Here is a 57,671-nt window from a genome sequence, read left to right on the forward strand (position 1 = left end):
GACGATTATTATCGCCCACAATAAGACACTTGCCGCGCAGCTCTACGGTGAATTCAAGGAATTCTTTCCTCATAACGCCGTAGAGTACTTTGTCTCTTAGTGTGTCGGGGCCGGAAAATGAGGTATATTTAGTGATTTTTCGTGCTGTTTCGTCCGGATTTTGTGGATAGAACAGGACGAAACGAGCTGGATGATACCAAGCGGACAAAATGATTTTGTGACTTTTGGCAGAAAATTCGTGATGAAATTGAAAAAAATACAAGATAGACAAAGAGGCAAGATTGGATGCAAGAATCGAATTTATTAATGTATACTACAGATGAAGGTTTGACAAAACATGAGGATATTTTTGTAAATGATATAGTATGGCTTTCTGTAGAGTAATTGGGTTTCTTGTATGATGCAATATTTGATAAGTATGTAATTAACGAGTATAAAATTAAACCGCAAGATGAACAAATATGCTAAATTATTCAAAAAAGAAATTTAAAAGGGGATTTCCAAATGATTAACTCAGAGATTAGATTCTATATTCATAATCACAAAGAAGAATTATTTGAAAAATTAGTAGAAGCAAGAAGCGGAAATGAAAATAAAGAAGAAAATTTTCGGCAGAATTATGCAATTATATTAGACAACTTATTTAAACAATTGAAAATTAAAGAAAATATAAATATCGAAAATGAATTTACAGTATTTAAAGGGAGAATAGATTCTTTATATGGTAATTTTATTATTGAGTACAAATACCCAACAAGGATTTCGGCCTCAAATACAACAAGTAATATGGAATTTGTAAAACAAGTTCAAAGACAGATTGAAGGATTTTATCAGAAAACAAGTATTCCTGTTAATAAAGTAATGGGGGTAGTTTTTGATGGATATTATGTTATATATGTTAAGAAACAGGGGGATAGTTGGAACATCAGTACACCACAAGAAATGAGTGTTAATTCACATGAATTGTTTCTGATGAGACTGTTGTCAGTAAATTCTAGTGGAAAGGCTTTAGTGGTAGAAAATTTAATAAAGGATTTTGGACCCTCTAGTATACAATCAAAACGAATTATATCTACATTCTATAATAAATTAGAAAGCAATCAAAAGATAAATAAAACTAAAATACTATTTGAGCAGTGGCAGATGCTTTATCGCGAAGTATGTGGATATAGTTTTGAAACAAGAGATCTGAAAATAAAAGGATTAAAAGAACTATATTCATTGCAAACTGAAATAATAAATTACCCTCATTTGATTTTTGCTATTCAGACATATTTTTCGTTACTGATCAAAGTTTTGTCTTTGAATATTTTAACGTATTTAAAGGATAATGCTTTGATCGAAAAGTTTCATTTTCATACAGAAAATTTTGAAAAGTTAAGAAATGATTTTAAAGATATTGAAGAGGGAGGCGTATTTCGGAGACTCGGTATTTCAAATTTTTTGGAAGGAGATTTTTTCAGCTGGTACTTATATTTGTGGGATGATGAAATAGGAGAACTCTTACAGAACTTAATAGAAACATTCGAAAAGTATGATTACTCAATAATTGTTTTAGAACGCGATATTGCAAAAGATTTATTGAAAAATTTATACTACGAATTGTTACCAGCTGCAATGCGAAGAGCGTTGGGCGAATTTTATACTCCAGATTGGTTAGCTGAGTTTTTAATTGAAGATTTACATCCGCAGATAAAAGAAGATACTTTATTTTTGGATCCAACATGTGGTTCCGGTACGTTTCTAGTAATGCTTATAAAAAAGATAATTAATTGTTATAGTTCGAGTATAACTTCAGAAAAACTTTTAAAAATAATTACCAATAGTGTTTGTGGATATGATTTGAATCCTTTGGCTGTCATATGTGCACGTGCTAATTATATAATTGCATTGGGAGACGTTCTGTCAGAATGTGAGGAGCCAATAGAAATTCCTATATATTTATGCGATGCTATGTTAACTGTTTTAGAAGGATACGAAGAAAATAAAGATTGCTACATTATTCCAACTAAAGCAGAAACATTTATTCTTCCTAAAAAACTTGTTGATATGAAAGAGATAAATAATGTGCTTGACATTGTGAATGATTTGATTCATAGAAATAGTAGTTTGAATGTTTTTGAAAAACAATTAATGAAACAATTACCAGAGTTAATTCAAAGTTTGTCGCCAAAAGAGTATCAAATACTTAGAGATTTTTATATAAAAATGGAAGAACTGAATGAAAAAAAAATAGATGGCATTTGGGCTAATGTTATTAAAAATGCATTTGCACCAGTATTCCAAAGGAAAGTCGATTATATAATTGGAAATCCTCCATGGATAGATTGGCAGAATCTTCCTGAAAACTATCGAGATTCAATACAGAAATATTGGTATGATTACTGTGTTTTTGATCATAAAGGTCTAAAAGCACAATTGGGTAGTGCTCACGATGATATATCAGTGCTTATGACATATGTTATAATGGATAACTTTTTGAAAGATGGAGGAAAATTAGCTTTTGTAATAAATCAAAATTTATTACAATCATCTGGTGGCGGCGATGGTTTTAGAAAATTTACCATAAAAGAAAAAATTCCAGTAAGCGTTAAATCCGTAAATGATTTTGTAGAAATCGAACCATTTAAAGATTTAGAAGTAAGCAATAAGACAGCAACCATTATTCTGCAGAAGAATGAAGAAAATAGATATCCTATTGTGTATAAAAAGTGGTATAAATGCAATAAAAAAGTGATTGATTCCAATGAGAATAAAGAAAAAGTGTTAAAAAAACTAATAAAATGTAAGGAGTTATATGCTACACCAATTAATGAATATAATTCGCCATGGATGATCGCAACAAAGGAACAAAAAAGGATTTTTGATAGAATAATAAGTAAAGAAGCAAATCCCTTTTATCGTGCTAGAAAGGGTGTAGATACAAGTGCCAATGCAATTTTTTGGGTAAAAGAGAAGAAAAAGATAAAATCTAATTTAGTACTTGTTGACAATTCACCAGAAAATAGTCGAAAAAGAATCACTTATGTTTCTAACTTTCCATTAGAGAATGATTATATTTATCCATTGTTAAGAGGGAAAGATGTGAAAAAATGGAAATATAACTCAGAATATTCAATAATATTGCCTTACACTAATGATGGAAAAGTTATTGAAAAAGATGAATTGATAATAACATGCCCGAATGTATATGATTATTTTTTCATGGAGAATCATGGTTTCCTTCCGATTTTGAAGGAAAGGGCTACATATAAGAAATTAATTTTAAAACAGAATAAACATGCTCCGGAGTATTCTCTGTATAATATTGGTAAATATACATTTTCTCCCTATAAGGTTATTTGGAAAGCATTGGCAAAAGGTGTTGCTGCAGTAACTATTTCCAATGAAAATGAGCGTATGCTCGTACCAGATCATAACCTGGTAATGGTTCCGTTAGAAAATGAAACAGAAGCATATTATTTGACGGGTATTTTAAACTCAGATATTGTTTCTGAATTTGTAAATGCTTATGTTGCGTGGTTTATATCAGGACATATATTAGAAAGAATAAACATACCAAAATATTGTGATGAAAATTTATTGCATAATGAAATTGCTGAGTTGGCTAAAAATGCCCATTTGATGGTCGGAGACGAAAAAAGATTGGGCGAAATTGAAGAAGAACTTAATAAAAAGGTAAACAAATTATTATTGGATTGTTAATAAGCAGATTGCAAGGTATGAATTGTAAATTTTGAGGTAGCGATGGGAGAAAAGTATGAGTTTTTATAAATGGAATAGTTGGAGACTATTATTAAAGATAAATCTAAGAATAGATAAAGACCTTATGATTTATTAACAATCGAAACAGCATGAAGGAAAATTGAACGTTTGTCCCTTTTCTTTTCTTCCAAAAAGTTGTAATGGAGTCCTATAAGGCTATTATTTTGACATTTTTGTTACGAATGAATTTTTTGAGGGTGGCTGATATAGAACATATCAAAAGTCACAAAGGAGAGGTTTTGCTATGGACCATTTTGAATTAGTATCAGAATACAAGCCAACCGGTGACCAGCCTCAGGCGATCGAGCAGCTGGTTCAAGGTTTCAAGGAGGGAAACCAGTGTGAGACCCTTCTTGGTGTCACCGGTTCCGGAAAAACATTTACGATGGCAAACGTCATCCAGCAGTTAAATAAACCAACGATTATTATCGCCCACAATAAGACACTTGCCGCGCAGCTCTACGGTGAATTCAAGGAATTCTTTCCTCATAACGCCGTAGAGTACTTTGTCTCCTATTACGATTACTACCAGCCGGAGGCATACGTTCCGTCCTCAGACACCTACATTGCCAAGGATTCTGCGATCAATGATGAGATCGACAAGCTGCGGCATTCGGCCACTGCGGCGTTGTCTGAGAGAAAGGACGTTATTATTGTAGCGAGTGTTTCCTGTATTTATGGACTTGGTAGCCCGATCGATTATCAGAACATGGTGATTTCCCTGCGGCCGGGTATGATTAAGGACCGGGATGAAGTGATCGGGAAACTGATTGATATTCAGTATGACAGAAATGATATTGACTTTAAGCGGGGAACTTTCCGGGTACACGGCGATGTGCTGGAAGTATTTCCGGCGGGATCTGGAGAAAATATTATCCGGATAGAGTTTTTTGGCGATGAGATCGACCGGATCACAGAAGTGGATTCTCTGACCGGAGAGATTAAAAATGAGCTGAATCACATCGCGATTTTCCCGGCGTCCCACTACGTGGTATCAAAGGAAAACATGGACCGGGCGCTCGGGCAGATTGAGGAGGAGCTGGAACAGCAGATCCGCTTTTTCAAAAGTGAAGACAAGCTTTTAGAGGCGCAGCGGATCTCGGAGCGGACAAATTTTGACATTGAGATGCTGCGGGAAACTGGATTCTGCTCCGGTATTGAGAACTATTCCAGACATCTGACAGGTCTGAAAGAGGGCGAACCGCCGCATACTCTTCTGGATTATTTCCCGGATGATTTCCTGATGATTATCGACGAGTCTCACAAGACGATTCCGCAGATTGGCGGAATGTATCATGGAGACCAGTCCAGAAAGACGACGCTTGTGGATTATGGATTCCGTCTGCCGTCAGCAAAGGACAACCGTCCGCTTAACTTTGAAGAATTTGAAAGCAAGATCAGCCAGGTGATGTTTGTGTCAGCGACGCCGGGCACCTACGAGGAAGAGCATGAGCTTCTGCGGGCAGAGCAGGTGATCCGCCCGACGGGACTTCTGGATCCGGAAGTGGAAGTGCGTCCTGTGGAGGGCCAGATTGACGACCTTATCGGTGAAGTCAACAAAGAAGTGGCCAGGAAAAACAAGATTCTGATCACAACACTGACCAAGCGGATGGCAGAAGATCTGACGGATTATATGCGGGAATTGGGAATCCGGGTACGGTATCTTCATTCTGATATTGATACGCTGGAACGGACAGAGATTATCCGTGACATGCGTCTGGATGTATTTGACGTGCTTGTGGGAATCAACCTGTTGAGGGAAGGTCTTGATATACCTGAGATTACACTGGTGGCGATTCTGGATGCGGACAAGGAAGGATTCCTGCGTTCGGAGACTTCGCTGATTCAGACGATCGGACGTGCCGCACGAAATGCAGAAGGTCATGTCATCATGTATGCGGACACTGTGACGGATTCCATGAAAGCTGCTATTGACGAGACGAGACGGCGCCGGGAGATTCAGATGCAGTATAATGAGGAACACGGCATCACGCCGAAGACGATTCAAAAGGCAGTCCGCGATCTGATCAGTATTTCCAAGAAGGTGGCAAAACAGGAGAAGATGCTGGAAAAAGATCCAGAATCCATGAGCAGGGAAGAACTGGAAAAACTTGTAAAAGACTTGAACAAGCAGATGAAAAAGGCAGCAGCCGATCTGGATTTCGAGACTGCGGCAGAGCTGCGTGACAAGATGATTGAAATCAAAAAGCATCTGCAGGAGATAGATGGGTAATAAGAAGGGAAAAAAGATGGACAACAAACAGTATATCCGTATACGCGGAGCAAATGAACACAATCTGAAAAATATTGATCTGGACATACCGAGAAATGAACTTGTCGTACTGACGGGATTGAGTGGTTCCGGAAAGTCATCTCTTGCCTTTGATACGATTTATGCAGAGGGGCAGAGACGATATATGGAGTCATTGTCTTCCTATGCGAGACAGTTTCTGGGGCAGATGGAAAAGCCGAATGTAGAGAGCATCGAGGGACTTTCCCCTGCGATTTCCATTGACCAGAAGTCGACCAACCGGAATCCAAGATCAACAGTAGGAACCGTTACGGAGATCTATGATTATTTCCGTCTCCTCTATGCGAGGATTGGAATTCCGCACTGTCCGAACTGCGGAAAGGAAATCAAAAAGCAGACGGTGGATCAGATGACGGATCAGATCATGAGCCTGCCGGAGCGTACCAAAATCCAGCTTCTTGCACCGGTGGTAAGAGGCAGAAAGGGAACTCATGCCAAGCTTCTGGATAAAGCGAAAAAAAGCGGGTATGTCCGGGTACGTATCGATGGAAATATGTACGAGCTGACAGAAGAGATCAGTCTGGAAAAAAATATTAAACACTATATTGAGATCGTTGTAGACCGGCTTGTGGTAAAGCCGGGAATCGAAAAGCGTCTGACCGATTCCATTGAGACCGTGCTGAATCTGGCGGAAGGACTGATGACAGTCGACGTGATCGGAGGCGAGCCGATCAACTTCAGCCAGAGCTTTTCCTGTCCGGACTGCGGCATCAGCATTGATGAAATTGAACCAAGAAGTTTTTCGTTCAACAATCCGTTCGGCGCCTGCCCGGAATGTTTTGGACTTGGATATAAGATGGAGTTTGATGCAGACCTGATGATTCCGGATAAAGGACTGAGTATCAATCAGGGCGCGATTGCAGTGCTTGGATGGCAGTCCTGCATGGATCCGTCCAGTTTTACCAATGCCATCCTGCGTGCTCTCGGAGAAGCCTATGATTTTGATCTGGATACCCCGTTTGAAGAGTATCCGAAAAAAATTCAGGACATTCTGCTTTACGGAACCAACGGAAAGTCGGTAAAAGTCCGTTACAGAGGACAGAGGGGAGAAGGTGTCTATGACGTGGCTTTTGACGGACTCATAAAGAGTGTGGAAAGAAAATACCGGGAGACCGGATCGGAGGCGATGAAGGCCGAATACGAAACTTTTATGAGAATTACCCCGTGCCATGCATGTAAGGGACAGAGACTGAAGAAAGAGGCGCTGGCAGTGACGGTAGGCGACAAAAATATTTACGAAGTTACCGCAATGTCGATTGAAAATCTCCAGAAATTTCTCGAGAATCTGGAACTTACACCGGTTCAGGAAATGATCGGAGGCCAGATTTTAAAAGAGATCAAGTCCAGAACAGGATTTTTGATGGATGTAGGACTAGATTATCTGACGCTTGCCAGAGCAACCGGAACGCTGTCCGGAGGAGAGGCACAGAGAATCCGGCTTGCAACACAGATTGGATCCGGACTTGTCGGAGTCGCCTACATTCTGGATGAGCCAAGTATCGGACTCCATCAGAGAGATAATGACAAGCTGCTCAGTACGCTCAAACATCTTCGTGATCTTGGAAATACGTTGATTGTGGTAGAGCACGATGAAGATACCATGCTTGCTGCAGATTACATCGTGGATATCGGGCCGGGAGCCGGGGAGCACGGAGGCGAGGTAGTTGCTGCAGGTACAGCGGAAGAGATTATGAATACGCCGGGTTCTGTCACCGGAGATTACCTGAGCGGAAGAATCCGTATCCCTGTTCCGGAGAAACGGGCGGTTCCGTCCGGATATCTGAAAATTGTCGGGGCAAAAGAAAACAACCTGAAAAATGTCAATGTAGAGATTCCACTTGGCGTTATGACCTGTGTAACAGGAGTTTCCGGTTCGGGAAAAAGTTCTCTGATCAATGAAATCCTGTACAAAAAGCTTGCAAAAGTGCTCAATCATGCAAGAACGATCCCTGGAAAGCATAAAGAGATTCTGGGGCTGGAGAAGCTTGACAAAGTCATTAATATCGACCAGTCTCCGATCGGGCGTACGCCGCGGTCCAATCCGGCCACGTATACAGGAGTGTTTGACCTGATCCGTGACCTGTTTGCGGCAACGCCGGATGCAAAGGCGAGAGGCTACAAGAAGGGCCGGTTCAGTTTCAATGTAAAAGGAGGACGCTGTGAGGCGTGCAGCGGGGATGGAATCCTGAAGATTGAGATGCATTTCCTGCCGGATGTCTATGTACCGTGTGAAGTCTGTCACGGAAAGCGTTATAACCGGGAAACATTGGAAGTGAAATATAAAGGAAAGAGCATTTACGACGTGCTGGATATGACAGTGGAAGAAGCGCTGACCTTCTTTGAAAATGTGCCGAGTATCCGCAGAAAGATGGAGACGCTCTACGACGTGGGACTTTCCTATATCCGTCTGGGCCAGCCGTCTACCACCCTTTCCGGAGGGGAAGCACAGCGGATCAAGCTTGCTGCCGAGCTGAGTAAACGAAGTACCGGAAAGACCGTTTATATTCTGGACGAGCCTACAACAGGACTTCATTTTGCAGATGTCCATAAGCTGACCGAGATTCTCAGAAGACTTGCGGCTGATGGAAATACAGTCATTGTCATTGAACACAATCTGGATGTGATCAAAACAGCAGATTATATTATTGATATGGGGCCGGAAGGAGGAGACAAGGGCGGAACTGTGATTGCAAAAGGAACTCCGGAAGAGATCGTCGAATGTCCGGAATCCTACACAGGACGCTATCTCGCCCCATTCCTTAAGAAATAATGAAAGTTACAGATTCTGGGAAAAAACTCTTTCCATTTCCAGGAAGATTGATTATAATAACAAATGTATGCGTAGAACCAGAGGTTTATGAGTTCTGACATGCGAAAGAGGAAGTATAATAGACCAAAGAGGAGCGAATATAGAGGATTTGCGAAAGGGGTTTAGTTCATGGCGGTAGTAGATATTGGAATTGACCTGGGGACAGCGAGTGTCCTTGTATATGTGAAAGGAAAAGGCGTTGTGCTCAAGGAGCCGTCCGTAGTTGCGTTTGACAGAGATACAAATGAGATCCGCGCAATCGGGGAAGAGGCAAGACTGATGCTTGGAAGAACACCGGGCAATATTGTAGCGGTACGTCCTCTCAGACAGGGCGTGATTTCAGATTATACGGTTACGGAGAAGATGATCAAATATTTTGTGCAGAAGTCGCTTGGAAAGCGTACATTCAAACGCCCTCGTATCAGCGTCTGTGTACCGAGCGGTGTAACAGAGGTTGAGAAAAAGGCTGTGGAAGAGGCGACATTCGCGGCAGGCGCAAGAGAAGTGCATCTGATCGAAGAGCCGGTTGCAGCGGCAATCGGGGCCGGTATCGACATTTCCAAAGCATGTGGAAATATGATTGTAGATATCGGAGGAGGCACATCGGATATTGCGGTGATCTCTCTTGGCGGTACTGTTGTCAATACATCACTGAAAATTGCGGGAGATGACTTTGATGAGGCGATTGTGCGTTACATGAGGAAAAAGCACAATCTTCTGATTGGAGAACGTACCGCAGAAGATATCAAGATCCGGATAGGCACGACTTATCCGCTGGTGGAGGACGAGACGATCGAGGTGCGGGGACGCAACCTTGTTACGGGTCTTCCAAAGACGGTAACGGTTTCTTCTTCGGAGACAGAAGAAGCTTTAAGAGAGCCGACAAGTCAGATCGTGGAAGCTGTAATTGGTGTGCTGGAGAGAACACCTCCGGAGCTTTCAGCAGATATTCTCGACAGAGGAATTGTTCTGACAGGAGGCGGTTCCCTGCTCAGAGGCCTGGAAGAGCTGATTGAAGAGCGGACAGGCATCAATACAATGACAGCGGAGGATCCGATGCAGGTTGTTGCGATCGGAACCGGTCAGTTCGTAGAATTTATGAGTGAGAACAAAAAGTTTCATGTATAGAAGTCAAAACAGAAGGACTGCTGCGGGAAGAGGATTACTTTCGCAGCAGTCCTGTTGCTTTCCGCCGGTTGCATGACAAGAGGCTGGCGGTATTGAAGGTGAATACAAATGGAGGAAACAGGTGGAAAAGATAACGGGATACATTGACCATATTATTTTCAGAAACGAGGAAAATGGTTATACGGTATTTCAATTTCATAATGAGAACGGGGAAGTAACCTGTGTCGGGAAATTTCCGTACATTGGGGATGGGGAATTTCTGGAACTGGAAGGAGAGTATGTCATGCATCCTTCTTACGGGCTGCAGCTTCAGGTGACAGGGCACAAGGTAAAGGAGCCGGAGGACAGGGAATCCATTGAGCGGTATCTTGGATCCGGTGCTGTGAAGGGGATCGGGCCTGCGCTTGCAGGAAAGATCGTTGCGAAATTTGGAGAAGATACATTCCGCATTATGGAGGAAGAGCCGGAGCGGCTGGCGGAAATCAAGGGAATCAGTGAGAGAAAGGCCCGGGAAATCTGCGTACAGGTAGAAGAAAAGAAAGACCTCAGACAGGCAATGATTTATCTGCAGAAATACGGGATTTCCATCAATCTGGCAGTCAAGATTTATCAGAAATACGGACTGGGAATTTACAGCATTCTGGAAGAAAATCCATACAGACTGGCAGATGATATTGAAGGAGTCGGATTTAAAACGGCAGATGAGATAGCATTCAGAATCGGAATTCATACGGATTCAGATTTCCGGATTCAGAGCGGGATTTTTTATACACTGCTTCAAAGTGTACAGGAAGGTCATGTATATCTGGAAGAAAAGGTGCTTTCAGCAAAAGCGGCACAGCTTCTGGAAGTGGAGATTACAGATATTGAGAAGTATCTGATGGATCTTGCGATGGAAAAGAAGGTTGTCCTGAAGCAGGATGAAGAGCAGGTCCGCGTATATCCGGCAAAGTACTATTACATGGAGATGAATACGGCACGGATGCTCAAAGAACTGAATATCCGGTACGAGGAAGACGACAGTCTGATCCGGAAACGGATTGAAAAGCTGGAAAAGCAGAATGAGTCCACGCTGGATGAAAGACAGAGAGAAGCGGTGGCAGAGGCGGTAAAAAACGGTATCTTTATCCTGACAGGAGGGCCGGGAACCGGAAAGACAACCACGATCAATGCCATGATCCGCTATTTCCTGAGTGAAGGGATGGATATCCGTCTTGCCGCGCCGACAGGACGCGCCGCCAAAAGGATGACAGAGACGACCGGATATGAGGCGCAGACAATTCACCGCCTTCTGGAAGTCAGTGGAAATCCTGAGGAGACAGGGAAAGGAGGATTCGGGAGAAATCAGGAGAATCCTCTGGAAACAGATGTGGTAATTATTGATGAAATGTCCATGGTGGATCTGCCTCTGATGCATGCGCTTTTGTCTGCGGTGATCCCGGGGACAAGACTGATTCTTGTAGGAGATATCAATCAGCTCCCGTCGGTGGGTCCGGGAAAAGTGCTCAAGGATCTGATCGATTCCGAAGTATTTCCTGTCATGATGCTGACCAGGATTTTCCGGCAGGCACAGGAAAGTGATATTGTCGTCAATGCGCATCGGATCAACGCGGGACTGGAAGTACGGCTTGATAATAAGAGCAGAGATTTTTTCTTTTTAAAAAGACAGGATGCAGATGTTATTATCAGCGTGATCCTGACACTGATCCAGAAAAAACTTCCGCGGTATGTGGATGCAAAAATGACAGATATTCAGGTACTGGCGCCGATGAAGAAGGGGCTTCTGGGAGTGGAACGGTTAAACCGGATTCTGCAGCAGTATTTAAATCCGCCGTCCCCTAAAAAGCAGGAAAAGGAATATGGGGAAAAAATATTCCGTGTCGGCGATAAAGTGATGCAGACGAAAAACAACTATCAGCTGGAATGGGAGATTGCCACAAAATACGGACTGGTTGTTGATAAAGGGATCGGAGTTTTCAACGGAGATATAGGTATTGTGACGGCCATTCATACATATGATGAGACTGTGGAAGTGGAGTTTGACGAAAAACGTAAGGTAAAATATCCATTTAAGCTGCTGGATGAACTGGAGCTTGCCTATGCGGTTACCATCCATAAATCTCAGGGAAGTGAGTATCCGGCGGTTATTATTCCGCTTCTCTCGGGACCAAAACAGCTTTATTGCAGGAATTTATTGTATACGGCAGTTACAAGAGCAAAAAAATGTGTTACACTTGTAGGAAGCGATACTGTTTTTCAGGAAATGATTCGAAATGTTGAAGAGCAGAAGCGGAACACTTCTCTCTCGGAGAGGATCCGGGAACTATCGTAGGGAAAATCAGAACAAAAACAGCATGAAGAATATATGGAAACTGCTTTATCCGGATGTCTGCCCGTTCTGCGGAAAGGTGAACGCGAAGGGGCCGTGTACAGACTGCCTGAAAAAACTTTCATGGATAAAAGAACCAATGTGCAAAAAATGCGGGAAACCGGTCAGGGATGAACAGACAGAGTACTGCAGGGACTGCCGGGAGAGAATTGAGGATGGAAACTGCTGGTTTGACAGAGGGAGGAGTCTCTGGACGCACCGGCCCCCGGTGAGCGGCTCCATCTATCAGTTCAAGTTTAAAAACCGCAGGGTATATGCCCGGTATTATGCGGAAACAATGAAAGAACGTCTGGGAAAGCAGATTCAGAAATGGAAGGTACAGGCGATCCTTCCGGTTCCGATGGATAAGTGGAAGAAAAGAAAACGTGGTTACAATCAGGCGGAAATTCTGGCAGAAGAACTTGGAAAACTTACCGGAATTCCGGTGGAAACCGGACTGATCCGAAAGCGGAAGACATCAGACGCTCAGAAAAGTCTGAACAGACGCGGAAGAGCACATAATCTGGAAGGAACTTTTCGGGTTGAACGAAAAACCGGACTTCCGGAACGGGTACTTCTTATTGATGACATCTATACGACGGGCAATACGGTCAATGAGGCCGCAAAAACACTGAAGAAATCAGGAGTCAGGAGGGTGTTCTTTTTGACGATAAGTATTGGACAAGATATTTGATTTTTGATATACTGAACATAGTTTTCTGAGGATAGGAAGGTGGAATATGGTTAACGAAGAAAAAGTAAAGCTGATGAACAAAATGGCTCTATATGAGGAAAAATATGGAAAAGAAGATTTTAAAATTGCTTCCTATTACAAAAAAGATTATATCAGCTATCAGACAATTATTACTGTGATCTGGGTTACGATAGGATATGTAGTTCTGTTTGGAGTGTTTGCGGCCGCTTTTATGGAATCCTTTCTGAATGAGGCAACTTTGATAAGCATAGTTCTGATTATGCTGGCGGCTGTTGCGCTATATCTGATTCTTGCTGTTTCTTACGGGCTTTTTGCTTCCAGGTTTTACCAGAAGAAGCATATCAGGGCAAAGGGGAGAGTAAAGCGCTATGTCCGTATGCTGACTCAGCTGGAGAAATTTTACGGTAAAGAAAGGAAGAAAAAAAATGAGTAATTTATTTGTCCTGAAGGAGCAGCTGCAGGCCTTTTACGCGAAATACTCAAAAGAAGTAGATAAAATCGTACAGTTTCTGCTTGCTTTTATTGTATTTTATCTTGTTAATTCCAAGATTGGTTATATGGAGGCTGTGGCAAATCCGCTTGTTACTTTGATACTGGCTCTGATCTGTGCGTTCCTTCCGGGGACACTTACCGTACTGGTGACAGCGGTGCTGATTTTAATTCACGTATATGCCCTGTCGATGGGAGTTATGATTGTGACGGCAGCTCTGTTTGCAGTAATGTTCATTTTCTATTTTCGTTTTACACCGGAAAAGTCGATGATTGTCCTTCTTGTTATGGTCGCATACTTTTTCAAGATTCCGTTTGCGGTTCCGATGGCATTTGCGCTGATGGGAACGCCAATCTGTATCATTCCGATTTTTTTCGGTACACTGATCTATTCCATGATCAATTATCTGGAAATGTCGGCAACAGCTGTAACGGGGGCAAGCGGAATGGCAGGAGAGATGACCTTGTTTGCCACACAGATCCTGCAGAATAAAGAAATGTGGATTTACATCGCATCATTTGTTGTGGCGTTTCTGGTTGTCTACACACTTAGAACAAGTGAGTTCGATCAATCATGGAAAATCGGCGTGGCAGCCGGAGCGGTGGCCGACATTATCGTCATCGTTGCAGGAAGCATCGTCTTCAGTGTACAGATTGATTATGTGACATTGATTTTCGGAAATATTATTTCGGTTCTTCTTGCCCTGATTCTGGAGTTTTTCATTTTTTCTGTCGACTATTCCAAGGCAGAAAAATTTCAGTACGAGGATGACGAATATTACTATTATGTTAAAGCGATACCAAAGGTATCTGTTGCTGTTCCTGAAAAACGGGTGAAAAAGATCAGCAGACGAAAGACAGATTCCAAAAAGAATGAGAACAAAAACCGGGATACAAGGATCGAAGAAATAGAAGAAGTTTCCCCGTCTCCGGCGGAAAAAACTATAGAGAAGACCTACATACCGGGGAGGACAGAAGAGATGCTTCTGGCCAAGCAGCTTCAGGAAGAAATGGATCTTGAGAAGCTGCTGAAAAATGAATTGGACGATAAAGACGAATCTAAATAGCAAAAGAAAAAAGGGGATAACATGGGTGAGTATAAGATGATGGGAGGTGACAGGAATGAACAGCAGATTTTTTGAAGCTATGAGAGGATATTTTCCGGACTGGTATCTGCCGGATATTTACTGGACGGATATTGTGGAAATTGTGATTGTAGCGTTTCTGATCTATCAGATCATGGTCTGGATCAAAAACACAAAGGCATGGATGCTGCTAAAGGGAATTCTGGTCCTTGCTGTTTTCATTCTTGTTGCAGCCATATTGAAGATGAATACCATTTTGTGGATTGCAAGGAACAGTGTATCGATCCTTGCGACCGCGGCGATTGTGGTTTTCCAGCCGGAGCTTCGCCGGGCGCTGGAAAAGCTTGGGGAAAAACGGTTCCTCACAGCGATTGTGCCGCTTGACAAGGGGAAAGAAAACGAACGGTTCAGCAGCAGGACGATCGATGCGATTGTGGAAGCATGCTTCGCCATGGGAAAAGTAAAGACAGGAGCACTGATTGTAGTGGAGCAGGCGATCCGTCTGACGGAGTATGAAAGTACCGGAATCTATATGGACTGTATTGTATCTTCCCAGGTTCTGATTAATATTTTTGAGCATAATACCCCGCTGCATGACGGTGCAATTATTGTAAGGGAAAACCGGATTGTTTCCGCGACCTGTTACCTGCCGCTCTCAGATAACATGGAGATCAGTAAGGAACTGGGGACACGGCACAGAGCTGCTCTTGGAATGAGCGAAGTCAGCGACGCGCTGATCATTGCGGTATCCGAGGAGACCGGATACGTGTCTGTAGCACAGGGCGGACAGCTTGTAAGAAATGTGACTCCGGAATATCTTAAGGAGAGTCTGATCAAGATTCAGACGAAGAATACGGAAAAGAAAATAGCGAAACTGTGGAAAGGAAGGCGGAAACATGAAAAAGAAACTGACTAAAAACCTCCCTCTGAAGCTGTTGTCGCTTGCACTTGCCGTATTTTTATGGGCAGTCGTTGTAAACGTTGACGATCCGGTTACATCCGTGCAGTTTTCAAATGTACCGGTTGAAGTACTGCATCCGGAGGTTGTGACCAGTAAAGGAAAGACCTATCAGATTGAAGATGAAACAGATACGGTCCGGGTGACAGTAAGGGCCAAGAGGTCTGTCCTGCACAGCATGACTGTTTCTGACATTAAAGCATCTGCGGATATGAAAGAGATGTCTCTTGGTTCACAGGTTCCGATTGAGGTGTCGATACCGGGATTTGAATATGTGGAGGCATATTCCAGTCCGAGAAATCTGCAGGTAACGATCGAGGATGAAGCACAGAATACATTCCCGATTACGCCGACAACAACAGGAAGCGTCAGAGATGGATACGTGCTGGGAGAAATTAAAGCAGATCCGGAGAAAGTAAGAGTCAATGGACCGAAGTCCATCATCGATCAGATTGACAAGGTGGTTGCTGAAGTAGATGTAACCGGACTGGCAGAAGATACGACACTTCAGTCCAAGCTGGTATTCTATGACGCGGAAGGAAAGATAATCGATAATACGCTGCTCACACTTCAGGATCTGAGAGATGAGAACGATGTAAGTGTTCAGGTTGAGGTGAGAAATACAAAACGACTCCAGCTGGAGTTCGACACATCATCCATCAGGACGGCTGACGGATACATATTTACAGGTATCACGACAGAACCAACGGAGGTTCAGGTATCAGGAAGTTCAGATGTACTTGAAGATCTTGACAAGATTGAGATCCCTGCAAGTGCTTTGAACATTCAGAATCTGAACAGTAAAGAGGAGGTTGTGGTTGATATTACCCCGTATCTCCCGGATGGCGTGGAGCTGATTGATAAAAATGCCGGAGCGGTTGTCGTCACAATAGGAATTGAAGAGGAAGGAAGCAGGACTCTGGAGATGCCGACAGGATCCATTGTCGTGAACAATCTGCAGGAAGGTCTCCGCTATTCCTATGTATCCGGCAACAATCTGGAGATCAAGGTTCAGGGAGATCAGGAACTCCTGGATTCTCTGGAACTTGGAGAAGGCAGTCTGTCAATTAATCTTGTCACATATCGAGAGCCGGGAGAATATGATGTACCGGTGGAAGTAAGACTGCCGGAAGGATGTTCACTGGCGGAAGATGTTGTCATCAAGGTCAGGCTGGAACAGGTTGAAAACGAAGAAAGTGAATAACTGGAGGGAATACTATGGTTAGCCGGAAAGTAGTTGTAAGCAATCCTACGGGACTTCATCTGAGGCCCGCAGGACTGTTCTGTAAGACTGCGGTTGAATTTCGGTGCAGTGTAAAGTTCCGTACGAATAAAGGCGAGAGCAATGCAAAAAGTGTTCTCAGTGTTCTTGGAGCCTGTGTGAAATGCGGAGATGAACTGGAGATCATCTGTGACGGAGAAGATGAAAAACAGGCACTTGAGACAATGGTGGCACTTGTTGAGAGCGGACTGGGTGAATAGAGACAGAAGAATGAGGAGTGTGATTGGAATGCTGAATTATCAGAGATACAGGAGGGTGCCGGTTGTTCCGTATCCAGAACGGACCTGGCCGGATAAACAGATCGAAAAAGCACCGGTATGGTGCAGCGTGGATTTAAGAGATGGAAACCAGGCATTGATTGAACCAATGGTTGTAGAAGAAAAAATAGAGATGTTTAACCTGCTTGTCAAACTTGGGTTTAAGGAGATCGAAGTAGGATTTCCGTCTGCTTCCCAGATTGAGTATGATTTTCTGCGGAAACTGGTGGATGAAAATCTGATTCCGGATGATGTATGGATTCAGGTGCTTGTACAGTGCAGAGATCATCTTGTGCAGAGAACATTTGAGTCTCTCAAAGGAGTGAAGAATGCGATCGTACATATCTACAACTCTACGTCCACCCTTCAGAGGGAAGTTGTATTCAAAAAGGGAAAAGAAGAAATTAAAGAAATTGCCCTTGATGGAACAAGGATGGTAAAAAAATACGCGGAGGACTTTGAGGGGAATTTAAGGCTGGAATATTCCCCGGAAAGCTTTACCGGAACAGAACTTGATTATGCTCTGGAAGTGTGTGAGGCTGTTCAGAAAGAATGGGGAGCGACAAAAGAGAAACCTATCATCATTAACCTTCCGGCTACTGTGGAAATGACAACACCGAATGTGTATGCAGATCAGATTGAATGGATGAACCGCCATTTCAGCGACAGGGAAAGCGTGATTCTCAGCATTCATCCGCATAATGACAGAGGAACCGGTGTTGCCGCGACCGAGCTCGCACTCCTCGCAGGAGCAGACAGAGTGGAGGGAACGCTTTTTGGAAACGGAGAGAGAACAGGAAACCTGGATATTCTCACCGTTGCTTACAATATGTTCTCACAGGGTATTAATCCGGAGCTGAATATCGAAAATGTGACAGAGATCAAAGAAGTTTACGAAAGATGCAGCAAGATGGATGTTCCGATGCGTCATCCATATGCCGGAAAGCTGGTGTTCACTGCATTTTCAGGTTCTCATCAGGATGCCATCAACAAAGGTATGCAGGCAATGCATGAGAAGAATCAGGAATGGTGGGAAGTACCGTATCTTCCGATTGATCCATCCGACATCGGAAGAGAATATGAGCCGATTGTCCGGATCAACAGCCAGTCAGGAAAAGGCGGTGTAGCGTTTGTGATGGACAGCGAGTTCGGCTACAAGCTTCCGAAAAGGATGCACAAAGAGTTTGCAGATGTAATCCAGAAGATTGCGGAAGAACAGGGTGAAGTTGCACCGGCAACCATCATGGAAGTATTTGAAAAAGAATATCTGCGGAAAAAGACACCGTATGAATTCATTCGGGCAAAGGCAGAAGATGTGGCTGAAAATGAGACAGAAGTAGAAGTAGTATTCATGGCAGGTGAAGAATTAAAGAGTGCAAAAGCAGTAGGAAACGGTCCGCTTGCCGCACTTAAAAAGCTGATGGCAGACGAAACCGGCATGGATTTCACACTGGTGGATTATTCACAGCATGCACTGAGCAAAGGATCCGAGGCAAAGGCAGCTGCTTATATCTGTCTGCATGATAACCGCACCGGAAAAGAAACATACGGAGTTGGTGTCAGCGCCAATATTACGAGAGCAGGCTTCCGCGCATTCTTCAGCGCAGTTGACAGACTGATTGAAAATTAAGATAAAGGGCAGGATATCCTGTCCTTTTTATATTACCAAAAAAGAAACGGGCGGGCGTGTCGGTAGACAATCATCGAAAAATTCAGTATAATGAAGAAAAATCTTAATTTATAAAAGGAGAAAAAGTGATGAGCAGAGCAGCTTTAGTGATTATGGCGGCCGGTATCGGCAGCAGATTTGGCGGAGGGATAAAACAGCTGGAACCGGTAGGGCCAAATGGGGAAATCATTATGGACTATTCAATCCGGGATGCCGTGGAGGCCGGATTTGACAAAGTTGTATTTGTCATTCGAAAAGACCTGGAAAAAGATTTCAAAGAGGTCATCGGGGAACGGATTGAAAAACAGATTCCTGTTGAATATGCTTTTCAGGAGCTGGATGACATTCCGCAGGAATTTCAGGAAAAATTCCAGGGAAGAACAAAGCCTTGGGGAACAGGGCAGGCAATTCTGGCATGCCGGGGTAAGGTAACAGAGCCGTTTCTTGTTATCAATGCAGATGACTTCTACGGAAAAGAAGCATATGTGGAGGCATATCAGTATCTGAAAGAGAAAAAAGAAGCATCAGGAAAAGAGCCGATCTGCATGGTTGGATTCGTACTGAACAACACCTTGAGTGAAAACGGGGGAGTGACAAGAGGTGTCTGTGAGGTCGATGAAAACGGACATCTGACAAACATTGTGGAAACACACAATATTATCAGAAAAGGAGACAAGGCTGAGGCGGAAGACGGAGCAAAAGAGCTGGAGCTTGATGTTCCGGTATCCATGAATATGTGGGGATTGCAGCCGGAATTTCTGGATATTCTGGAAAAGGGATTTCATGAATTCCTTGAAACAACAAAAGCAGATGATCTGAAAGCAGAATATCTGCTTCCGACCATTATCGGAGGACTTCTGAAAGAGGGCAGGGCAGAAGTCACCGTGCTGAATTCAAAGGACAAGTGGTTTGGAGTCACTTATAAAGAGGACAAGGAAAGTGTGGTGAATGCTATCAAAGAACTGATTGAAAAAGGAATTTATTAAGGAGTAAAGAGTTATCAAAGGAAAGAGAGAGGGATCAGGAATGAGAAAAATGATGAAGTGCGCAGCAGCGTGGGTACTGGCGTTTGCGGTTGCACTGACGGCGGTTCCGGTGTCCTATGCAGAGGATTCGACCGGAAATCCGGAGGCAGAGTATACAGTACCATATGAAGCTGTGGAAGAGGAAAACGCAGTGGACCAGGAGTCTCAGAATGACCTGGCAGGTCAGGCTCAACAGAATCCGGATTCTGTAAATGAAAGTACTACGGAAACAGAAGCGGATGAAACTTTGGGTGGAGCCGGAGAAGAAGATTCTCAACAGCAGACACCGTCGGAGGAAGAAGGACAGACAGAGAATCCGGCAGCAGAGAGTGAAGAGCAGACGCAGCCGGCGGAAGAGGCGCAGGCGGAGGCTGTACAGCAGCAGACAGAGGCGGATGTACAGGAAAAAGCGGCGCTTGAGAACGAGCAGGAGGCTGTGCTGCCGGAGCTTACCTATCGAACCCATGTGCAGGATATTGGCTGGCAGAGTTGGAAGAAGGACGGAGAGATGGCCGGAACCAGCGGACTTTACAAGCGGCTGGAAGCAATTGAGCTGAAGCTTTCAAAAAGCGATTATGAAGGAAGCATTGAATATCAGACCCATGTACAGAATATCGGCTGGCAGGGTTGGAAACGGGATGGACAGCTTTCCGGAACACAGGCAAGAGCACTTCGTCTGGAAGCCATCAGGATCCGTCTGACCGGGGAAATCGCGGAGTATTATGATATATACTATCGGGTACATATTCAGAATTATGGATGGCTTCCGTATGTAAAAAACGGGGCGGCGGCAGGAAGTGAGGCCTTTGGACTCCGGCTGGAAGGCATCGAAGTTAAACTGGTGAAAAAGGATGAAGGCACGGCACCGGCTGTCGGATATGGTTTTTTGAAAAATGTGCTTTATTATTCCGGCCATGTCCAGACACTTGGAAATGTAAAAGAGGTTAAATCAGGAAGCGTTCTGGGAACAGTAGGACAGTATAAGCGGATGGAGGCTCTTTCTGTCCGGCTGAAAGGGATGGACGGATATGCGTCGGGAAATATCCGCTATCAGGCCCATGTGCAGAATATTGGCTGGCAGGGCTGGAAACAGAACGGAAGCAGTGCCGGAACAACCGGAAAGGCGCTGCGCCTGGAAGCGGTTCAGATTCAGCTTGACGGTGAAATCGCTCAGATTTACGATGTGTATTATCGGGTACATGTTCAGAATTACGGATGGCTGGGATGGGCTAAGAATGGAGCCGTATCAGGAACAAGCGGATTCGGATACCGGATGGAGGCCATCCAGATTCAGCTGGTTCCTAAGGGATGGAAAGCCCCGGGCTCTACAGCGCATGCTTATCTGAAAAATTACACGAACAATGATCTGACCTATTCCGGTCATGTTCAGAACGTGGGAAACGTAGCGGCAGTAAAGGGCGGTGCCACACTTGGAACCGTTGGAAAAGGAAGAAGGCTGGAAGGTTTTTCGATCAACCTGAATGATTCCGCAGATGGACTGGCGAAAGGAAGTATCCAGTACCGTGCCCATGTACAGGATATCGGCTGGCAGGGCTGGAAACAGGAAGGGACTCTTGCCGGAACAACCGGACAGGGAAAACGGATGGAGGCCGTTCAGATCAGACTGACCGGCGAACTTGCTTCCTACTATCACGTATATTATCGGGTTCATTCACAGTATTTCGGCTGGCTGGGCTGGGCTAAGGATGGAGAGTCTGCCGGAACGAGCAGCCTGTCTCTGAGAATCGAAGCCATTCAGATTAAACTGGTGCCGAAAAAAGACAGTCAGAGTGCCTATCAGACAGGAAAGGCATACTATAATACGTATCGCTATCAGAATCCAAAGCAGTACCTCCAGATCAGACATGTGCAGAAGACGTTAAGCGGCGGCGGATATAATCTGAGCAGAGGATACATGGGCCTGAAAGTCTGGTATGTACAGAGAAAACTTGGACTTTCCGGAAGAAGGGCAATCATGGACTCCACGACCATCAACGCTGTAAGGAATTATCAGAGAAGGAGCGGTCTTTCGGCGACAGGTGTGGTCGATCTGGCAACCTGGAAAAAGATGGGATATTCCGAGTCTGCATGGTATCATCTTGGAGCATACGCAAGTCCTCTGAAGACGAATCCGGCAAGCACACGCAGTGACTGTATCGAGGCTATGATCAGTACGGCGTATCAGTATCTTGGCAATCCATATATTATTGGAGCTTCAGGAGATCCGAATCATGGACTGGACTGCAGCGGCCTTGTCATGCAGGCACTGTATTCCGCAGGAATTGATCCGGCACCGGTAAGTCCGATCCGCCATTCAAGACCGGGATACGAATATGAATGCAGGAATTTATGGAATCTCCCGATGAAACATGTTCCGTATTCACAACGGCAGAGAGGAGATCTGATATTCTATAAGAGCGCAAATGGAACAATTATCCATGTGGCGATTTATCTCGGAAATAACAGGGTGATTGAATCCTGGCCAAATAAAGTAGTAGTATGGCCGGTTCAGAATTCACACCGCTCCCTGATTGCAGGGGTCGCAAGACCATTTGTATAGGGAGGCGGAAAATGAGAAAGCAGAAAAAACGGTTCATAGCGTGTATTCTGGCTCTGACACTGGCAGGAGGACAGCTTGTTCCGGCATCGGCCGCCGGAACAGACCAGATGCCTGCACAGGAAAAGACAGTTGGTACTGTGGAAGAAACGCAGGAAAATCAGGAGACAGATCTGACGGATCAGGGAGACATGGCAGAATCCGGTGAAAATCCGGATATGGATCCGGCAGAAGACGCAGATGCCCCGGATTCTGTTCAGGATGATACTGACAGCAGCCAGGATGATGCCGGAAGCACTGAGGAACAGGACCCGGAAGCCGGAGCCGGTGAAGAGGAAGCTGGCAAGACAGGCGGGGAAACAGAGACTCTTCCGGATGGAGAAATCCCGGAAGACACAGATGAAACAACTCAGGATATGGATGCAGAAGGTCAGACAGAAGAAGCGGCAGAGGAAGAGCAGGATCTGCTGACACAGAGTCTGGAAGAACCGGTTGCAGGCGTGTCTTATCAGATATCCGGACAGAGTAATATGGAAAAACCCGTGATGGACGGTGCTGTGGCGGGCCGGCCGGGATCCGGACAGAGAATAGAGGGGATTTCCATAAAGCTTTATACAAAAGAAGGGGAGGAACAGCCTGCCGGAGGAATCCGGTACCGGGCCCATGTGCAGAATATCGGCTGGATGGACTGGGTCAGTGATGACGATTATGCCGGAACAAAGGGACAATCCCTTCGCATGGAAGCGGTTCAGATTGAACTGACCGGTGAAATAAAAGAGAAGTATGACGTGTATTATACAACCTATGTACAGAACATCGGCTGGCTCGGCTGGGCGAAAAACGGACAGAGTTCCGGAACAGAAGCTTTTTCACGGCAGGTCGAAGCAATTCGGATCTGCCTGGTGGAGAAAGGAAGCGAAGCGCCTGGAGAAAATCAGGGATATTTTGTAAAAGGACTTCCATCTTCCGCATTATCCACCACAGCACATATTCAGACATACGGCGACCGGACGACAACGGGTTCTGGAAAGTTGATTGGAACGACCGGAGAGAAAAAGCGGATGGAAGGTCTCAGGCTGACTATAAAAGGAGCCGGGGAATCAGGTTGTCCGTCCGGAGGGATCCGGTACCGCGCCCACGTCCAGAATATCGGCTGGCAGGGCTGGAAACAAAATGGTGAACTGGCAGGTACGAAAGGAAAGTCGCTCAGAATGGAAGCGATCCAGATTGAGCTGACGGGAGAACTTGCCAGATATTATGATGTATACTATTCTGCTCATGTTCAGCAGCTTGGGTGGCTTGGCTGGGCGAAAAACGGTGAGAGCGCCGGAACCGAAGCTTTTTACTATCGGATGGAGGCAATGAAAATCTGTCTGGTCAAAAAAGGTGATCCGGCACCGGGAACAGCCGGAAATGCGTTTTGTAAAGGGTACAGCACGGGAAATCTGAAGTATTCCGGTCATGTGCAGAATATCGGGAATACCCGTGAAGTCACAAATAATCAGATTCTTGGTACGGTCGGGAAGAGTCTTCGGATGGAAGCTTTGAAAATCCGGTTGACGAATGCAGCCATGAATGGAAGATCCGGAGGAATTCAGTACCGCGCCCATGTGCAGAATATCGGCTGGCAGGGCTGGAAACAGAATGGAGCCCTTGCGGGGACAACCGGCAGGGCGCTTCGTATGGAGGCGGTTCAGATTCAACTGACCGGAGAGATCGAAAAGTACTACGATATTTACTACCGTGCCCATGTCCAGAATTTTGGCTGGCTTGGGTGGGCGAAAAATGGTCAGAGTGCCGGAACGACAGGATACGGATATCGTATGGAGGCACTCCAGATCCAGATGGTTCCCAAAGGAGGAAATGCTCCGGTAAATTCAGGATACTATAAACAGTATACGGGGAAGAAGTCATTAAATGTACCTTTGACCTATCAGAATCCAAAGTATCCGAACGGGTGTGAGGCAATTTCTTTATATATGGTACTTCGGTATTATGGGTATATGCTGACGACAAATGATGTCTGCAATAAATATCTTCCAAGAGGGCCGCTTCATTCCACAAATCCATATGCGGCCTATATGGGGAATCCGGGCTCATTGACAGGCGGTTATGGATGCTGGGCCCCGGTGATCTGCCAGACGGCGGCGAACTATTTCAAGGCGGTCAACGTGAAAAACAGATCTGCCAAAAATATTACCGGAACATCGCTTGAAGGACTGTTTCAGTATATTGACAAGGGGATGCCGGTTGTTGTGTGGGGAACCCTCAATATGGGAAGTACGACATGGTTCCGGGCAGGAAGAAAAAATGGTGTTACCTTTTACTGGCCGTCCAGAGCACACTGTGTCGTTCTGACCGGCTATGATAAAAACAGAAAAGTGGTAAAAGTCAATGATCCTATCCGGGGAAAAGTAGAATACAGCTTTTCGAGTTTTGAAAAAGCGTATAGGACCATGAACAGAAATGCAATGGTAATACAGTAAACGAGGAAAACAAGGAGAAATCTTTTACGGGATTCTCCTTGTTTTTTATTTTCACAAAAATTTCAGAAAATTGATAAATGAAGAAAAGTATGACAATACATTGGAAAAGATAAAGGCTTAGAAAGGATTTTGAGAAAAAAGTGTTACAAAATTATTACAAGATAAGAAATTTTTAAGGTCTAAAAACTTGCGGAAAGTATGGAAATCTTATATAATATAGGAAGTTTGTAGACCAGAGAGGTGTTTTATGAAACGAGAACTGAAAAAATTTGAGTCAACCATGTGGCTGTGCATCAAATTGTTGCTATATATTTTATTGATGGGCACCTTTATGTTTATTATGTCCAGAGAAAATAAGGCTCTCGGCGTACTTTCCAGAACGATGGGAATTACGTTTTCCACATACTGCATTGTAGGGCTTTTGTTTCTCAGCATTTACGGCAAGTATGATGTAGGCCGGAGAAAGAGTAAACCGATCATCTATTCACTTTCTCTGGCTGTTTTGTTCACGGACATTGTGACGTATATTCAGCTGATGATTATGAATACGATTACTCCAAGCATTTATGCATTCCGGCTCGACAGCATCGGGTCTCTGATTTTGAGTTTTATTGTTCAGGTCATTATTATTATCATCTTTGCGTATGCCGGAAACGGACTGTTTTTTACGATTCACAAGCCGGAGAGCTGCTGTATCGTAACATCTTCTCAGGAAAGCCTTGATAATATTGTAAGAGGAATTCTGAAATATAAAAAACAGTATAAAATCGACTATATCATGGACTATAGAGATAGACATCTTCTTGAGACGGTAAAGAAAGCCGATACCGTGTTTATTCATGACGTTCCGCTTGAGGTCAGAAGTAAAATAGTAAGATTTTGTTATAAGTATAAGATCAATATTTATTTTAATCCGGAAATCGAGGATATTGTTGAGATGAGTGCCAAATACTATCTTCTGGACGATGTTTCCGTTCTGAATGCCAATGTCAAAGCCTGGACGATGGAACAGCGTGTTATGAAGAAACTTCTGGATATGTCTCTTGCGATTGTTCTTGGAATCGTAACTTCTCCAATCTGGATTGTCAGTGCAATTGCGATCAAAGCATATGATGGAGGACACATTTTTTTCAAGCAGAAGCGTGCGACATTAAACGGACGTGTTTTTGAAGTGTACAAATTCCGGACGATGAAAGAAAATGTAGAAAATCACTCTGTAACAGATGACGATGACCGGATTACCAAACCGGGAAGAATTCTGAGGAAAATCCGGATGGACGAGCTGCCTCAGCTGATCAATATCTTAAAAGGGGATATGAGTTTTGTAGGACCTCGTCCGGAGATGCTGGAAAATGTGGAGGCGTACGAGGAAGAACTTCCGGAATTCCGTTACAGACTCCGGGTAAAGGCGGGACTGACCGGATACGCGCAGATTGCGGGGAAATATAATACATCACCAAAAGACAAGCTGATCATGGACATGATCTATATTGAAGAATTCAATATTTTGCGCGATATTCAGCTGATTTTCCAGACGGCGATTGTCCTTCTGAAATCGGACAGCACGGAGGCGTTCCGGACAGGCGAAACAAGTCAATATATTTTTAAAGAAGCAGAAGAAACGGAAGCGGAGGAATAACAGGATATGAAAAAGTATGATTATGTGATTGTAGGCGGAGGGTTATTCGCAGGTACTTTTGCGTACTTTGCAAAAAAAGCAGGGAAGACCTGCCTGATTGTGGAAAAAAGAGAAACTCTCGGAGGGAATCTTTACTGTGAGGATATCGAGGGAATTCATGTACACAAATATGGCGCCCATATTTTCCATACAAGCAACAGGAAAGTATGGGATTTTGTCAATTCTCTTGTAGAGTTTAACCGTTATACGAATTCTCCTGTCGCAAACTACAAAGGCGAAATTTATAATATGCCGTTCAATATGAACACATTCAGCAAAATGTGGGGAATTGCGACTCCAAAAGAGGCGGAAGAAATCATCAACAGACAGAAGGCCGCAGTCAAGGGAGAACCGAAAAACCTGGAGGAGCAGGCCATCAGCCTTGTAGGAGAGGATATTTATAAAAAACTCATCAAAGGATACACGGAAAAACAGTGGGGCAGAGACTGTAAAGATCTTCCGGCGTTTATCATTAAGCGCCTTCCGGTGAGATATACCTACGATAATAACTATTTTAACGATCTTTATCAGGGGATTCCGATCGGCGGGTACAATGTTTTGATTAACGCTCTGTTTGAAGGATGCGATGTAGAGCTTGGCGTTGACTATAACGAGGAAAAAGAGAAATACAATGCACTGGGTGAGAAGGTGCTCTATACCGGAATGCTGGATGCATATTACGGATATCGTTTTGGAAAGCTGGAGTACCGGAGTCTGAAATTTGAGACGGAAGTGCTTGATGAGAAAAATCATCAGGGTGTGGCGGTTGTCAATTATACCGACAGAGAAACTCCGTATACCCGGATTATTGAGCATAAGCACTTTGAATTTGGAACTCAGGAGAAAACTGTGATTACCAAAGAATATCCGACCGACTGGGAAGAGGGTATGGAGCCGTATTATCCGGTTAATGACGATAAAAATCAGGAACTTTATCAGAAATACAGAAACCTTGCGGATGAGGAACATCTGCTTCTTGGCGGAAGACTTGCGGAGTACAAATATTATGACATGGACAAAGTGATTGAATCCGCATTTCAGCTTGTGGAAAAAGAATTACAGTAGGAGAGCGTGATTATGGGAGAAAATAAAATCAAAGTCAGTGTCATTATGCCTGTCTATAAGGTAGAAGAATATGTAGGAAAGGCGATTGAGAGCATTCAGGCTCAGACATTAAAAGACTGGGAATTTTTGATCGTCGATGACGGAACTCCGGACCGGAGCGGTGAAATCTGCGATGCCTATGCCGCAGAAGATGAGAGAATTCATGTGATCCATAAAGAAAACGGGGGAGCTCCAAGTGCCAGAAATACAGCAATTGATATTGCAAAAGGGGAATACATGTATTTCATGGATTCCGATGACTGGGCAGAGCCGACCATGCTGGAAGATATGTACAAGCTTGCAAAACGTGATAACGCTCAGCTTGTCGTGGCAGGATTTTATATCGATACCTACTACGATAAAGAGAATTATGTGACAGATGACTATGTGGTGGAGGATGCCGTATATCCGGACAAAGAGTCTTTCCGCCGCAATGCCTACAAACTGTTCGATAAAAACCTGCTCTACACACCGTGGAACAAGCTTTTTGAATCCAGATACATCATGGAAAACAATCTTCGGTTTCCGGAAACATTCTGGGATGATTTCCCGTTTAATGTCAGCATTGTAAGAAACGTAGAACGGGTGACAGTGACTCACAGACAGTACTACCATTTTCTCCGGGCACGTTCCGAATCCGAGACAGCGGCTTACCGCCCGGGAATGTACGAAAAACGGGAAGAAGAACATGGCTGGATGATGGATCTTTATAAGGAATGGCATGTCGGAGACGCGAGAAGCAAAGAGATGATCGCCAGAAGATATATTGAACGCTTTATCGGATGCGTGGAAAATGTCACCAACCCGAAATGTGATATGACAGAAAAAGAAAAACGGGACGAGATCAAAAAGATGCTGGCAAATCCAAGAGTAGAGAAAATGGTCAGAATCGCGAGACCAAGATCTTCCTATATGAAGGTAATGCTTTTGCCGGTACGCTGGAAGAGCACATGGCTTACTTATCTTGAGGCGAAAGTGATCACATTTGTAAAAACAAAGAACACGAAACTGTTTACAAAATTAAAGGCGGGAAGATAATGGAAAAGAGACAACCGTGGATCAGTGTGGTGATGCCGGTGTATAATGCACAGGACTATCTTGCTGACAGTATCGAAAGTGTTTTAAATCAGAGTTTTCGTGATCTGGAGCTGATTGTTGTCGATGACTGTTCCAGTGACAACAGCCGTGAAGTCTGCAAAAGATATGTGGAACAGGACGAGCGGGTACGTCTGATACAGCTGAAAGAAAATATCGGAGCCGGAATGGCAAGAAACCGTGGAATTCAGGCGGCGTCAGGCAGATACCTTGCATTTATGGATGCGGACGATACCATCGAGACAGGGCTGTATAAAAAAGCGGTGGACGCTTCGGAAGACGGCCGGATTGATATGATCGTCTGGGGAGCAACAGAGCGGTTTTACAACTCAGACGGCGACGTTGTTTCCGAGAACCCGATTCTGCCGGAAAAAGGGATTTGGAAAGAAAAAAGGGAGATTGCGTCTGAGGCATTGACACTGGAAAAGAATACACTGCTGGGATACCAGTGGAATAAATTGTACAGAAGAGAGACTGCGGAAAAATATGAAATCCGTTTTGAGAAAGCAGTGCTCTATGAAGATTTCTTTTTTACAATAAGAATGCTGGAACATTCAGAATCGCTGGCGGCAGTCGATACAGCAGGATACATTTATAATAAACGGTTTAACGGGAGCATTACTACAAAGTTTGTAAAGGAGTATTTTGAACTCAGCAGACGGAGAGTTTATGAAATGTACCGCTTCTGTCAGAGGAGAGACATTCTTGAAGAAGCAGTAGACATACTCGGAGTAATTTATCTGAGATACATTCTTTCCGGACTGATGCGGAACGCAGATCCGCAGTCAAAGATGAAAGGAAGCCAGCAAAAGACATGGGTACATTGCGTGGCCAGGGATGAACTGTATCTGAGAACGGCAGCAATGTGCAGGGTGGAAAATCCGGCACTGAAGCTTCTGCAGAACAGCCTGAATAAAAAAAGAATCCAATCCTGTCTGCTTCTTGGAAAAGGTGTATATGAGGCCAGAAAATACGGGCCTCTTCTGTTTGAAAAAATCAAAAGAAAGTAAGGGTGAATCTATGAAACACATCAAACTGTGGATTGTGTACATTCTGAGATTTGTCTGCAAAGGGATATATTTGATACCGGTGAAAAAGAGAAGAATATACCTTTCAGCAAACAGAGGAACTTCGCTTTCCTGTAACCCGTGGTATATATTTGAATATATGCGGGAAAAGTATCCGGGTATATTTGAGTACATCTGGGAATATGACAAAGAGGCGGAACCGATGGACCGGGTAAAGTATGTAAAACCGCATACAGCCGCCTCCATTTACTATATGCTGACATCAGGGATTATTATCAATAATGACGGGATCGGAAGTTTTATCCCGAAACGGAAAAGCCAGTGCTTTATTAATACCTGGCATGGAGGAGGAGCATATAAAAGAGTTGGAGGAGATACCATTCCGGATCCGAATGACCCGGAAGTGAAGATCAACCGGATCTGCGGCGGTCAGACGGACGTCTTTTTATCCGGATGCAAAAAATTTACGGAGGTCATGCATATTGCAAAGGCAGTCCCGACGGATCGGTTTCTTGAATGTGGAATGCCAAGAAATGATTTCCTTATCAATGGAACTGACAAAGATATCAAAGGAAAAGTATACCGGTATTTCGGCCTGGATCCGGAAAAGAAAATCGTATTGTTTGCACCGACATACCGTGGTGTGGAAGGAAATGCCAATTTTGATCTTGAGATCGATGTGGAAGGCTGCCTCAAAGCGCTGCAGGACAGATTCGGCGGTGAGTGGGTCTTTCTCATGAGAAAACATCATTTTGTGGAACATGTAAAAACGGACGGCTGCATTGATGCCGGTGATTATCCGGATATGCAGGAGCTTCTGTATACAGTGGATGTATTTATTACAGATTATTCTTCCACGATATGGGATTACTCACTGACAAAGAAACCGGGATTTTTATTTGCTCCGGATTTTGACAAATATGAGCAGGAACGGAATTTCTATTCTGATCCGGCAACATGGGCATTCCCGATCGCAAAGACCAATCCGGAGCTCCAGAGGCTGATCCGGGAATACGACGACGAGGAAAGCCGGGAAAAGATCCGGAAGCATCATGAACTTCTTGGAGACACAGAAAGCGGACACGCATCTGAGATAGTATGCAGGAAAATAATACAATTTATCAAAAGACAGTAAGGAGAAAGTATGAAAACAGCAGGAAAAATATTAAAAAAATGCTGGCTGAAAATGGTCATTGTTTTTGTTTTGGTAACAGCAGTTGCCTTTGGAGTAATGAGATTTGCCCAGAATAATGATGTAAAAGAACAAAGAGAAAATCTGACAGTGGGCGCTGTCCTGAAATTTGATATTACTACATATACATATCTTGGAGACGGAACAGCATCTGTTTATGATTATGTGAGTGTATGGCAGAATGAAGCTCTGCTCAGTGACTGTGTAGAGCTTCTGGATCAGGGAGATGCAATCCGCACTCTGGATCCTGAGTGGGATGATAAAAATGCCAAATCCAAAAAGGAATGGATCAATGAAAATATCCGGCTTCAGAGACTGGCCACATCTACTATGTATAATATTACTTATAACACAGAGGTTACAGAGGACAGTGTGGAAAGCCAGAAGGAAGCTGCAAGGGAAGTAATTAACTCTTATGTGGAATATGCAGGATCCATTGCGGCGCTTTCAGATGAAAATATCAAGTATGATGTTGCTAAGGAAATTATGAACGAGGAGCCGATCTTTACGCAGGGAGAAGAAAAGGTCAATACGATTTTGGAACTGGGCGTAGGTGCGGTTCTTGGTATCCTTGTATCAGCAACGTATTTCGGAATCAAGGTTATCAGAAGCGATAAGACGGCAAGATAGGCAAAGGAGAAGGGATGCTTATGAGCAGTTATGTATTGTTGGCAGCGTTATGTCTCCTGCTGATCATAGCCCTGATCATATCCAGAAAGGATATTTTGTCTCCGTTTGCTGTTTCCACGATCATGTTTTTGATCAGTACCGGAGTAGCAGTAGTTTATATGTCAAAATGGCAGTTTTCCCTGTCATATGTGACGGTATTTATTATTATTTCCGCGCTTCTTATATTCGGGGCTGGAGAGGTCTTTTCAAAAAAAGTCTGCAGGTGCCTGTTTAAGAAAGAGCCGGAAATCCGTCTGGACAGAGTTGAGATACCGACGGGACTCACGATTGTCATTATTCTTCTTATGTGTGTATTTCTTCTATACGCCTTCCGTACAATTTATGTATTGTCAGTACAGGGCGGAAATGCGGAAGGATACGGAGCAATGATGACCTATGCAAGAAGGATGACCTTGCAGGAAGGCTACAGCAGAAGCAGAGGGCTGAATCATATTCTTGTTTTTTCAAAGGCGCTATCTTATATTTTCGGATGGGCGGCTCTCCACAATTTTGTGTACCGCAGATTCAAAAAGACTGACTGTCTCTATGCCGTTCCCGTTGTGCTGGGATTTGGCATCTATGCGGTTGGAACAGTGACCCGTGGATTTGCCATCGAGTGGATTGCGTACTATCTCATGCTGTATCTTTTGATGTGCAGTAAAAAGAACCGTTGGAAAAGTATTAATATCTGGAAGATTGCTCTTGTTGGCGGGGGAGCGCTTGCGCTTTTCCTTGTACTGTTTATTTTCCTCGGGATGGCTGCAAACCGGTTTAATCTGGCTTCTATTGTGGATACGATCGCGTTTTATACGGGACTTTCGATTCCGTCTCTGGATCATTACATCGCAAATCATATTCCGGTTTCACAGATCGTTGGAAGTGAAACTTTGTACGGAGTTTATGCCGTGCTGAATAAACTGGGAATGAGTGATGTCAGCATGAACATGGCACTGGAATTTATCAGTTTTAACGGTGTGGAAGGGAATGTATTTACTTCGCTGAGAAGATATATTAATGATTTTGGCTATGTGGGACTTTATATTGTACAGTTCTATCTGGGAGTATTCTATGGATTCTTTTATAACTTCGTGAAGAAACAGTCGTCGGAAGGCCCGATGATTGTATATGCGATCTTTGCGTATCCGCTGGTTATTCAGGCCATAGAAGAAAAGTTCTTTTCTGCATATGTTGCGGTTGGAACTGTAAATCTGTTTATTTATATGATTGTCAGCTATTTAGTGGTATTAAAAATTCCGCAGCTTCTGAAAGAATATAGACAACGAAAAAGGGCGTAGGATATGAAAACAGGAAAACTAATTAAAAACCTATCATATTCCGTAGTGGCAAACGGGACAAACACTCTGGTTTCTTTGATTCTGGTGCTGTTTGTTCCGAAAATACTTGGAGTGAAAGAATATTCATACTGGCAGCTGTATCTGTTTTATGCATCTTATGTCGGTTTCTTCCACTTCGGATGGGCAGACGGAGTATATTTGAAGTTTGGCGGGAAAAAGTATGAAGAGCTGGATAAAGGCTATTTTCACTCACAGTTCTGGCTTTTGACAATTTTTGAAATTGTGCTTGCAGCGGTTTTCGCAGGTTGTACAATTCTGTTCAGCGAGGATTCAAACCGGGAAATGGTCCTTCTGGCAGTGGCATTATGCTGTGTGCTTCAGATTCCGAGGACATTTCTTCAGTATCTTCTGCAGACGACAAACAGAATTGTAGACTATGCCAGAAACTACCTTTTGGAAAAAATTGTATACGCGCTTCTGGTGATCGGATTTCTTATTGCGGGTGTCAGAAGCTTTCAGATACTGATAGGGGCAGATCTGTTTGCAAGAGGTCTGACTCTTGTTCTGCTTTCAAGAGAATGTAAAGATATCGTGAAGGGGAAAATGCTTGACTGGGCAGGCGGGATCCGTGAGGCATGGGATAATGTGTCCATCGGTATTAAACTGATGATTGCCAATATTGCAGGCCAGCTCCTTGTCGGTATTGTCAGATTTGCGATAGAGAACCACTGGTCCGTTGAAGTTTTCGGAAGGGTATCACTGACAATTACAGCATCTAATCTGCTGCTTGCCTTTATCAGTGCTGTCAGCATTGTAATCTATCCGATGCTGAAAAACATGGATGAAAATCATTATGTTGAAATTTATGTGAAGATGAGAAATATTCTGATGATTTTCGTTCTGGGACTTCTGATTATCTATTATCCGGCGCGTGTCATACTGTCCTGGTGGCTTCCGAAATATGCGGAAAGTCTCCGGTATATGGCACTGCTGTTCCCGATGTGTGTATTTGAAAGCAAATTAACGCTGCTGATCAGCACATATTTAAAAGCATTGAGAAAAGAAAAAGAGTTTATGATTATCAACTGGATTTCCGTGGCGATTACACTGGTGGCAACCGGAATTTCGGTTTATGTGCTGGATAATCTGACGCTGGCGATTGCAATGCTTCCGGTACTGATGGGAATCCGCTGCTGTATCGGAGAAAGCCTGCTGGCAAAAACTCTTCGTTTCTCTTTGTGGAAAGACATGACTGCCGAATGTGTTCTGGCAGGAGGATTTATTCTTCTGAGCTGGAATATAGAATCCTGGCTTTCAACCGTTCTGTATCTGTGTATGTATATCATATACGTAATCTGGAAACGGGATTTTATAAAAGTGATGATTCAGGAAGTTAAAAACAGAATTCAAAACAGGTAAATCCAGAGGAAGATTGATGATGAAAGTAAGTGTAATCATGCCGGTGTACAACGGCGAAAAATTTTTAGAAACAACGGTAAAAACAATATTGGATCAGTCCCTAGATGATTTGGAACTGATTCTGGTTAATGACGGATCAAAAGATGGCTCTGCGAAAATGTGTGATGAATTTGCGCAGATGGATCCGAGAGTCAGAGTGATCCATCAGAAAAATCAGGGCATATGCGGGGCAAGGAATACCGGTCTGAATGCAGCCAGAGGAGAGTATATTGCATTTGCCGATCAGGATGATGACTGTCTTCCGGGGTGGCTGAGCGACAATTATGAAGTGGCAAAAGAATACGATGCGGATCTTGTAAAATCAGGCCGTATTGCGGAGACGATCGATGAAAACGGGAATCTTCTGAAAAAGGATGTCAGAGAACTGCAGAAGAAATTTTATGACCGTGAAGAACTGAAAAAAGCATATTTCGAACTCAGGGATAAGAATGTATTTTCCCCTGTATGGGACGGGCTGTTCCGGAGGGAAGTGATCCAGAAGCATCAGATTCATTTCAGAACCGAGTTCAAACAGGGAGAGGAAGATACTGCTTTCTGTCTTGAGTTCCTGGCTTGTGTAAACCGTTTTGCGACTAACACCGGTGTATATTTTAAACACTATGAGAGATATGCTACCAGTACATCCAGTGTATTTAATATTGAAAGTCTGAACGGGCTGGTCCGTTCGGCCGTGATTGAAGAGAAAGTACTGGAAAAAATGGGAATTGACCGGAAAAGTGACAAAGCACTTTTGAGCAGTGCCAAGCATCATTTGATTCCGGTTCTTGTGCAGCTGTATCATAGAAACTGTAACTGGAATATGAAACAAAGGACAGGCTATATCAGAAAGCTTCATGATGTGCCGGCATTCCAGTATGGGATGAGCCGCGAACTCTTTAAAAGAATCTGGGCACAGGACCGGAAGAAAGCGGTCATTCTGCATGAATTTGTAAAGGGACATGACAGAACGGTTACAATGATTGCCAGATTTTATAAAACCCTGCTGGAAAGAAAATTAAGAGCGACAGTCCGCAAATACGAATAATCTGGAGGAAAGAAAATGAGCAGAATACAAGTCAGTGTGATCATGCCGGTGTATAACTCCGAAGAATATCTGGAGACCGCAATCAAAAGTGTTTTGAATCAGGATATAGAAGAGATGGAACTGCTTCTTGTGGACGACGGGTCAAAAGACAACAGTGGAAACATCTGTGACCGGTATCAGGATGATCCGAGAGTACGGGTATTTCATAAGGAAAATGAAGGAATCTGTGCCACGAGAAATTTCGCGGTGGAGCACGCCGGAGGAGAGTACCTGGTTTTTATTGATAATGATGATGAACTGGCAGACCATGTGCTGTCGGAGAATTATGCGCTTGCAAAAAAATATGACGCAGATGTTGTGAAATACGGATGCAGCATTGAAGAATCTTTTGAAAGCGGATACGTGGAAAAACGTGCGAATGTATTCAAAAAGTTAAGAGTATTCGATCAGAGTAAGGCTGCCAGGTATTATGCCATTGCGGATAAAGAACGCTATTTCAGTTATATCTGGAATGGAATGTACAGAAGAAGCTGGTGGCAGGAGCATCATCTGAAATTCAATACAGAAATCAAATGCGGATTCGAAGACCGTGTACTCAATTATGAGATCTTCAGGCTTGCACGGAGACAGGTGCTGAATCCGCATATAGGCTACCGGTATTTCCAGCGTTTTGAACACAGCACATTCAAGAAATTCAACCGGAACATGCTTTATTCCGGACTGCTGTCGGCAGAAGCGGAATACGGTCTGTTCCAGCATCTGAAAGAAAGTGACGATTTTCATTCGGACTGGATCAGAAGATCAGCGGAATATCTGATTGAATTTCTGATGCTGCTCAGCAGAAAAGACAATGATATGTCTCAGGAAGAAGTGGCAGCATTTATGCGGAAACTCAAAAAGAGCAAGGTATTCCATGACGTGCAGAAAAAGGGAGCCGATCAGAATCTGCCGCTGACCAAAAAAGGAGTTGTCCGTCTGTTCGTAAAGGGCAGATACAGTGCGCTTCTGAGTATTTCCAAAGTATATGTCAGATTTATATTTTTGAAAAAACGGCTTGGAAAAAGATAGGAAAGGTGCGGTAGAAAGATGAAACATATTGCAGTAGTGTTTGCCGGAGGAATCGGCAGAAGAATGAACAGCAAGGCCCTTCCGAAACAGTTTTTAAGGCTGTATGGAAAAGAAATTATCGTATATACACTGGAGCATTTTCAGAATCACAGTGAAATCGACGGAATCGCGGTTGCCTGTGTGGAAGACTGGATTCCTTTTTTAAAAGATCTGACAGAGAAGTATCATCTTGACAAAGTGAAAAAAATTGTGCCGGGTGGAGAAACCGGGCAGCAGTCCATTTACCATGGACTTTGTGCCGCCGGGGAAATTGCGGACGGGGACAGGGCAATTGTCCTGATCCACGATGGAGTCAGACCTTTAATAAACAAGGAGCTGATTTCAAACTGTATACAGAAAGTTGTGGAAACCAGGAGTGCGATTACTACAGCTCCGGCAATTGAGACAATTTTCAGATCAAGTGATAAAAAAACAGTTGAGCAGATCATTGAGCGTTCAGACTGTATGCTGGCAAGAGCTCCGCAGTGCTTTTATCTGGATGAAATTCTGAAAAGGCATCAACAGGCGAAAGAAGAAGGAAGAGAATTTATTGATTCGGCATCTATGATGTCCTTTTACGGAAGCGATCTTCATCTTGTAGAAGGACCGATGGAGAATATTAAAATCACTACGCCGATGGATTATTATACGTTTAAGGCATTAATTGAAGCGGATGAAAATTCACAGCTTTTTGGAGTTTGAAACGGAGGGAATATCATGAATCAGATCATTCGGGAAGATATGGAACGGATCACAGAAGATCCATTTTTTCAACAACTGGCCGGAAGCAGGATTCTGATTACCGGAGCCACAGGACTGATCGGCTCGCTTACGGTAAAAGCATGTTTGAGATACAACGAAACGCATGATACAAAGATTTCTGTCATTGGAATGATCCGGAATAGAAAAAAAGCGGAGGAAGTATTTGAGGCGGCCCTGACGAATCCTCATCTGGAATTGGTAGAAGGAGATCTGAGAAAACCGCTTGAAGTTCCGGATGACATTGATTATATTCTCCATACTGCAAGCGTTACAACTTCCAAGCTTTTTGTGGATCAGCCGGTGGAGACCATTGAGACATCCTACCGGGGAACAAAACATGTTCTGGAACTTGCAAAGGAGAAACAGTGCAAAGGAATGGTCTATCTGTCATCAATGGAAATGTACGGGAGGCCGGATCCTTCACTTGAGAGAGTGACCGAAGAGGATCTGGGGTATATTGATGTTCTGAATGTGCGGAGCAGCTATTCGGAAGGGAAACGGATTTCAGAATGTCTCTGTGCTGCCTATGCGGATGAATACAAAGTTCCGGTACGGATTGCCAGACTTGCCCAGACATTCGGAGCGGGTGTGCTGAAAAGTGACAACCGTGTCTACGCCCAGTTCGCAAGAAGCGCGGTAAAGGGCGAGGATATCGTACTTCATACAGAAGGTAAATCAAACGGAAACTACTGTTATACGACAGACGTGATCAGGGCTCTCGCACTTCTTCTCTGTAAAGGGGAAAACGGTCAGGCGTATAATATCTGCAACGAGGAGACGACAACTACCATTGCAGATATGGCAAAAATGGTGGCAGAAGAATTCGGAGGAGGGAAATCAAAGGTTGTTTTTGATATACCGGAAGACGCAAGAACATTCGGCTATGCCCCTGATGTGAAAATGCATCTGGACGCAGGAAAACTCCGCGGGCTTGGATGGAAACCCGAGTTTGGACTCAGAGAAATGTATGCAAGATTAATTGCGGGAATGGAGCAATAGAAAGTTAAGGAAAATGTAAGGGAATTGATAAGAGAATTTCTGGACATTTTATAATAAAACGTGTATCATAATCTTATGTATGTAAATAAAATCTGAGACGAAAGAAGAGGTACAAATATGAAATTGATGAAACGATTGGCAGCCATGCTGCTGGCAGTATGTTTGGTAGTACCATGTGCCAGTCTGGCTGTAAACGCGGCGGATGGGCTGATTTTCTTTACAGATCTGGAGGGAATCAGTGTCGGTGAGACTTTCACCATAACAGGAAGCGTGGTGAATCGTGACGGAAATCTCAGCCAGGTCGATCTTACGATGAGTTACGACAGCACAGCCATGAGGTATGTGGGCGGAGATGATAATGTGACAGATCAGGGAGACGGGACGCTTGTTTACTCCGGATCTGTAGACGGAAGCCGGCTCGATTTTGACATGCAGTTTGAGGCTTTGCTCCAGGGTGAGACCAGACTGGAACAGGAGAGCGCGGAAGTTACGGACGCGAACGGCGATACGCTGAACCTGCTTGATCCTCCGGGATATTCAGATGTTCAGATCGTAGAAGGAGACGGAACGGCTGCATCTTCCTCTACTACTGCCCAGGCGAGCGGAGTTACCCTGACAGTCAATGATACGGAATACACAGTTGCAAGCAGCTACCCTGACAGTGAGCTTCCGGCCGGATTTGTTTCCGCAGATATTACAGTTGGCGGAGAGACAGTTACGGGAGCTTCACAGGAAAACGGCAGTGCACAGCTGGTCTATCTTCTTGACGGAAACAATGACGGAGCGTTTTTCCTTTATAATTCCGAAGATAATACAGCTTCCCCGATTCAGATTGTGACATTGACTTCCGGCAGTACACTGATTCTGCTCGGTGACAGAGGAGATGTGACACTTCCGGCAAGATATCAGGAAGTAGAGCTGGATATCTCCGATACACAGACACTGCCGGCATGGCAGGACAGCAAAAACAGCAGATACTATCTGATGAACGCGCTGAATGCATCCGGAGACCGTGCGCTTTACCGTTATGATTCTACCGATCAGACATATCAGTACTACGGTGATGATGTAACAACAACGGCTTCAGGTACAAATTCCGACAGCGGTATTTTCGGAAGAGTTTCGACGTTTGTACAGGATCATGTGGATGTAGTGATGATCGGAGCCGGATTTGCATTCCTTGTTCTGCTTCTCTTGATTATTATTCTGGCAGTGAAGCTTCACCGCAGAAATCTGGAGCTGGATGATGTGTATGATGAACTGGATGAACTGACAAAGAAAAAAGGTTCCGACGGACCGGGAGGATCGGAGCGCAGAAGCGAGAGCAGAGAGAGCGCGGAAAATCTTCCGGAGATTCAGATGCCTGAAGAGCAGTTCGATGAATTTGAGCAGTACGGTGACGAAGACTTCGAGGAGTATGACGAGTCCGAAGACGAAGAGTTTGAGGATTATGACGACGACTATGAGGACTTCGAAGACGATTACGAGGATGAAGAAGAGTCCGATGAAGACAGTGACTATGATTCGGATTACGATGACTTTGAAGAGGATTATGAAGATACAAAGCCGTCTAAAAAATCCAGACGTAGTAAAAAGAACAACGAGCAGAATAATGATGATGACGATGATTTTTCCATAGACTTTATTGATCTGTAGGAAATTGTCAAGATACAAAAACAGCAGGATTTTTCCTGCTGTTTTGTGTTTTGGTGTAATTTTCGGACGTGGAAGGAACAAAATAATGCTTTACATCTATTCCGGAAGATGATAAAATAGTGCACGTGATACAAAAGTATAAAAAAAACGGTTGATTGTGCAAAATGGAGGAGAAATATGTGTGGAATAGTTGGATATATTGGAAAAGAAGAGGCTGCACCGATTCTGCTGGACGGACTGTCAAAGCTGGAATACAGAGGATATGATTCTGCAGGAATTGCAGTTTTTGATGGAGAATCTATCAATGTTGCAAAGACGAAAGGAAGACTTAAGGTATTGAGTGAACTGACACATGATGGCAGGATGCTTCCGGGTACACTGGGGATCGGACATACACGCTGGGCGACACACGGGTCACCGTCCGATACAAATGCACATCCGCATTTGAACAGTGAAGAGACAATTGTAGTTGTACATAACGGAATTATAGAGAATTACCTGAAGCTGAAAAAGAAACTTGAAAGTAAAGGATACCGGTTTGTATCAGAGACAGATACCGAGGTCATTGCACATCTTCTGGATTATTACTATAGAGGAAATCCGCTGGAAGCAGTGACAAAGATTATGCACCGGATGGAAGGTTCCTATGCCCTTGGAATTATCTTTAAAGATCATCCGAATGAGTTATATGCGGTCCGCAAGGACAGTCCGCTGATTGTCGGACATACGGACGGAGGAAGTATTATTGCTTCTGATGTGCCGGCAGTATTAAAATATACAAGAGATGTTTATTTCATTGAAAATGAGGAAATTGTAAGGCTTACCGAACAAAATATGGAGTTTTTCACGGTAGATGAAGAACCATTGAAAAAAGAGCCGGTCCATATTGACTGGGATGCGAACGCGGCGGAAAAAGGCGGATACGAACATTTCATGCTGAAGGAGATGTACGAACAGCCGAAAGCGATCGCTGACACCTTTTCTCCGAGGATCAAAGATGGCAGGATCGAAATCGAAGAGCTTGGAATGGATGATGAGGCAATCCGCGCAGTAAAGAAAATTGTGATTGTGGCATGTGGATCCGCGTACCATACGGGAATGACAAGCAAATACATTTTTGAAGGAATGGCAAGAATTCCGGTAGAAGTAGATCTGGCGTCCGAGTTCCGGTACCGTGATCCGATTCTGACAGATGGGACACTTGTTATTGTAATCAGCCAGTCCGGAGAGACGGCCGATTCTCTGGCCGCACTGAGAGAGGCAAAAGAAAAAGGCTGCAAGGTACTTGGAATTGTAAATGTGGTAGGAAGTTCCATTGCCCGGGAGGCTGACAACGTAATGTATACATGGGCGGGACCTGAGATTGCAGTTGCAACAACGAAAGCTTACTCCTGCCAGCTGATTGCGCTTTATCTTCTGGCAATGAAGTTTGCGCATGTAAGAGGAACGATTTCGGAAGGCGAACTTGCGGAGATGATTGAGGATCTGAAGAAGCTTCCGGCTCAGGTTGAGATGCTTTTGAACAACAAAGACAGGATTCAGAAATTTGCCAACCGTTATCTGGCGGCAAAAAGTATTTTCTTCATAGGCAGAGGCATTGACTACGCGATTTCCATGGAAGGGTCATTAAAGCTGAAAGAAGTATCGTACATTCATTCCGAAGCATATGCAGCCGGCGAGCTGAAACATGGAACGATCTCTCTGATTGAAGACGGAACACTTGTCACAGCGCTTCTGACGCAGGAAAATCTGTACAAGAAGATGATCAGCAACATCGAAGAAGTCAAGACAAGAGGAGCTTTTGTCATGGCGGTTACCAATGAGGGGCATATCGATGTGGAAAAAGCGGCAGATTATGTGATCTATATTCCGAAGACCAACAAGTATTTTACAAATTCTCTTGCCATCATTCCACTGCAGCTGTTTGGCTATTATGTGGCAGTCGGACGGGGCTGTGATGTGGATAAGCCGAGAAATCTTGCAAAATCTGTAACAGTCGAATAGAGAAAAGGCTGAATTTCCGCAAAATGGGAATTCAGCCTTTTTTTATGAATTGATCACAAATTATACACATTTTTTCGATAGACTGACTATCGGAAAGAAAAAGTAATGGGTAACCTGTTGGAAAGGGGATAAATGTTATGAATCAAGAGTATGAATATTACAATCCGGGGCCGGAACCGTCCGGGAACGGATCGTTTTCGAACGAGAACCCGAAAAGACCGAAGAAGAAAGTAAATAAGGCTGTTGTAGGGAAAGTTGCGGGCCTTGCTGTCCTGTTTGGGGTTGTCGGAGGTCTTACTTTTCAGGGTGTAAATTATATATCGGGAAGAATACTTGGAACCGGAAACGGAAGTTCACAGAATTCGGCACAGGTACAGACAGTACAGACACAGGAGGATTCGGGGGAAGAGCTGCAGGGATCTGATATCACACAGATCGCAGCCAATTCCATGCCGTTTGTTGTTTCCATTCAGAATATGAGTGTACAGCAGGTACAGGATTTCTTCGGAGGAACAAGAGAACAAACACAGACAAGTGTCGGCTCCGGTATTATTGTCGGTCAAAATAATTCGGAACTGATGATTGTTACAAATAATCATGTAGTGGAGGGAAGTACAACACTGACAGTCACGTTCAATGATGAAACAAGTGTGGAGGCAAGTGTCAAAGGGACAGACTCCACAAAAGATCTGGCGGTGGTAGCTGTTCCGATCCGTCAGATCGGCGATGAAACAAAGAATGGTATTAAAGTTGCCGTACTGGGAAACTCTGATGAACTTCAGGTTGGAGAAGAAGTCATTGCAATCGGAAATGCGCTTGGATATGGACAGTCCGTGACAAACGGAATTGTCAGTGCCAAGGACAGAGAGATCGAGATGGAGGGATTTGACAGCAAACTGATCCAGACAAATGCCGCGATCAATCCGGGAAACAGTGGAGGCGCGCTTCTTAATATCCGGGGAGAAGTAATTGGAATCAATACGGTGAAAGTAAATGCCTCAGCTGTAGAAGGTATGGGATATGCGATTCCAATTTCCGATGTGACAGATATCATTACCGGTCTGATGAATAAAGAGACGAGAACGCAGGTTCCGGAAGCTCAGAGAGGATATATCGGCATCGAAGGTACAAATGTAGATTCTCAGAGTTCGGAACAGTTTGGAATGCCGGAAGGTGTTTATGTTTCCAGAGTAATGGAAAATGGAGGAGCAGAAAAAGCAGGAATTACCAAAGGCTGTATTATCACCGGTATAGAAGGATCCGGTATCAACAATATGGAAAGCCTTCAGGAACAGCTGAGTTACTACAGAATTGGCGAGACCGTGACATTGACGGTACAGTTCCCGGCAGGTCAGGGAGAATACAACGAAAAAGAAGTGGATGTCACGTTGACAGAACAGTTAAGCTAAAAGGAAGAGACGCCGCCAGAGTAATGCCGGCGTTTTTTCGCGTCCGAAATAAAGGAGAGCTACTTGACAAACGGTCATCTGCAATGTAGTATGATTATATACCGGGTCAGGGTATAATTGCAGGACTGATCCGGAGAAAAAAGCAGGCCGAATGAAAAGAAGCGGAGGAAACAGGATGGAAGAAGAGAAGAAAAAACACAGGGAAGGAAAAGAATACCGGGATCTGGTCAACCGCCTGAGCCGAATAGAGGGACAGGTGCGTGGAGTTAAAAAGATGCTGGAAGAGGACCGGTACTGTATTGATATTCTTGTTCAGGTTCAGGCCATTCAGGCAGCGTTGAATGGATTTAATAAAACACTCCTTTCTGAACATATTCATTCCTGTGTGGTGAAGGATATCCAGGAAGGGAATGTAGAATGTGTAGACGAACTGTGTGAGACGATTAAAAAGCTGATGAAATAACAAGGTGCCTCCGGCTGGTATGGAGACGGGAGTGTGTAAACAACACACTCCCGTTTTTTTGAGAGAAAAATGCTTCCGGCACCATGCCCCCGGTCAGGATCGGCAGGCCGGATTGTCAAATTCAGGGTTGAACGCATAGAAGTTCTTACTGTCGAGATGGTCGGTTACAATGCGGAGTGATTCGCCGAAACGTTGATAATGAACAATTTCGCGTTCTCTTAAGAAACGGATCGGGGCGATGATATCCGGATCATCGATCAGACGGAGAATGTTATCATAAGTTGTACGGGCTTTTTGCTCTGCTGCAAGGTTTTCGTGAAGATCTGTGATCGGATCCCCTTTGGACTGGAATACAGTGGCGGTCCATGGCATTCCGCTTGCGGCCTGAGGCCAGAGAGCCAGTGTATGGTCCACATAATATGTGGCAAATCCGGAACGCTCAATTTCTTCCGGGGACAGGTTTCTTGTCAGCTGATGGACAATGGCACAGATCATTTCCATATGGGCGAGTTCTTCTGCTCCGAATAAGGATGAAGACGCTTTTGAACAGTAAAAAACAGGTCTTCGGAGATCAGGGCGGGATGAAGACCCTGGACAATGAGATAGTCGTTCTGCCTTGGCCGGTGTGCAGTAAGAATTCCATCCTTCAGTTTTGGCGAAGTCTTCCGGTAATTCCAGCGAAGTTTCCCGATATAGACAGGATTATCCAGTATATCGTGAACGGAGGAATAGGTAAATACAGGGGCTTTCCGGGGATGGTAAGTGCGGGAACGGTTCAGTTCACCGACAACTTCGGAAATAGTGAAGGAATTTTCGCCGTAAAGAGAAAAAATCAGACGGACAGCAGGAGATTCGTGATTCGGGCAGAGTGTAAAACCTTTCCGGTCAGGAAGACGAATACGGTCATATCCGTACGGGGCAATATTCCCGACGTATTTTCCCTCTTTGATACTGGCGAGCCTTCCGGCCTGCATCCGCCGGTTGATTGTTTTATACTCTCTGCGGGACATGAAGAGACTGAATTCAAAATACTCCAGATCAAAATCATTTTCCGGTTCGTAGATTTTGTACGGGGTTATAATCCGCGTGCCGCTGTACTGAAAAGTCCGTGTTACGATCCCCTGATCGATAGAGTCGCCTCTTGCCAGACGTTCAATTTCCATAACCAGGACACCTTCCCACTTTCCCTGTTCTACCTCGGAAAGCAGCTGTTTCATTACGGGACGGCCGGAGATCGTATCTCCGGATCCGACTTCCCGGTAGATTTTCAGGACGGGGAGAGACATGGAGTCGGCAAGGGATCTCAGAACGGATTCATGCCGGAGAAGTGTGCTCCCCGGGTGAAGACGCTCCATTTCCAGATCTTTTCGGGATTTTCTAAGATACATGCAATAAGACAAAAAAATCATCCTGTTAACTGTTTTGTAGAAATTTATGAATAAAAAAGAGAAGATATGAAAAAGAGGTCCAAAAATGAGGAGTGCCGGTACAAAATGTACCGGCTGAATTATGAAAAAGAAAATTGTTTACTTAGAAAGGTTTTGCTTTCTATGTGTTTTAATATACAGGAAGAATATGAAAAAAATATGTTTCTGATTTGAAAAAAGCATGAACAATATGTAACCGGATCAATGTCTGATGTTATGTTCCTGGCAATAAGCAACAAGGATATCAATGAATTCTCCGGCAGAAGGTTTAAAGCCAAGAGGATAGGAGGCAATCTGACTTAAAAACTCTCTGTTTCCACGTTCCCAGCAAATCGTGATTACTGTACGGAGGTTTCGTTCTACATTACTTACCGGAGTATGATAATAAGAAGCGATATCAAGATACAGCTTTTTTGTGATGGAAAGAAGATACTCTTCATTGGACAGGGCAAGAATGACTGCTCTGTAGAGGTAGTGATACCCGCGGTAAGTGGCATTGATACCCAGCCTGTGAATCAGCTGCGAAAGATTTTCCATGATTCTCCTTTCTCTTACATCTGAGACAACACCATAATGTTCTATTATAATATAGAAAAGCCGGGAAATATAAATACGACATTTTTAGACGGAAAAAGACAAAGAAAGACAAAAAAGAAATAAGAAATCGGAGCGGATTCTTCGGTTCCGATATCGGTCAGAATTCCGGTAACCTCTTTGTAAGGCATGGTATACCGTTGAGAGAGGTAGCGCATGGATGCTGCAAGCTCTCCGTCAGGGCCTCCGAACTGACTGATGATAATCTGGGCCGCTTTTGGATCCGGTTTTGAAATTTTTACCGGAAACTGAAGACGTTTTTCATAATTCCACATAAATCAGCATCCTCCTTCCTGCCATGGCCATGGTTCGTTGATCCAGTTCCAGCGGTCCCCGCATGATTCGTCCGTACTGTCAATGGTGAGAGGACCATAACATGCTGCATATTCTTCCAGCGCCTTGATACGCTGCTCTTTATATTTGTGAAAAAAGGCGAGTGCTTCTTCGTCATCCGGATGTGTGTCGAGATACAGCTGAATGTCATTTACAGCAAAGCTGACAGTGTTAATATGGTTTAAAAGCTCTTTTCGTGAAGGAAAGTTTTTCATGAACAGCAGCCTCCTTTGCCAAGAAACGGTTTGTCGAGCTCCTCGAAAATAGTCCCCCGTATAAAGGCCCTGCAAACCGGGTAAGGTTCCATATAGCGCTGCCACGGGACATAAGCCATTGCAACAGGAAACTCTTTTTTCAGATTTTCTTTCGCGCCGCAGATGCTCTTTCCCGTGTGATCCTGATTCTTATAAGGCTGGCGGAACGGAGGGCGCTGATAATAATTTTGCATTCTGAAACTCCTTTCAATCTTTTTTCTAAGATTATCATATGGGAAAACAAAGTGAAAGTTACAATTCATTTCCGGGAGAAGGTTGTTTTTCCGCGTCAATACGGATATAATAAGAAATCATCGGGGCAGTATAAATGAAAAATATGGAGTGAATGGATATGGATCAACGTCAAAGACTAAAAAGAAAACGAATGATACGCCAGAAGAAAATGACAGGTAAAGTAGAATATTCCTACTTTGATTACGGGCTCGTAGCTGTGCTGATCTTTCTTCTTTGTTTTGGACTGATTATGCTTTATAGTACAAGCTATTATTCGGCGCAGATTGACTATGACGGGGACGGTACGTACTATTTCAGAAGGCAGCTGATGATCAGCGCTCTGGGACTTGTCGTGATGTACGTGGTGACAAAGATTGACTATCATCTTTATGCGAGATACGCCAAGGCTCTTTATGTGATTTCCTTTATTTTGATGGCGCTTGTTCAGACACCGCTGGGAATTGAGGCAAACGGGGCGAGAAGATGGATTCAGCTTCCTTTCAGGCAGCAGCTGCAGCCGTCCGAGGTGACCAAAATCGCCGTGATTTTGTTTATCCCTTATATCATATGCTCTCTTGGAAAAGAGGCTTATACGAAAAAAGGGGCGTTCAGGATTTTTCTGTATGGAGGACTTGCCGCAGCAGGTGTATTCGTCCTGACGGAGAATCTGAGTACTGCGGTTATCGTATTTGGAATTGCAGCAGTCATCTTTTTTGTAACGTATCCAAGGACGAAGAAAATTGCGATTGCTTTTTTTGTAATTGTAATCGGGGGGCTGATTGCAGGCCAGATCCTTGGAAGACTTCTGGAGTCCAGCGGCAATTTCCGGCTTCAGAGAATCCTTTCCTGGGTAGATCCTGAAAAGTATGCCCAGAGCGGAGCATTTCAGACGATGCAGGGACTTCTGGCAATCGGAAGCGGAGGCTTTTTTGGAAAAGGTCTTGGAAACAGCGCCCAGAAAATGGTCATTCCGGAGCCGCAGAATGATATGATTCTTTCCATCATCTGCGAGGAACTGGGAGTCTTCGGCCTGATTGTCGTTCTGGTATTGTTTGGCATGCTTCTTTACCGGCTGATGTTTATTGCACAGAATGCGCCGGATCTTTACGGATCTCTTATTGTGACTGGGGTGTTCGCGCACATCGCGATTCAGGTTATTCTGAATGTCGCTGTTGTTCTGAATGTGATTCCAACGACCGGCATCACGCTTCCGTTTATCAGTTACGGAGGAACTTCGGCGTTGTTTTTGATGATTGAAATGGGGATTGTCCTGAATGTATCGGGAAAAATTAAAATACGCAGATAAAATATCTTTTCTTTCCCACGGGTTTGTGTTATGATGAATAAAGTAGTATTGAAAACTACATATTATAGATGCAAAAATCACACCATGGAATGTGGGAGGAATAAAAATGAGTTATAAAGTGATTGTAGACAGCTGCGGAGAACTGACACCTGAGATGAAAAATTCGGGAAAGATTTTTACAGCTCCGCTGATATTGAATGTCGGAGGACATCTTGTCGTAGATGATGAGACATTTGATCAGGCGGATTTTCTGGAGCGGGTAGCAAAATGCAGTGAATGTCCAAAGTCATCCTGTCCATCTCCGGAGTCCTATATGAAAGCATTTCAGGGAGAAGCCGAACGGGTTTATGTGGTGACACTTTCCGCAGAGCTGAGCGGCTCTTACAACAGTGCTGTGCTGGGAAAGAACCTGTTCCTGGAAGAGTATGGCGAAAAAGACATCTATGTATTTAACTCACGGTCTGCATCGGTAGGAGAGACGCTGATAGCAAAAAAGATTATGGAATGTGAAGAGCAGGGGATGACCTTTCAGGAGGTTATCGATGCGGTAGAGACATACATCGACGGACAGAATACGTATTTTGTTCTGGAGTCACTGGAAACCCTCAGAAAAAACGGAAGACTCACCGGATTGAAAGCGCTGGCGGCATCGGTGCTGAATATCAAGCCTGTTATGGGGGCGACAAAGCAGGGCATCATTATCCAGCATGGGCAGGCCAGAGGCATTAACAAAGCACTTGTTAAAATGGTGGACCGCGTGGTGGAGGAGATTGTCCAACCGGAGGAAAAGATTCTCGGTATTGCGCATTGCAACTGTCCGGCACGGGCAGAGCTTGTAAAGGAAATGCTCCAGAAGAGGATTCCGCTTAAAGAGGTCATTGTGCTCGATACAAGAGGAGTCAGCAGTATGTATGCCAATGATGGCGGTGTGATCATTGCCGTATAATGCAGACGGAGATTGTGTAAGAAATGTGAAATCAGGATTCAAAACTTGTATTTGCATGGTGAATGTGTTATCATGTATACCAGTTGAGTGCAAAAGGAGTAACAGATATGAGCCTGACAAAAGCAGATTCTTATAAAAATAACAGGGAAAAAAGAAAAAAGGAAGAGAAAAAGAAAAAGCTTCTGTTCCGTCTGAAGACGGCTCTGGCGGCAGTGATTATTGTACTGATTGTTGTCTGGATCGGATTTTCCGGATATCAGAAGATTGAAGAGAGCAGACCGAGAGCAAGTGTGACAGCTGATTATTCCGCGTTTGAGGAATATCTTAATGGCCTGAGCGGCACAGAAGAAACGGAATAAGATCCTATGTAATGAAAGGCGAAAAGGCAGTATGGTTTCATCCATACTGTCTTTTATTTTGTTCCGGGAAAAGCCCGCAGGACTCTTAACAGACGTGAAAACCTGTAAGAAATTATTAAGAATCATTTTGGAAAAAACACTTGAAAAAGCAGGGTGTGTGGTTTACAATGGTTTCAAGTGGTAGAAAGTGGAGAGAAGTGGTACAAAATGGTGGAGACCATCCCCATTTTGGAAGAAGGTGATTGTATGTTGAACGGAGAATTCAATCATAGTATTGATGCAAAAGGCCGCCTGATCATCCCTTCCAAGTTTCGCGAAAGTCTGGGAGAACATTTCGTGATAACAAAGGGAATGGACGGCTGTTTATTTGTGTATCCGGACGACGAATGGAGTGCCTTTGAGGAAAAACTCCGGGAATTACCACTTACAAACAAAAAAGCCAGAGACTTCAAACGTTTCTTTCTTGGAAGCGCTGTCGATGGTGAACTTGACAAACAAGGTCGAGTACTTATCTCTTCTGCCCTGAGAGCATATGCCGGACTGGAAAAGGAAGTAGTTCTGGCAGGTGTCCTTGACAAGATTGAAATCTGGGACAAGAAAGCCTGGGATGCACATAGTGAAGAAGTGGAAGCGGATATCGATGATATCGCAAGTGACATGGAAGATCTGGGCCTTAGTATTTAAGATCATATGATGGAGGAGAACGCCATGGCATTTGAACACAAATCAGTATTGTTGGAAGAGGTCGTAAATGGTCTGAACATCAAGCCAGACGGCATTTACGTAGATGGAACGCTTGGTGGAGGCGGACATGCTTTTGAAGTGTGTAAGCGGTTAAACGACAAGGGGAGTTTTATCGGAATAGACCAGGATGCCGCCGCGATTGAAGCGGCAGGGATCAGGCTTCGCAGTTTCGGGGAGAAGGTTACAATAGTAAGGAGCAATTATTGTGATATGAAGCTGCGGCTCCGGGAATTAGGCATTGACAAGGTGGATGGGATTGTCCTCGATCTGGGCGTATCGTCCTACCAGCTGGATACGGCAGAGCGTGGATTCTCATACACAAAAGATGCACCGCTCGATATGCGGATGGATACGAGGCAGACAAAGACGGCTGCCGATATTGTCAATGGATACAGTGAGATGGACCTTTTTCGGATTATCCGGGACTATGGAGAAGACAAATTTGCGAAGAATATTGCAAAGCATATTGTTCAGGCGAGGGAAAAAGGTCCTATTACAACCACTGGCGAGCTTACAGAGATTATAAAAGCATCGATTCCAATGAAGTTTCAGAAGATGTCAGGACATCCGGCCAAGAGGACGTTTCAGGCGATCCGGATTGAGCTGAATCAGGAACTGACAGTTTTGAAGGAATCTTTGGATGAGATGATTGATTTATTAAATTCAGGAGGAAGGATCTGTATTATCACTTTCCACTCACTGGAAGACCGGATTGTAAAGGAAGCATTCCGACGGAATGAAAATCCGTGTACATGTCCAAGTCATTTTCCGGTATGTGTATGCGGGAAGAAGTCAAAAGGAAAGGTCATCACCAGAAAGCCGATCCTTCCGGGGGAAACAGAAACCGAGGAAAACAGCAGATCAAAAAGTGCAAAGCTCCGTATTTTTGAACATGTCTGATACGGGATGGAATACGGAAATACCAGACACAGAAAGAAGGAACGTGTATGGCAGCAGGAAAGAAAAGAAAACAGGGAAATGACATCTATATGTATGATAATCTTGTCCGGGTCAGACAGACACAGGTGGAGCAGAATACAGATGGTTACGAAGAAGAAAAGCAGGTGAGTCCTCAGACAAGGAAAAATCAGCGCAGAGCGATGAAACTCGGCTTTGGATATGTGACATTTCTGGCCGGGGCAGTGGCAGCGGCATTATTTGTCTGTTTCCATTATGTGGGAGTCCGGGCGGATCTGGATAAGCAAACAAGAAAGATTGAAAGCCTTCGCACGGAAATCACCAGCCTGAAAGAAAAAAATACATCGGAATACAACTATATTGCCAACTCTGTCAATCTGGAGGAAATCCGGGAAAGGGCTGAAGAACTTGGAATGGTCTACGCGGATTCATCTCAGATCGTGAAATATCAGAGTGCAGGCACTCATGAAATCAGACAGTATGAAAGTATTCCGGAGGATGGGGAAGCATCGGATAAATAACAGCATATTGACAAGGGGAATTACATGATAAAAAGAAAAAAAAGAAATGAATTCCGACATTTTCCAAAAAAATTTCCAAAGAAAATGAAGATAAAGCTGGTAGGAGTGTTTACGGCAATCGTACTGGCTTTTGTTTTTTTGACAGGCAGGGCAGCGGCTTTAAATCTCACAAAAGGAGACGAATACCAAAAACAGGTGATGAGCCAGATGCGAAGCGGAAGTCAGACGATCCCGTTTAAACGGGGTGATATTCTGGATACGAATGGTACGGCACTTGCGACAAGTGAACGCTCCTACAATGTGATTCTGGATGTGGCAGGGCTTCTGGAAACAAAAACGACATATCAGAACAAACGGATCAATGCTACAGTGGAGGCACTTGTAAGTGCATTTGGACTGGATGAGCCGGAGCTCCGGGAGATTCTGCAGGATCAGGCGGACAGCAGATATGTCATACTGAAATCCAATGTGGATTATGAGACAGGAAGAGACTTTCAGAGCCAGATGGATCAGAATGCCGATATTGTGTGTGTGACACTGGAAGATTCGTATGTAAGAACTTATCCTTATGGAACGCTGGCAAGCGATGTGATCGGATTTACCTCATCCGGAAATGTTGGGACGATCGGGCTGGAGGCATATTATAACAGCGAATTAAACGGAACGGACGGAAAGAGGACCGGATATCTGTCATCCGGATCAAGTTCGGAAAGTGTAATACAGAGCCCGACGGACGGCAATTCGATTGTTACAACAATTGACGCCAATCTCCAGGCGATCGTCGAAAAACATATTCTCGCATTGAACGAGCGTCTGCGGGACAATGACCATGAAGGAGAAGGGACAAAAAATACAGCCGTCATCGTCATGGATCCGAATACGGGAGCCATTCTGGCTGAGGCGAGTTACCCGAATTTTGATCTGAATAATCCAAGGGATCTGTCAGAGTACTATACCACGGAGGAGCAGGAGGCAATGACGGATGAGGAACGTCTGGATACTCTGAATGCGCTCTGGAGAAACTTCTGTGTCAGTGACACGTTTGAGCCGGGATCTACAATGAAACCATTTACAATGGCGGCAGGATTTGAGACGGGAAAACTGACAGGAAATGAAACGTATGTCTGTACCGGTTCTTATTCCTATGAGGGAGTGGCAAATCCGGTTTCCTGTATTGCAAGAAACGGACATGGGACAGAAACATTAAAGCAGGTTTTGGAAAATTCATGCAATGTTGGTATGATGCAGATTGCTGAAGTGCTTGGTGCGGACGATTTCTGCCGGTACCAGCATCTGTTCGGGTTTGGAGAATATACCGGAATTGATCTTCCGGGAGAGGGAGATACATCAAATCTTCTTTATTCGGCTGACAACATGCAGCCGATTGACCTTGGAACCAACTCGTTTGGTCAGAACTTTAATGTGACAATGACACAGCTTGCGGCCGGATTTTGTTCACTGATCAATGGCGGGAACTATTATGAGCCGTATCTTGTCAAAGAGATCCGCAATGCCAACGGAGATGTAGTGGAGACAAAAACACCGGTACTGGCGAGAAAAACGGTTTCTCAGGAGACCTGTGACATTCTGAAAGACTACATGTATGGAGTTGTGCAGGAAGGAAGCGGAACATCGGCCCAGGTAGAAGGATATGCAATTGGTGGAAAGACGGGAACAGCGGAAAAACTGCCAAGAAGTGAAGGAAAGAATCTGAACTCCTTTATCGGCTATGCGCCGCAGGAAAATCCGGAGGTCATGATCTACGTAATTGTGGACGAACCGAATCTTGCGCAGCAGGCAGCAAGTTATCTCGCAACGGGCCTTGCAGCAGATATTATGGAAGAAGCATTTCCATATCTGAATATCACAAAAACAGAATAAAAAGAATAACCTCACAGAAGGATTAATAAGTTATATCAATCACTTCTGTGAGGTTTTTTGATGAAAAACAAAACCTATAATAAAAAGAAGATACTGATTGTCTTTCTTGCCGCCACTGTCATGATTCTTGGACTGATCGGGAGGCTCTGCTATCTGATGATTTTGGACGCGGAATATTATCAGAAAAAGGCGGAAGATCTTCATGAGAGAGAACGGGAGATCAAAGCGGCAAGAGGGGAAATTGTAGACAGAAACGGCAAGGTGCTGGCTACCAACAAGACTGTCTGCACGGTTTCCGTGATACACAGTCAGATTGAAGACCCCGAGGCAGTAATCAGGGCGCTGAGCAGCACTCTGGAACTGGAGGAAAGCGAGGTGCGGAAAAAGGTGGAGAAGGTATCCTCCATGGAACGGATTAAGACCAATGTGGAAAAGGAGACCGGAGACAAGATCCGGGAGATGAACCTGGCGGGGGTCAAAGTGGATGAAGACTTTAAACGGTATTATCCATATGAAGAACTGGCGAGCAAGGTGCTTGGATTTACCGGAGGAGACAACCAGGGAATCATCGGGCTGGAAGTAAAATATGAAGACTATCTGAAAGGAGAAAACGGGAAAATTCTCTCGACAACAGATGCCAGAGGAGTGGAACTGGAAGGTATAGCGGAAGACCGGATTGAACCGTCAGCGGGAAATACGCTTCAGATCAGCATCGATTATAATATCCAGAAATACGCACAGCAGATGGCACAGAAGGTGATGGAGGAAAAACAGGCGGATAAAGTGGCCATCATCCTGATGAACCCGCAAAACGGGGAGATCTATGCGATGGTCAACTGGCCGGAATTTAATCTGAATGAGCCGTTTGAACTGCCGGAAGGCGTATCTGCCTCCTCGGAGGAAGAAAAGCAGGAACTTCTGAATCAGATGTGGAGAAACGGGTGTATCAATGATACCTATGAACCGGGATCCACCTTTAAGATCATCACCTCCAGCGCCTGCCTGGAAGAAGGGGTAGTCGATCTGGATGATACATTTGTGTGCCCTGGATATAAGATTGTAGAGGATCGGAGAATCCGGTGCCACAAAGTAGGAGGACACGGGGCGGAGACATTCGTGGAAGGAGTGCAGAATTCCTGTAATCCGGTTTTTATGGAGATCGGGCTCAGACTGGGAGCGGAGCGGTTCTGCGATTATTTCGAGCAGTTCGGCCTGATGGAAAAAACCGGGGTGGATCTCCCGGGAGAGGCAGGAACAATCATGCACCGGCTGGAAGATATCGGGGAGGTGGAACTTGCCACCATGACTTTTGGCCAGTCGTTCCAGGTAACGCCGGTTCAGATGGCAGCGACAGTCAGTTCGCTCATTAACGGGGGAAAACGTGTGACACCGCACTTTGCGGTATCGGTACAGGACGGTGAGAGAGGGAGGACGATCAAGACATTTTCCGATAAGCAGGGAAAACGGATTGTTTCGGAAAAAACATCGAAGACCATGCAGAAAATTCTGGAAAGTGTCGTGTCAGAAGGCTCCGGGAAAAATGCCTATATCGAAGGATACAGCATCGGAGGGAAAACAGCGACATCTCAGACGCTTCCAAGAAGTGCCAATAAATACATCTCTTCCTTTATCGGTTTTGCTCCTGCCGAGGATCCGCAGGTTCTGGGAATGTGTGTCATTTACGATCCCCAGGGAATCTATTATGGCGGAACGATCGCAGCTCCGGTCGTGAGGGAGATTTTCGATGATGTGCTTCCGTATCTGGGAATTGAAAAAGAAGAGTGAGCGCAGGCGGTAAGCTTGCAAAGACAGGGCAAATACGTTATAATTGAACGCAGGCATAAGGCCTGTTTAGAAACCAAAGGATGAAGAGGTGCAGATATGGATTATACATTTGTAATTCCGGTTCTTATATCATTTGTGCTGAGTGTGATTATGGGGCCGATCGTGATTCCAATTTTACGAAAAATGAAGATGAAGCAGACAGAACGTGTGGAGGGAGTGGAGTCCCACCTTCAGAAGGCGGGCACACCGACGATGGGAGGAGTCATGATACTGGCTTCGATTGTCATTACATCCCTTTTTTATGTGAAAGATTATCCGAAGATCATTCCGATTCTGTTTGTAACACTTGGATTTGGACTGATCGGTTTTCTGGATGATTATTTGAAAGTAGTGATGAAGCGTTCCGACGGGCTGTATCCAAAACAGAAATTCGCACTTCAGATTGTAGTTACGGCAGTATTTGCCTATTATCTTGTCAATGTCACCAATACACCGCTTACACTTTTGATCCCGTTTTCCGGGGGAAAATACTGGAACATTGGATGGCTTGCCATTCCGCTTTTGTTTGTAGCGGTGATTGGTACGGTAAACGGTGTCAATTTTACAGACGGACTGGACGGTCTTGCCTCCAGCGTGACAGTGCTGGTTGCTACCTTTTTCACGGTTGTCGCAGTGGGAACAAAGAGCGGGATCGAACCGGTCACCTGCGCGGTAGTAGGAGCTCTGATGGGATTTTTGCTGTTTAATGTCTATCCGGCCAGTGTTTTTATGGGAGATACGGGTTCGCTGGCACTTGGGGGATTTGTGGCATCCACGGCTTATATGCTTCAGATGCCGATTTTCATTATTATTGTCGGCCTGATTTATCTTGTTGAAGTGGCTTCCGTCATGATTCAGGTCACATACTTTAAAAAGACAGGCGGAAAAAGAATCTTTAAAATGGCCCCGATCCACCATCATTTTGAACTTTGCGGGTGGTCGGAGACAAGGATTGTGGCAGTATTCTCAATTATAACGGCGATTTTATGTCTGATTGCGCTGCTGGCACTGTAAGATAAGAAAGGACGGGAAGAAGATGTTTGACGGTAATGGAAAAAAGGTACTTGTGTTTGGCTCGGGAAAAAGCGGAATCGGCGCTGTAACACTGCTTGAGCACGAAGGTGTTGAGACGATTTTGTATGACGGAAATGAAAAGCTGAGCAGAGAGGAAGTGGCAGGCCGTCTTCCGGAAGGATGCAGAACAGAGATTGTAATCGGAGCATTTCCGTACGAGAGAGTGGATGAGATCGGGATGCTTGTGCTAAGCCCGGGAGTCCCGACTGATCTTCCGGTTGTGCAGGATATGGAAAAGGCCGGAATTCCTGTCTGGGGAGAAGTGGAACTTGCAAGCTGCTTTGGAAAAGGAGATGTGCTGGCGATTACCGGAACGAATGGAAAAACGACGACGACAACACTCCTTGGAGAGATTATGAAAGCATACAAACCGGAAGTTTTCGTTGTGGGAAATATCGGAAATCCGTATACGCTGGAAGCATTGAAGATGACACCGGCCAGTGTGACAGTTGCGGAAATCAGCAGTTTCCAGCTGGAGACGATCCACCGGTTTGCTCCGAAAATCAGCGCGATCCTGAATATTACACCGGATCATCTGAACCGTCACCATACAATGGAAAACTACATCAAGGCCAAAGAGGCAATTACAGAAAATCAGACAAAAGAAGAGTTCTGTGTACTGAATTATGAGGATGAAGTCCTCAGAGAGTTTGGAGAAAAGACGAATGCGACTCCATTTTTCTTCAGCAGTAAACGAGAACTGGAAACGGGAATTTTCTTAAAGGACGGGGAGATTATCTTCCGGAATCCGGATGAGGTACGGGTGTGCAAAACAAACGAGCTTCAGCTCCTTGGCACACACAATTATGAAAATGTGATGGCAGCTGTCGCCATGGCGGCACTTTACGGCGTCCCGATGGATACGATCCGGGATGTTATCCGAAGATTCTCAGGAGTGGAACACCGGATCGAGTACGTGACGGAAAAGAACGGCGTAGCTTATTACAATGATTCCAAGGGAACGAATCCGGATGCTGCAATCCGGGGAATCACTGCGATGAACCGTCCTACGGTCCTGATCGGAGGAGGCTTTGATAAGCAGTCGGAATACGATGAGTGGATTGAGAGTTTCCACGGAAAAGTGAAAAAGCTGATTCTGATCGGCGAAACAAAAAAGAAGATCGCCGAGACGGCCAGAAAGTGTGGCTTTACAGCGTATATGTTTGCGGATACACTGGAAGAGGCGGTGACACTTGCAAGCCGTGAGGCAAAAGAGGGAGATGCGGTACTGTTATCTCCTGCATGTGCAAGTTGGGATATGTTCGGAAGTTATGAAGAACGTGGAGAGAAATTCAAAGAGTTGGTAAAATCGCTGTAAGGAGAGGATAGATTGAAGCAGGCGGAAAAACCGGAGTCCGGAGGAATTGACAAAGTCCTTCTGGTGATCG

46 protein-coding genes and 2 pseudogenes (1 of these 48 only partly in view) are annotated in these 57,671 nt (G+C 44.4%); 42 read left to right on the plus strand and 6 right to left on the minus strand.

Translation table 11 applies throughout. The annotated features are described in order from the left end of the window. Positions 1-504: 504 nt before the first annotated feature. The 31 genes from FGQ85_RS00300 to FGQ85_RS00450 all read left to right on the plus strand — a co-directional run bounded on the left by FGQ85_RS00300 (position 505) and on the right by FGQ85_RS00450 (position 43,868). Complete coding sequence (locus FGQ85_RS00300; protein WP_138372381.1) at positions 505-3,705, plus strand: N-6 DNA methylase; 3,201 nt, start codon at positions 505-507, stop codon at positions 3,703-3,705. Positions 3,706-4,009: 304 nt separating this feature from the next. Then, positions 4,010-5,998 carry an excinuclease ABC subunit UvrB gene (gene uvrB, locus FGQ85_RS00305; protein WP_087252527.1) on the plus strand — a complete coding sequence of 663 codons (1,989 nt, stop codon included), beginning with the start codon at positions 4,010-4,012 and terminating at the stop codon, positions 5,996-5,998. Then, on the plus strand, positions 5,991-8,846 hold the full coding sequence (gene uvrA / locus FGQ85_RS00310) for an excinuclease ABC subunit UvrA (protein ID WP_171027846.1): 2,856 nt from the start codon (positions 5,991-5,993) through the stop codon (positions 8,844-8,846). Before uvrB ends, uvrA begins: the two co-directional genes overlap by 8 nt. 168 nt (positions 8,847-9,014) lie before the next feature. Further along, complete coding sequence (locus tag FGQ85_RS00315) at positions 9,015-10,013, plus strand: rod shape-determining protein (RefSeq protein WP_087168366.1); 999 nt, start codon at positions 9,015-9,017, stop codon at positions 10,011-10,013. A gap of 121 nt (positions 10,014-10,134) precedes the next feature. Beyond that, a complete protein-coding gene (locus FGQ85_RS00320; RefSeq protein ID WP_087168365.1) occupies positions 10,135-12,345 on the plus strand; it encodes an ATP-dependent RecD-like DNA helicase in 2,211 nt (736 codons plus the stop codon). 22 nt (positions 12,346-12,367) lie between these two features. After that, complete coding sequence (locus tag FGQ85_RS00325) at positions 12,368-13,075, plus strand: ComF family protein (RefSeq protein ID WP_087252529.1); 708 nt, start codon at positions 12,368-12,370, stop codon at positions 13,073-13,075. 46 nt (positions 13,076-13,121) lie between these two features. Next, on the plus strand, positions 13,122-13,529 hold the full coding sequence (locus FGQ85_RS00330) for a hypothetical protein (protein WP_087168364.1): 408 nt from the start codon (positions 13,122-13,124) through the stop codon (positions 13,527-13,529). Further along, positions 13,522-14,652 carry a hypothetical protein gene (locus FGQ85_RS00335; protein ID WP_087252530.1) on the plus strand — a complete coding sequence of 377 codons (1,131 nt, stop codon included), beginning with the start codon at positions 13,522-13,524 and terminating at the stop codon, positions 14,650-14,652. Before FGQ85_RS00330 ends, FGQ85_RS00335 begins: the two co-directional genes overlap by 8 nt. A 55-nt stretch (positions 14,653-14,707) precedes the next feature. Then, positions 14,708-15,586: a diadenylate cyclase CdaA gene (gene cdaA, locus FGQ85_RS00340; protein ID WP_087168362.1), complete on the plus strand. Its 879-nt coding sequence runs from the start codon at positions 14,708-14,710 to the stop codon at positions 15,584-15,586. After that, entirely contained in the window at positions 15,567-16,832 is a 1,266-nt protein-coding gene (locus tag FGQ85_RS00345) for a CdaR family protein (protein WP_087252531.1), read from the plus strand. The genes cdaA and FGQ85_RS00345 overlap by 20 nt, the downstream gene beginning before the upstream one ends. A gap of 14 nt (positions 16,833-16,846) precedes the next feature. Further along, positions 16,847-17,110 carry an HPr family phosphocarrier protein gene (locus FGQ85_RS00350; RefSeq protein ID WP_087168360.1) on the plus strand — a complete coding sequence of 88 codons (264 nt, stop codon included), beginning with the start codon at positions 16,847-16,849 and terminating at the stop codon, positions 17,108-17,110. Between the two features lie 28 nt (positions 17,111-17,138). Further along, positions 17,139-18,797 (plus strand): 2-isopropylmalate synthase, encoded by a 1,659-nt coding sequence (leuA, locus tag FGQ85_RS00355; protein WP_087252532.1) that lies wholly within the window; start codon positions 17,139-17,141, stop codon positions 18,795-18,797. A 128-nt stretch (positions 18,798-18,925) separates the two neighbouring features. Beyond that, positions 18,926-19,822 (plus strand): sugar phosphate nucleotidyltransferase, encoded by an 897-nt coding sequence (locus FGQ85_RS00360; RefSeq protein ID WP_138372383.1) that lies wholly within the window; start codon positions 18,926-18,928, stop codon positions 19,820-19,822. Positions 19,823-19,862: 40 nt separating this feature from the next. Beyond that, positions 19,863-22,421 (plus strand): NlpC/P60 family protein, encoded by a 2,559-nt coding sequence (locus FGQ85_RS00365; RefSeq protein WP_138372384.1) that lies wholly within the window; start codon positions 19,863-19,865, stop codon positions 22,419-22,421. 11 nt (positions 22,422-22,432) lie between these two features. After that, positions 22,433-24,904 carry a C39 family peptidase gene (locus FGQ85_RS00370; RefSeq protein ID WP_171027847.1) on the plus strand — a complete coding sequence of 824 codons (2,472 nt, stop codon included), beginning with the start codon at positions 22,433-22,435 and terminating at the stop codon, positions 24,902-24,904. Between the two features lie 247 nt (positions 24,905-25,151). Next, entirely contained in the window at positions 25,152-26,543 is a 1,392-nt protein-coding gene (locus FGQ85_RS00375; RefSeq protein WP_087168355.1) for a sugar transferase, read from the plus strand. Between the two features lie 6 nt (positions 26,544-26,549). After that, entirely contained in the window at positions 26,550-27,647 is a 1,098-nt protein-coding gene (glf, locus tag FGQ85_RS00380; protein ID WP_118635800.1) for a UDP-galactopyranose mutase, read from the plus strand. 12 nt (positions 27,648-27,659) lie between these two features. Continuing rightward, positions 27,660-28,724 carry a glycosyltransferase family 2 protein gene (locus tag FGQ85_RS00385; protein ID WP_087168353.1) on the plus strand — a complete coding sequence of 355 codons (1,065 nt, stop codon included), beginning with the start codon at positions 27,660-27,662 and terminating at the stop codon, positions 28,722-28,724. Then, positions 28,724-29,791, plus strand: a complete 1,068-nt coding sequence (locus FGQ85_RS00390) for a glycosyltransferase family 2 protein (protein WP_138372386.1) — start codon at positions 28,724-28,726, stop codon at positions 29,789-29,791. Before FGQ85_RS00385 ends, FGQ85_RS00390 begins: the two co-directional genes overlap by 1 nt. A 10-nt stretch (positions 29,792-29,801) precedes the next feature. After that, on the plus strand, positions 29,802-30,944 hold the full coding sequence (locus tag FGQ85_RS00395; RefSeq protein ID WP_171027848.1) for a CDP-glycerol glycerophosphotransferase family protein: 1,143 nt from the start codon (positions 29,802-29,804) through the stop codon (positions 30,942-30,944). 9 nt (positions 30,945-30,953) lie between these two features. Beyond that, entirely contained in the window at positions 30,954-31,631 is a 678-nt protein-coding gene (locus tag FGQ85_RS00400) for a hypothetical protein (protein ID WP_138372388.1), read from the plus strand. A gap of 20 nt (positions 31,632-31,651) precedes the next feature. Further along, a complete protein-coding gene (locus FGQ85_RS00405; protein WP_171027849.1) occupies positions 31,652-32,965 on the plus strand; it encodes an O-antigen polymerase in 1,314 nt (437 codons plus the stop codon). Between the two features lie 3 nt (positions 32,966-32,968). Beyond that, entirely contained in the window at positions 32,969-34,384 is a 1,416-nt protein-coding gene (locus FGQ85_RS00410; protein WP_118635802.1) for a hypothetical protein, read from the plus strand. Between the two features lie 19 nt (positions 34,385-34,403). Beyond that, positions 34,404-35,468, plus strand: a complete 1,065-nt coding sequence (locus tag FGQ85_RS00415) for a glycosyltransferase (RefSeq protein ID WP_171027850.1) — start codon at positions 34,404-34,406, stop codon at positions 35,466-35,468. Between the two features lie 15 nt (positions 35,469-35,483). Beyond that, positions 35,484-36,536, plus strand: coding sequence for a glycosyltransferase family 2 protein (locus FGQ85_RS00420; protein WP_087252543.1), 1,053 nt, complete (start codon positions 35,484-35,486; stop codon positions 36,534-36,536). An 18-nt stretch (positions 36,537-36,554) separates the two neighbouring features. Next, positions 36,555-37,277, plus strand: a complete 723-nt coding sequence (locus FGQ85_RS00425) for an IspD/TarI family cytidylyltransferase (RefSeq protein WP_138372391.1) — start codon at positions 36,555-36,557, stop codon at positions 37,275-37,277. Between the two features lie 15 nt (positions 37,278-37,292). After that, positions 37,293-38,336, plus strand: a complete 1,044-nt coding sequence (locus tag FGQ85_RS00430) for an NAD-dependent epimerase/dehydratase family protein (RefSeq protein WP_087252545.1) — start codon at positions 37,293-37,295, stop codon at positions 38,334-38,336. A 117-nt stretch (positions 38,337-38,453) separates the two neighbouring features. Beyond that, positions 38,454-39,992, plus strand: a complete 1,539-nt coding sequence (locus tag FGQ85_RS00435; protein WP_138372392.1) for a cohesin domain-containing protein — start codon at positions 38,454-38,456, stop codon at positions 39,990-39,992. Between the two features lie 177 nt (positions 39,993-40,169). After that, complete coding sequence (gene glmS, locus FGQ85_RS00440) at positions 40,170-41,996, plus strand: glutamine--fructose-6-phosphate transaminase (isomerizing) (RefSeq protein ID WP_118635803.1); 1,827 nt, start codon at positions 40,170-40,172, stop codon at positions 41,994-41,996. 137 nt (positions 41,997-42,133) lie between these two features. Beyond that, positions 42,134-43,405 carry a trypsin-like peptidase domain-containing protein gene (locus tag FGQ85_RS00445; protein WP_087252547.1) on the plus strand — a complete coding sequence of 424 codons (1,272 nt, stop codon included), beginning with the start codon at positions 42,134-42,136 and terminating at the stop codon, positions 43,403-43,405. Between the two features lie 175 nt (positions 43,406-43,580). After that, the gene (locus FGQ85_RS00450; protein WP_087168377.1) at positions 43,581-43,868 is read left to right on the plus strand and encodes a metal-sensing transcriptional repressor; all 288 of its coding nucleotides are present in this window, start codon (positions 43,581-43,583) and stop codon (positions 43,866-43,868) included. 93 nt (positions 43,869-43,961) lie between these two features. Here the strand turns inward: FGQ85_RS00450 and FGQ85_RS00455 are convergent. The 6 genes and pseudogenes from FGQ85_RS00455 to FGQ85_RS00480 all read right to left on the minus strand — a co-directional run. Then, a pseudogene (locus tag FGQ85_RS00455) lies at positions 43,962-44,390 on the minus strand (manganese catalase family protein); the annotation flags it as partial. Continuing rightward, positions 44,360-45,277, minus strand: a complete 918-nt coding sequence (locus FGQ85_RS18245) for a recombinase family protein (RefSeq protein ID WP_138372393.1) — start codon at positions 45,275-45,277, stop codon at positions 44,360-44,362. The pseudogene FGQ85_RS00455 and the gene FGQ85_RS18245, both read right to left, overlap by 31 nt. 219 nt (positions 45,278-45,496) lie before the next feature. After that, positions 45,497-45,832: a sporulation initiation factor Spo0A C-terminal domain-containing protein gene (locus FGQ85_RS00465; protein WP_087168339.1), complete on the minus strand. Its 336-nt coding sequence runs from the start codon at positions 45,830-45,832 to the stop codon at positions 45,497-45,499. Between the two features lie 125 nt (positions 45,833-45,957). After that, positions 45,958-46,164: pseudogene (locus tag FGQ85_RS00470) on the minus strand (manganese catalase family protein); the annotation flags it as partial. A gap of 3 nt (positions 46,165-46,167) precedes the next feature. Then, positions 46,168-46,437 (minus strand): spore coat protein CotJB, encoded by a 270-nt coding sequence (locus FGQ85_RS00475; RefSeq protein ID WP_087252550.1) that lies wholly within the window; start codon positions 46,435-46,437, stop codon positions 46,168-46,170. Beyond that, a complete protein-coding gene (locus FGQ85_RS00480; protein ID WP_087168336.1) occupies positions 46,434-46,670 on the minus strand; it encodes a spore coat associated protein CotJA in 237 nt (78 codons plus the stop codon). Before FGQ85_RS00480 ends, FGQ85_RS00475 begins: the two co-directional genes overlap by 4 nt. A gap of 158 nt (positions 46,671-46,828) precedes the next feature. Between FGQ85_RS00480 and FGQ85_RS00485 the strand changes: the two genes are divergently transcribed. The 11 genes from FGQ85_RS00485 to FGQ85_RS00535 all read left to right on the plus strand — a co-directional run. Next, entirely contained in the window at positions 46,829-48,016 is a 1,188-nt protein-coding gene (locus FGQ85_RS00485) for a putative peptidoglycan glycosyltransferase FtsW (RefSeq protein WP_087252551.1), read from the plus strand. 106 nt (positions 48,017-48,122) lie between these two features. Then, positions 48,123-48,962, plus strand: a complete 840-nt coding sequence (locus FGQ85_RS00490; RefSeq protein WP_087168334.1) for a DegV family protein — start codon at positions 48,123-48,125, stop codon at positions 48,960-48,962. Positions 48,963-49,069: 107 nt separating this feature from the next. Continuing rightward, positions 49,070-49,321, plus strand: a complete 252-nt coding sequence (locus tag FGQ85_RS00495; protein ID WP_087168333.1) for a hypothetical protein — start codon at positions 49,070-49,072, stop codon at positions 49,319-49,321. Between the two features lie 246 nt (positions 49,322-49,567). Beyond that, on the plus strand, positions 49,568-50,005 hold the full coding sequence (gene mraZ / locus FGQ85_RS00500; RefSeq protein ID WP_087168376.1) for a division/cell wall cluster transcriptional repressor MraZ: 438 nt from the start codon (positions 49,568-49,570) through the stop codon (positions 50,003-50,005). A gap of 24 nt (positions 50,006-50,029) precedes the next feature. Further along, on the plus strand, positions 50,030-50,965 hold the full coding sequence (gene rsmH, locus FGQ85_RS00505) for a 16S rRNA (cytosine(1402)-N(4))-methyltransferase RsmH (RefSeq protein ID WP_087252554.1): 936 nt from the start codon (positions 50,030-50,032) through the stop codon (positions 50,963-50,965). Between the two features lie 47 nt (positions 50,966-51,012). Next, positions 51,013-51,504 carry a LapA family protein gene (locus FGQ85_RS00510; protein WP_138372394.1) on the plus strand — a complete coding sequence of 164 codons (492 nt, stop codon included), beginning with the start codon at positions 51,013-51,015 and terminating at the stop codon, positions 51,502-51,504. A gap of 24 nt (positions 51,505-51,528) precedes the next feature. Then, positions 51,529-53,385, plus strand: a complete 1,857-nt coding sequence (locus FGQ85_RS00515) for a penicillin-binding protein 2 (protein ID WP_138372395.1) — start codon at positions 51,529-51,531, stop codon at positions 53,383-53,385. Positions 53,386-53,445: 60 nt separating this feature from the next. Then, entirely contained in the window at positions 53,446-55,170 is a 1,725-nt protein-coding gene (locus FGQ85_RS00520) for a penicillin-binding transpeptidase domain-containing protein (protein WP_138372396.1), read from the plus strand. A gap of 96 nt (positions 55,171-55,266) precedes the next feature. Then, the gene (gene mraY, locus FGQ85_RS00525) at positions 55,267-56,223 is read left to right on the plus strand and encodes a phospho-N-acetylmuramoyl-pentapeptide-transferase (RefSeq protein WP_087168328.1); all 957 of its coding nucleotides are present in this window, start codon (positions 55,267-55,269) and stop codon (positions 56,221-56,223) included. A gap of 22 nt (positions 56,224-56,245) precedes the next feature. Continuing rightward, positions 56,246-57,601 carry a UDP-N-acetylmuramoyl-L-alanine--D-glutamate ligase gene (murD, locus tag FGQ85_RS00530; protein WP_138372397.1) on the plus strand — a complete coding sequence of 452 codons (1,356 nt, stop codon included), beginning with the start codon at positions 56,246-56,248 and terminating at the stop codon, positions 57,599-57,601. 12 nt (positions 57,602-57,613) lie between these two features. After that, positions 57,614-57,671, plus strand: the beginning of a protein-coding gene (locus tag FGQ85_RS00535; protein ID WP_207738677.1) for a putative peptidoglycan glycosyltransferase FtsW. Its footprint extends 1,028 nt past the window's final position; the window shows 58 of its 1,086 coding nt (coding positions 1-58); its start codon is at positions 57,614-57,616; the stop codon falls past the right edge of the window.

Origin of the sequence: Pseudoflavonifractor sp. BSD2780061688st1 E11 (genome assembly GCF_005844125.1) — a bacterium.
Lineage (GTDB): Bacteria > Bacillota > Clostridia > Lachnospirales > Lachnospiraceae > Sellimonas > Sellimonas catena.

Bases quoted from the DNA above. Each gene is read 5' to 3' on its own strand.
- FGQ85_RS00405 (WP_171027849.1), top strand. From the start codon at position 31,652: ATGAGCAGTTATGTATTGTTGGCAGCGTTATGTCTCCTGCTGATCATA.
- FGQ85_RS00330 (WP_087168364.1), top strand. From the start codon at position 13,122: ATGGTTAACGAAGAAAAAGTAAAGCTGATGAACAAAATGGCTCTATAT.
- FGQ85_RS00370 (WP_171027847.1), top strand. From the start codon at position 22,433: ATGAGAAAGCAGAAAAAACGGTTCATAGCGTGTATTCTGGCTCTGACA.
- leuA (WP_087252532.1), top strand. From the start codon at position 17,139: ATGCTGAATTATCAGAGATACAGGAGGGTGCCGGTTGTTCCGTATCCA.
- FGQ85_RS00465 (WP_087168339.1), bottom strand. From the start codon at position 45,832: ATGGAAAATCTTTCGCAGCTGATTCACAGGCTGGGTATCAATGCCACT.
- FGQ85_RS00375 (WP_087168355.1), top strand. From the start codon at position 25,152: ATGAAACGAGAACTGAAAAAATTTGAGTCAACCATGTGGCTGTGCATC.
- FGQ85_RS00445 (WP_087252547.1), top strand. From the start codon at position 42,134: ATGAATCAAGAGTATGAATATTACAATCCGGGGCCGGAACCGTCCGGG.
- rsmH (WP_087252554.1), top strand. From the start codon at position 50,030: ATGGCATTTGAACACAAATCAGTATTGTTGGAAGAGGTCGTAAATGGT.
- FGQ85_RS00515 (WP_138372395.1), top strand. From the start codon at position 51,529: ATGATAAAAAGAAAAAAAAGAAATGAATTCCGACATTTTCCAAAAAAA.
- FGQ85_RS00400 (WP_138372388.1), top strand. From the start codon at position 30,954: ATGAAAACAGCAGGAAAAATATTAAAAAAATGCTGGCTGAAAATGGTC.
- FGQ85_RS00390 (WP_138372386.1), top strand. From the start codon at position 28,724: ATGGAAAAGAGACAACCGTGGATCAGTGTGGTGATGCCGGTGTATAAT.
- FGQ85_RS00415 (WP_171027850.1), top strand. From the start codon at position 34,404: ATGAAAGTAAGTGTAATCATGCCGGTGTACAACGGCGAAAAATTTTTA.
- FGQ85_RS00435 (WP_138372392.1), top strand. From the start codon at position 38,454: ATGAAATTGATGAAACGATTGGCAGCCATGCTGCTGGCAGTATGTTTG.
- FGQ85_RS00360 (WP_138372383.1), top strand. From the start codon at position 18,926: ATGAGCAGAGCAGCTTTAGTGATTATGGCGGCCGGTATCGGCAGCAGA.
- FGQ85_RS00510 (WP_138372394.1), top strand. From the start codon at position 51,013: ATGGCAGCAGGAAAGAAAAGAAAACAGGGAAATGACATCTATATGTAT.
- murD (WP_138372397.1), top strand. From the start codon at position 56,246: ATGTTTGACGGTAATGGAAAAAAGGTACTTGTGTTTGGCTCGGGAAAA.
- FGQ85_RS00350 (WP_087168360.1), top strand. From the start codon at position 16,847: ATGGTTAGCCGGAAAGTAGTTGTAAGCAATCCTACGGGACTTCATCTG.
- mraZ (WP_087168376.1), top strand. From the start codon at position 49,568: ATGTTGAACGGAGAATTCAATCATAGTATTGATGCAAAAGGCCGCCTG.
- glf (WP_118635800.1), top strand. From the start codon at position 26,550: ATGAAAAAGTATGATTATGTGATTGTAGGCGGAGGGTTATTCGCAGGT.
- FGQ85_RS00420 (WP_087252543.1), top strand. From the start codon at position 35,484: ATGAGCAGAATACAAGTCAGTGTGATCATGCCGGTGTATAACTCCGAA.
- FGQ85_RS00450 (WP_087168377.1), top strand. From the start codon at position 43,581: ATGGAAGAAGAGAAGAAAAAACACAGGGAAGGAAAAGAATACCGGGAT.
- FGQ85_RS00315 (WP_087168366.1), top strand. From the start codon at position 9,015: ATGGCGGTAGTAGATATTGGAATTGACCTGGGGACAGCGAGTGTCCTT.
- FGQ85_RS00345 (WP_087252531.1), top strand. From the start codon at position 15,567: ATGAAAAAGAAACTGACTAAAAACCTCCCTCTGAAGCTGTTGTCGCTT.
- FGQ85_RS00395 (WP_171027848.1), top strand. From the start codon at position 29,802: ATGAAACACATCAAACTGTGGATTGTGTACATTCTGAGATTTGTCTGC.
- FGQ85_RS00365 (WP_138372384.1), top strand. From the start codon at position 19,863: ATGAGAAAAATGATGAAGTGCGCAGCAGCGTGGGTACTGGCGTTTGCG.
- glmS (WP_118635803.1), top strand. From the start codon at position 40,170: ATGTGTGGAATAGTTGGATATATTGGAAAAGAAGAGGCTGCACCGATT.
- FGQ85_RS00430 (WP_087252545.1), top strand. From the start codon at position 37,293: ATGAATCAGATCATTCGGGAAGATATGGAACGGATCACAGAAGATCCA.
- mraY (WP_087168328.1), top strand. From the start codon at position 55,267: ATGGATTATACATTTGTAATTCCGGTTCTTATATCATTTGTGCTGAGT.
- FGQ85_RS00385 (WP_087168353.1), top strand. From the start codon at position 27,660: ATGGGAGAAAATAAAATCAAAGTCAGTGTCATTATGCCTGTCTATAAG.
- FGQ85_RS00300 (WP_138372381.1), top strand. From the start codon at position 505: ATGATTAACTCAGAGATTAGATTCTATATTCATAATCACAAAGAAGAA.
- FGQ85_RS00425 (WP_138372391.1), top strand. From the start codon at position 36,555: ATGAAACATATTGCAGTAGTGTTTGCCGGAGGAATCGGCAGAAGAATG.
- FGQ85_RS00490 (WP_087168334.1), top strand. From the start codon at position 48,123: ATGAGTTATAAAGTGATTGTAGACAGCTGCGGAGAACTGACACCTGAG.
- FGQ85_RS18245 (WP_138372393.1), bottom strand. From the start codon at position 45,277: ATGATTTTTTTGTCTTATTGCATGTATCTTAGAAAATCCCGAAAAGAT.
- FGQ85_RS00325 (WP_087252529.1), top strand. From the start codon at position 12,368: ATGAAGAATATATGGAAACTGCTTTATCCGGATGTCTGCCCGTTCTGC.
- uvrA (WP_171027846.1), top strand. From the start codon at position 5,991: ATGGGTAATAAGAAGGGAAAAAAGATGGACAACAAACAGTATATCCGT.
- FGQ85_RS00410 (WP_118635802.1), top strand. From the start codon at position 32,969: ATGAAAACAGGAAAACTAATTAAAAACCTATCATATTCCGTAGTGGCA.
- FGQ85_RS00475 (WP_087252550.1), bottom strand. From the start codon at position 46,437: ATGAAAAACTTTCCTTCACGAAAAGAGCTTTTAAACCATATTAACACT.
- FGQ85_RS00495 (WP_087168333.1), top strand. From the start codon at position 49,070: ATGAGCCTGACAAAAGCAGATTCTTATAAAAATAACAGGGAAAAAAGA.
- uvrB (WP_087252527.1), top strand. From the start codon at position 4,010: ATGGACCATTTTGAATTAGTATCAGAATACAAGCCAACCGGTGACCAG.
- FGQ85_RS00480 (WP_087168336.1), bottom strand. From the start codon at position 46,670: ATGCAAAATTATTATCAGCGCCCTCCGTTCCGCCAGCCTTATAAGAAT.
- FGQ85_RS00335 (WP_087252530.1), top strand. From the start codon at position 13,522: ATGAGTAATTTATTTGTCCTGAAGGAGCAGCTGCAGGCCTTTTACGCG.
- cdaA (WP_087168362.1), top strand. From the start codon at position 14,708: ATGAACAGCAGATTTTTTGAAGCTATGAGAGGATATTTTCCGGACTGG.
- FGQ85_RS00520 (WP_138372396.1), top strand. From the start codon at position 53,446: ATGAAAAACAAAACCTATAATAAAAAGAAGATACTGATTGTCTTTCTT.
- FGQ85_RS00485 (WP_087252551.1), top strand. From the start codon at position 46,829: ATGGATCAACGTCAAAGACTAAAAAGAAAACGAATGATACGCCAGAAG.